General features: G+C 72.7%; 54 protein-coding genes and 1 tRNA gene (2 of these 55 cut by a window edge). 24 read left to right on the forward strand and 31 right to left on the reverse strand.

The window, feature by feature from the left end; translation table 11 throughout:
- Positions 1-160, forward strand: the 3' end of a protein-coding gene (locus DZA62_RS30160; protein ID WP_198664358.1) for a PIG-L deacetylase family protein. The gene continues 623 nt to the left of window position 1, outside the view; the window shows 160 of its 783 coding nt (coding positions 624-783); its start codon lies off the left edge, out of view; it ends in the stop codon at positions 158-160.
- A gap of 163 nt (positions 161-323) precedes the next feature.
- Here DZA62_RS30160 and DZA62_RS30165 read toward each other — a convergent pair whose 3' ends face one another.
- Positions 324-1061 (reverse strand): dienelactone hydrolase family protein, encoded by a 738-nt coding sequence (locus DZA62_RS30165; RefSeq protein WP_116952669.1) that lies wholly within the window; start codon positions 1059-1061, stop codon positions 324-326.
- Between the two features lie 199 nt (positions 1062-1260).
- Positions 1261-2022: a class E sortase gene (locus tag DZA62_RS30170; RefSeq protein WP_157987999.1), complete on the reverse strand. Its 762-nt coding sequence runs from the start codon at positions 2020-2022 to the stop codon at positions 1261-1263.
- A 135-nt stretch (positions 2023-2157) separates the two neighbouring features.
- Between DZA62_RS30170 and DZA62_RS30175 the strand changes: the two genes are divergently transcribed.
- The 7 genes from DZA62_RS30175 to rdgB all read left to right on the forward strand — a co-directional run bounded on the left by DZA62_RS30175 (position 2158) and on the right by rdgB (position 8720).
- A complete protein-coding gene (locus DZA62_RS30175; protein WP_198664359.1) occupies positions 2158-3945 on the forward strand; it encodes a hybrid sensor histidine kinase/response regulator transcription factor in 1788 nt (595 codons plus the stop codon).
- Positions 3946-4036: 91 nt separating this feature from the next.
- On the forward strand, positions 4037-4897 hold the full coding sequence (locus tag DZA62_RS30180; RefSeq protein ID WP_116952671.1) for a class II fructose-bisphosphate aldolase: 861 nt from the start codon (positions 4037-4039) through the stop codon (positions 4895-4897).
- A 4-nt stretch (positions 4898-4901) separates the two neighbouring features.
- Positions 4902-5675 carry an HAD-IA family hydrolase gene (locus DZA62_RS30185; RefSeq protein ID WP_116952672.1) on the forward strand — a complete coding sequence of 258 codons (774 nt, stop codon included), beginning with the start codon at positions 4902-4904 and terminating at the stop codon, positions 5673-5675.
- Positions 5676-6359, forward strand: a complete 684-nt coding sequence (dhaL, locus tag DZA62_RS30190) for a dihydroxyacetone kinase subunit DhaL (RefSeq protein ID WP_116952673.1) — start codon at positions 5676-5678, stop codon at positions 6357-6359.
- On the forward strand, positions 6356-7351 hold the full coding sequence (dhaK, locus tag DZA62_RS30195) for a dihydroxyacetone kinase subunit DhaK (RefSeq protein ID WP_116952674.1): 996 nt from the start codon (positions 6356-6358) through the stop codon (positions 7349-7351). Before dhaL ends, dhaK begins: the two co-directional genes overlap by 4 nt.
- A 47-nt stretch (positions 7352-7398) precedes the next feature.
- Positions 7399-8121 (forward strand): ribonuclease PH, encoded by a 723-nt coding sequence (gene rph / locus DZA62_RS30200; RefSeq protein WP_116952675.1) that lies wholly within the window; start codon positions 7399-7401, stop codon positions 8119-8121.
- Between the two features lie 2 nt (positions 8122-8123).
- The gene (gene rdgB / locus DZA62_RS30205; protein WP_116952676.1) at positions 8124-8720 is read left to right on the forward strand and encodes an RdgB/HAM1 family non-canonical purine NTP pyrophosphatase; all 597 of its coding nucleotides are present in this window, start codon (positions 8124-8126) and stop codon (positions 8718-8720) included.
- Between the two features lie 787 nt (positions 8721-9507).
- Here rdgB and DZA62_RS36020 read toward each other — a convergent pair.
- Positions 9508-9723: a hypothetical protein gene (locus DZA62_RS36020; protein WP_157988001.1), complete on the reverse strand. Its 216-nt coding sequence runs from the start codon at positions 9721-9723 to the stop codon at positions 9508-9510.
- A gap of 472 nt (positions 9724-10195) precedes the next feature.
- Here DZA62_RS36020 and DZA62_RS30215 point away from each other — a divergent pair, with 472 nt between their 5' ends.
- Positions 10196-11815 (forward strand): molybdopterin-dependent oxidoreductase, encoded by a 1620-nt coding sequence (locus tag DZA62_RS30215; RefSeq protein ID WP_116952677.1) that lies wholly within the window; start codon positions 10196-10198, stop codon positions 11813-11815.
- A gap of 46 nt (positions 11816-11861) precedes the next feature.
- Here DZA62_RS30215 and DZA62_RS30220 read toward each other — a convergent pair whose 3' ends face one another.
- The 6 genes from DZA62_RS30220 to arfA are packed head-to-tail and all read right to left on the reverse strand — an operon-like array spanning position 11862 to position 19880.
- A complete protein-coding gene (locus DZA62_RS30220; protein WP_116952678.1) occupies positions 11862-12878 on the reverse strand; it encodes a glycoside hydrolase family 43 protein in 1017 nt (338 codons plus the stop codon).
- Positions 12875-15160, reverse strand: a complete 2286-nt coding sequence (locus tag DZA62_RS30225; RefSeq protein WP_116952679.1) for a family 43 glycosylhydrolase — start codon at positions 15158-15160, stop codon at positions 12875-12877. The genes DZA62_RS30220 and DZA62_RS30225 overlap by 4 nt, the downstream gene beginning before the upstream one ends.
- The gene (locus DZA62_RS30230; RefSeq protein ID WP_198664361.1) at positions 15157-16053 is read right to left on the reverse strand and encodes a carbohydrate ABC transporter permease; all 897 of its coding nucleotides are present in this window, start codon (positions 16051-16053) and stop codon (positions 15157-15159) included. Before DZA62_RS30230 ends, DZA62_RS30225 begins: the two co-directional genes overlap by 4 nt.
- A complete protein-coding gene (locus DZA62_RS30235; protein WP_198664362.1) occupies positions 16050-17000 on the reverse strand; it encodes a carbohydrate ABC transporter permease in 951 nt (316 codons plus the stop codon). Before DZA62_RS30235 ends, DZA62_RS30230 begins: the two co-directional genes overlap by 4 nt.
- A 4-nt stretch (positions 17001-17004) precedes the next feature.
- A complete protein-coding gene (locus DZA62_RS30240) occupies positions 17005-18342 on the reverse strand; it encodes an ABC transporter substrate-binding protein (protein ID WP_198664363.1) in 1338 nt (445 codons plus the stop codon).
- A gap of 26 nt (positions 18343-18368) precedes the next feature.
- Positions 18369-19880, reverse strand: a complete 1512-nt coding sequence (gene arfA, locus DZA62_RS30245) for an arabinosylfuranosidase ArfA (RefSeq protein WP_198664364.1) — start codon at positions 19878-19880, stop codon at positions 18369-18371.
- Between the two features lie 412 nt (positions 19881-20292).
- On the opposite strand from arfA, the gene DZA62_RS30250 reads away from it, so the two are divergent.
- On the forward strand, positions 20293-21318 hold the full coding sequence (locus DZA62_RS30250; RefSeq protein ID WP_116952680.1) for a LacI family DNA-binding transcriptional regulator: 1026 nt from the start codon (positions 20293-20295) through the stop codon (positions 21316-21318).
- Positions 21319-21643: 325 nt separating this feature from the next.
- Here DZA62_RS30250 and DZA62_RS30255 read toward each other — a convergent pair whose 3' ends face one another.
- Entirely contained in the window at positions 21644-22081 is a 438-nt protein-coding gene (locus DZA62_RS30255) for a DoxX family protein (protein ID WP_116952681.1), read from the reverse strand.
- 112 nt (positions 22082-22193) lie between these two features.
- Between DZA62_RS30255 and DZA62_RS30260 the strand changes: the two genes are divergently transcribed.
- Positions 22194-23126, forward strand: coding sequence for an aldo/keto reductase (locus DZA62_RS30260; RefSeq protein WP_116952682.1), 933 nt, complete (start codon positions 22194-22196; stop codon positions 23124-23126).
- Positions 23127-23297: 171 nt separating this feature from the next.
- Here DZA62_RS30260 and metE read toward each other — a convergent pair whose 3' ends face one another.
- Complete coding sequence (gene metE, locus DZA62_RS30265) at positions 23298-25574, reverse strand: 5-methyltetrahydropteroyltriglutamate--homocysteine S-methyltransferase (protein ID WP_116952683.1); 2277 nt, start codon at positions 25572-25574, stop codon at positions 23298-23300.
- Between the two features lie 358 nt (positions 25575-25932).
- Between metE and DZA62_RS30270 the strand changes: the two genes are divergently transcribed.
- Genes DZA62_RS30270 through DZA62_RS30280 form a run of 3 tightly spaced genes read left to right on the forward strand, consistent with a single transcriptional unit; the run spans position 25933 to position 28492 of the window.
- A complete protein-coding gene (locus tag DZA62_RS30270) occupies positions 25933-26967 on the forward strand; it encodes an energy-coupling factor ABC transporter permease (protein ID WP_116952684.1) in 1035 nt (344 codons plus the stop codon).
- Positions 26964-27725 (forward strand): cobalt ECF transporter T component CbiQ, encoded by a 762-nt coding sequence (cbiQ, locus tag DZA62_RS30275; RefSeq protein WP_116952685.1) that lies wholly within the window; start codon positions 26964-26966, stop codon positions 27723-27725. Before DZA62_RS30270 ends, cbiQ begins: the two co-directional genes overlap by 4 nt.
- Positions 27722-28492, forward strand: coding sequence for an energy-coupling factor ABC transporter ATP-binding protein (locus DZA62_RS30280; protein WP_116952686.1), 771 nt, complete (start codon positions 27722-27724; stop codon positions 28490-28492). Before cbiQ ends, DZA62_RS30280 begins: the two co-directional genes overlap by 4 nt.
- 107 nt (positions 28493-28599) lie before the next feature.
- Here the strand turns inward: DZA62_RS30280 and hrpA are convergent, their stop codons facing one another.
- The 5 genes from hrpA to DZA62_RS30305 form a co-directional block, all read right to left on the reverse strand.
- Entirely contained in the window at positions 28600-32538 is a 3939-nt protein-coding gene (gene hrpA, locus DZA62_RS30285; RefSeq protein WP_116952687.1) for an ATP-dependent RNA helicase HrpA, read from the reverse strand.
- Positions 32539-32922: 384 nt separating this feature from the next.
- Positions 32923-35313, reverse strand: a complete 2391-nt coding sequence (locus tag DZA62_RS30290) for a glycoside hydrolase family 65 protein (RefSeq protein WP_116952688.1) — start codon at positions 35311-35313, stop codon at positions 32923-32925.
- Positions 35310-36059, reverse strand: a complete 750-nt coding sequence (locus DZA62_RS30295; protein ID WP_116952689.1) for a beta-phosphoglucomutase family hydrolase — start codon at positions 36057-36059, stop codon at positions 35310-35312. Before DZA62_RS30295 ends, DZA62_RS30290 begins: the two co-directional genes overlap by 4 nt.
- A 74-nt stretch (positions 36060-36133) precedes the next feature.
- A complete protein-coding gene (locus DZA62_RS30300; RefSeq protein WP_116952690.1) occupies positions 36134-36556 on the reverse strand; it encodes a hypothetical protein in 423 nt (140 codons plus the stop codon).
- 25 nt (positions 36557-36581) lie between these two features.
- Positions 36582-37385, reverse strand: coding sequence for an NAD(P)H-binding protein (locus DZA62_RS30305; protein ID WP_116952734.1), 804 nt, complete (start codon positions 37383-37385; stop codon positions 36582-36584).
- Between the two features lie 71 nt (positions 37386-37456).
- Between DZA62_RS30305 and DZA62_RS30310 the strand changes: the two genes are divergently transcribed.
- Positions 37457-38212, forward strand: a complete 756-nt coding sequence (locus tag DZA62_RS30310) for an IclR family transcriptional regulator (protein WP_116952691.1) — start codon at positions 37457-37459, stop codon at positions 38210-38212.
- Here the strand turns inward: DZA62_RS30310 and DZA62_RS30315 are convergent.
- Entirely contained in the window at positions 38201-39268 is a 1068-nt protein-coding gene (locus DZA62_RS30315) for a GTP pyrophosphokinase (protein ID WP_116952692.1), read from the reverse strand. The genes DZA62_RS30310 and DZA62_RS30315 overlap by 12 nt on opposite strands.
- Before the next feature lie 146 nt (positions 39269-39414).
- Here DZA62_RS30315 and DZA62_RS30320 point away from each other — a divergent pair, with 146 nt between their 5' ends.
- Entirely contained in the window at positions 39415-40317 is a 903-nt protein-coding gene (locus DZA62_RS30320) for a 5-dehydro-4-deoxyglucarate dehydratase (protein ID WP_116952693.1), read from the forward strand.
- Here the strand turns inward: DZA62_RS30320 and DZA62_RS30325 are convergent.
- The 3 genes from DZA62_RS30325 to DZA62_RS30335 are packed head-to-tail and all read right to left on the reverse strand — an operon-like array spanning position 40310 to position 41638.
- Positions 40310-40867: a GNAT family N-acetyltransferase gene (locus DZA62_RS30325; RefSeq protein WP_116952694.1), complete on the reverse strand. Its 558-nt coding sequence runs from the start codon at positions 40865-40867 to the stop codon at positions 40310-40312. The genes DZA62_RS30320 and DZA62_RS30325 overlap by 8 nt on opposite strands.
- A 32-nt stretch (positions 40868-40899) precedes the next feature.
- The gene (locus DZA62_RS30330) at positions 40900-41346 is read right to left on the reverse strand and encodes an Lrp/AsnC family transcriptional regulator (RefSeq protein WP_116952695.1); all 447 of its coding nucleotides are present in this window, start codon (positions 41344-41346) and stop codon (positions 40900-40902) included.
- Between the two features lie 7 nt (positions 41347-41353).
- Entirely contained in the window at positions 41354-41638 is a 285-nt protein-coding gene (locus DZA62_RS30335) for an SAV_915 family protein (protein ID WP_116952696.1), read from the reverse strand.
- Between the two features lie 137 nt (positions 41639-41775).
- On the opposite strand from DZA62_RS30335, the gene DZA62_RS30340 reads away from it, so the two are divergent.
- On the forward strand, positions 41776-42438 hold the full coding sequence (locus DZA62_RS30340) for a DUF6308 family protein (protein ID WP_157988003.1): 663 nt from the start codon (positions 41776-41778) through the stop codon (positions 42436-42438).
- A 28-nt stretch (positions 42439-42466) separates the two neighbouring features.
- On the opposite strand, the gene DZA62_RS30345 is transcribed toward DZA62_RS30340, so the two are convergent.
- From DZA62_RS30345 to bcp, 3 genes are all read right to left on the reverse strand, one after another.
- Positions 42467-42548 (reverse strand) — tRNA-Leu (locus tag DZA62_RS30345).
- A 51-nt stretch (positions 42549-42599) separates the two neighbouring features.
- The gene (locus DZA62_RS30350; protein ID WP_116952698.1) at positions 42600-44402 is read right to left on the reverse strand and encodes a hypothetical protein; all 1803 of its coding nucleotides are present in this window, start codon (positions 44400-44402) and stop codon (positions 42600-42602) included.
- Positions 44399-44878 carry a thioredoxin-dependent thiol peroxidase gene (gene bcp / locus DZA62_RS30355; protein WP_116952735.1) on the reverse strand — a complete coding sequence of 160 codons (480 nt, stop codon included), beginning with the start codon at positions 44876-44878 and terminating at the stop codon, positions 44399-44401. The genes DZA62_RS30350 and bcp overlap by 4 nt, the downstream gene beginning before the upstream one ends.
- Before the next feature lie 50 nt (positions 44879-44928).
- On the opposite strand from bcp, the gene DZA62_RS30360 reads away from it, so the two are divergent.
- The 3 genes from DZA62_RS30360 to DZA62_RS30370 all read left to right on the forward strand — a co-directional run bounded on the left by DZA62_RS30360 (position 44929) and on the right by DZA62_RS30370 (position 46832).
- Positions 44929-45264, forward strand: coding sequence for a DUF3618 domain-containing protein (locus DZA62_RS30360; RefSeq protein ID WP_116952699.1), 336 nt, complete (start codon positions 44929-44931; stop codon positions 45262-45264).
- A 67-nt stretch (positions 45265-45331) separates the two neighbouring features.
- Complete coding sequence (locus tag DZA62_RS30365) at positions 45332-45628, forward strand: GroES family chaperonin (protein WP_116952736.1); 297 nt, start codon at positions 45332-45334, stop codon at positions 45626-45628.
- Between the two features lie 37 nt (positions 45629-45665).
- The gene (locus DZA62_RS30370) at positions 45666-46832 is read left to right on the forward strand and encodes an FUSC family protein (RefSeq protein WP_198664365.1); all 1167 of its coding nucleotides are present in this window, start codon (positions 45666-45668) and stop codon (positions 46830-46832) included.
- A gap of 126 nt (positions 46833-46958) precedes the next feature.
- Here the strand turns inward: DZA62_RS30370 and DZA62_RS30375 are convergent, their stop codons facing one another.
- Both DZA62_RS30375 and ligD read right to left on the reverse strand, forming a co-directional pair.
- Complete coding sequence (locus DZA62_RS30375) at positions 46959-47855, reverse strand: endonuclease domain-containing protein (RefSeq protein WP_116952700.1); 897 nt, start codon at positions 47853-47855, stop codon at positions 46959-46961.
- Between the two features lie 164 nt (positions 47856-48019).
- The gene (gene ligD / locus DZA62_RS30380; protein WP_116952701.1) at positions 48020-48952 is read right to left on the reverse strand and encodes a non-homologous end-joining DNA ligase; all 933 of its coding nucleotides are present in this window, start codon (positions 48950-48952) and stop codon (positions 48020-48022) included.
- 38 nt (positions 48953-48990) lie between these two features.
- Here ligD and DZA62_RS30385 point away from each other — a divergent pair, with 38 nt between their 5' ends.
- A complete protein-coding gene (locus tag DZA62_RS30385; protein WP_116952702.1) occupies positions 48991-49842 on the forward strand; it encodes a phosphotransferase family protein in 852 nt (283 codons plus the stop codon).
- Between the two features lie 105 nt (positions 49843-49947).
- Here the strand turns inward: DZA62_RS30385 and DZA62_RS30390 are convergent, their stop codons facing one another.
- Positions 49948-50763, reverse strand: a complete 816-nt coding sequence (locus tag DZA62_RS30390) for a hypothetical protein (RefSeq protein WP_116952703.1) — start codon at positions 50761-50763, stop codon at positions 49948-49950.
- Between the two features lie 383 nt (positions 50764-51146).
- Complete coding sequence (locus tag DZA62_RS30395; protein ID WP_116952704.1) at positions 51147-51512, reverse strand: metallopeptidase family protein; 366 nt, start codon at positions 51510-51512, stop codon at positions 51147-51149.
- Positions 51513-51602: 90 nt separating this feature from the next.
- Between DZA62_RS30395 and DZA62_RS30400 the strand changes: the two genes are divergently transcribed.
- Together DZA62_RS30400 and DZA62_RS30405 are read left to right on the forward strand one after the other, a co-directional pair.
- Entirely contained in the window at positions 51603-52787 is a 1185-nt protein-coding gene (locus DZA62_RS30400) for a thiolase family protein (RefSeq protein ID WP_116952705.1), read from the forward strand.
- Positions 52784-53248, forward strand: coding sequence for a winged helix-turn-helix transcriptional regulator (locus tag DZA62_RS30405; protein WP_116952706.1), 465 nt, complete (start codon positions 52784-52786; stop codon positions 53246-53248). Before DZA62_RS30400 ends, DZA62_RS30405 begins: the two co-directional genes overlap by 4 nt.
- A 299-nt stretch (positions 53249-53547) precedes the next feature.
- Here DZA62_RS30405 and DZA62_RS36025 read toward each other — a convergent pair whose 3' ends face one another.
- On the reverse strand, positions 53548-53916 hold the full coding sequence (locus DZA62_RS36025; protein WP_157988004.1) for a DUF2255 family protein: 369 nt from the start codon (positions 53914-53916) through the stop codon (positions 53548-53550).
- 28 nt (positions 53917-53944) lie between these two features.
- Positions 53945-54094: a hypothetical protein gene (locus tag DZA62_RS36030; protein WP_157988005.1), complete on the reverse strand. Its 150-nt coding sequence runs from the start codon at positions 54092-54094 to the stop codon at positions 53945-53947.
- A 158-nt stretch (positions 54095-54252) separates the two neighbouring features.
- On the opposite strand from DZA62_RS36030, the gene DZA62_RS30415 reads away from it, so the two are divergent.
- On the forward strand, positions 54253-54465 hold the full coding sequence (locus DZA62_RS30415) for a helix-hairpin-helix domain-containing protein (protein WP_116952708.1): 213 nt from the start codon (positions 54253-54255) through the stop codon (positions 54463-54465).
- 139 nt (positions 54466-54604) lie between these two features.
- On the opposite strand, the gene DZA62_RS30420 is transcribed toward DZA62_RS30415, so the two are convergent.
- Together DZA62_RS30420 and DZA62_RS30425 are read right to left on the reverse strand one after the other, a co-directional pair.
- Complete coding sequence (locus DZA62_RS30420) at positions 54605-55051, reverse strand: hypothetical protein (protein ID WP_116952709.1); 447 nt, start codon at positions 55049-55051, stop codon at positions 54605-54607.
- A gap of 51 nt (positions 55052-55102) precedes the next feature.
- Positions 55103-56470, reverse strand: the 3' portion of a protein-coding gene (locus DZA62_RS30425; protein WP_116952710.1) for a DEAD/DEAH box helicase family protein. It continues 1479 nt past the right edge of the window; the window shows 1368 of its 2847 coding nt (coding positions 1480-2847); the start codon falls outside the window, past its right edge; its stop codon occupies positions 55103-55105.

Raw genomic sequence — 56470 nt, forward strand, 5'->3', positions numbered from 1 at the left:
CGGCGTCCGGTCGCTGGAGGCGCACGCCGGCTACCTCGGCGCGCTGCCCGGGCACCCGGAACCGCGCGAGTTCCTGGAGGGCTTCGCCCGTGCCGCCGGCGCCCGCCTGGGCTGCACCCACGGCTCGATCTTCGAGGTCTACCCGCTGACGCTCTACTAGTGCGCGCACAACACCAGGCGTTCTCCCGCTCCACCAGGCATGCATGCCTCGTGATGCACCACAACGCCTCGTGATGGCCCGTCTCGCTGACGGCTGCTCTCCTCGATGAGCGGCGTTCCCGCCGGCAGTTCCTGGCGTCCGCCGCTGGTCCGACGGGCCGGCCTCACGTCAGGTGCCGGGCGAAGAACCGGTTCCCGTCGTCGCCCTCGAACCGCGGGACGCCGGTGTGCCCGCCCAGGTTGGCGTGCAGCGTCTTCTCCTCGGAGCCGAAGGCGTCGAACAGGTCGAGGGCCTGCTGCCGGTCGTTTCCCTCGTCGTCCCACTGCAGGAGGACCAGCAGCGGAATGGTGACCTGCCGAGCCTCCTCGACCATGGTGCGGGGGACGAAGCTCCCGGCGAACAGCAGGGCGGCCGAGATGCGCGGCTCGACCACCGCCAGCCGGATGCCGATGGAGATCACCCCTCCCGCGTACCCGACGGGGCCGCCGATCTCGGGCAGCGGAAGGAGCGCGTCCAGGGCGGCCCGCCATTCCGGGACGGCCTGTTCGACCAGCGGGAGGACGAGCCGGTCGACGATCTCGTCGTCGACGGGCCGACCGGCCCGCACCGCCCGGCGCAGGTCGGCGCGGGCCTCCTCGGCGGCGGCGGACCGGGGCCGATCACCGCTCCCGGGAAGCTCGATGGTGGCCGCGGCGAAGCCCTCGGCCGCGGTGTGCCGGGCCCGGGCCACCAGCCGGGGGTACATCAGGGGCAGTCCGCCGGGGTGGCCGGCCAGGATCAGCGGCGCCGGTGCGGATGCGGATGCGGATCGGGGCGTCCACAGGACGCCGGGGATCTCGCCGAGGACGAACTCGCGTTCGAGGACGCCGTCGTCGAGGCGCCGTTCGGAAGTGAACTGCATGGTCGTGCCTTTCGGGAGTGCTGCTGAACGGCGCTCCCGGACGACCTATCGCCCGACCGTGACCCCGGAGGGGAGCACCCACGTCGACACTGCGTTCACGGGTACCACCTCCTCGTTCTCCTGCACGTCCTCCGGGAAGGTAGCAGCGGCTGCCGCGGGTGGCCAACAGGTTTTCGCGACACCCCCCGGGGGACGACCGTCACTCCTGATCGCGTGGTCGTTCGTCGACGAGCACGCCGGTCGCGTACATCCGCTTCTCCGACCCCCACCGCGGCCAGCACGTCGTCAGCGTCAGCCGCGCCTCGTCCGGCTCGGTCTCGGCCGGCTCGCCGGGCACCGGGTCGACCACCCACAGCTCGGTCGCCTCGATGACGTTGCCGTCGGCGTCGCCGTCGGGCGCGTCGTCCAGCTCGTACCGGAACACGCCGTCGATCGTCTCGATCTCGACGACGTCGCCCTCGCGCAGCTCGGCGAACCGGGCGAACGGCTCGCCGTGCCCGGACCGGTGCGCGGCGACGGCGAAGTTGCCCAGCTGCCCGGGATCGACGCTGTCGACGTAGTGGCCGGGCCCGTCCTTGAGGTCCTCCGGGTCGGTGCCCTCGATGACGATGCGCTCCCAGTCGTCGCCGAAGCGCGGGATGCGCAGGATCCCGTAGGCGTCTCCGAGCTCGAGCGGTTCCGGTTCCGGCTCGGGCTCGGCCTCCTCGTCGTCGGTCTCGGTGTCCGCCGGCGCGCCGGAACGGGTGAGCAGGTGCTGCTGGAACTGGTCGCGCAGGTCGTCCTGGGCGGCCGCGGTCTGCAGGCCGGTGCCCCAGAACGTGTAGACGACGAACAGCAGCACCAGCGCGCCGGCGGTGAACAACAGCTCGCCGGCCAGCCCGGCGGCCGCGAACAGCGTGCGGCGGCCGGGGACCCCGGTCCGGGGTGCCCGGCGATGCCTCGGTGCCGCCCTGCGCTGCACGGTCCCGAACGTATCCGGGACACCGGCGGGCACGCAGGCGATTCGGTCGATCGGCGGCCCCTGGAACCCCGTCGAGCCAGGTCGTGGCGGGTACGATGCCAGAGCGAGAGCTTCCCACACCGCCGTGGAGGTGCCGTGGGCCGACGCCGTCAGGACACCGACCGCACGGCTGAGGCACGCGCCGACGCGCTGGCGTCGGTGGTCGAGGATCTGGCCGGGAAGTTCTCCCTCCGCCCGCTGCTCGACCGCATCCTGCGCCGCTCCGTCGAGCTGCTCGGCTGCGACGCCGGGTCCATCTGCAGCGTCGACGAGACCGCGGGCGTCTACCGGAAAGAGGCCGACTTCGGCATCGCCTGCCAGTCCGGCCGGAGCTTCCCGCTCTCCGAGGGCATGACCGGCGCCGTCGTCGCCGCCAGGACGCCGGTGATCTTCGCCGAGTACTCGCAGGTCCCCGGCGGACACGTCGGAGCGGCCGACCGCGCCACCCTGCACGGGGTGATCGGGGTGCCGATCGCCTGGCGGGGCAGCGTCATCGGCACCTGCATCGTGTTCAGCCGCGACCCGGCGCGCATCTTCACCGACGACGACGCGCGGCTGCTGGAGCTGTTCGCGAAGCACGCCGCCATCGCGATCGTCAACGCGCGCATGCACGAGCAGCTGGAGGAGCGCACCCGCGCCGAGGCCACCGCCGCTGAACGGGAGCGGCTGGTCAGAGAGGTGCACGACAGCGTCGCGCAGGGGCTGGCCGCCGTGCTCGTCCACCTGGAGGGCGTGGCGGCGACCGGTCCGGACGGCGCTGAGCTGGCGGCCGCGCGCGAGGCGGCCCGCGGCGCGCTGGCGGAGTCGCGGCGCACGGCGCTGGGGCTGCCGCCGTCGCTGCTGGAGGGCCACTCGCTGGAGGAGGCCATCGGTGTCGAGATCGCGTGGGCCCGCGCCACCGGCAACCTCGACGCGAAGCTGGTCGTCGCGGGACAGCCGGCGCCGCTGACGCCGGAGGTGGCGCACCAGGCGTTCCGCATCGTCCAGGAGGCGCTGACGAACATCGTCCAGCACGCGGCGGCGTCGTCGGCGCGGGTGGGGGTCGTGTACGGACCGGACGAGCTGGTCCTGATGGTCCAGGACGACGGCCGCGGCTTCGACCGCAACAGCGAGTCCGGCAACGGGTTCGGGCTGCGCGGCATCGTCGCCCGGGCGCGAACTCACGGCGGCAGTGTCGACGTCGAGTCGACGCCGGGCTGGGGGACGCAGATCCGCGCGAGCCTGCCGTACCAGCCGCCGGAGTCAGGCGACCCGGCCGGGAGCGCCGCCCACCGGTTGCGCGTCCTCGTCGTCGACGACCAGGCGGTCACCCGGGCCGGGCTGGCCCGGTTGCTCGCCGCCGCCGAGCCGGGCGTGCAGGTCGTCGCCGAGATCGACACCGCGCCCGCGCTGCTCGACGCGTACCGGCTGCTGCGCCCGGACGTCGTGCTGGTCGACGCCTACCTGGGCGGTCACGACGGCGTCGAGTGCACGCGGCAGTTGGTCGCCGAGGACCCGGGCGCGGCGGTCGTACTGCTGGGCGCCCGCTCCGGCGACCCGCTGGTCGGGCAGGCGCTGCGGGCCGGCGCCCGCGGCTGCGTCGGACCGGACGCCGACGGTCCGGAGCTGGCCCGTGCCGTGCTCGCGGCGGCGCATGGCGGCATCACGCTGTCGGCGAGCGTCAGCGACGCCCTGCCCCGGCCGCCCGCTCCGGCGGCCGACGGCGCCGCGCTCACCGTCCGCGAGCGTGAGGTCCGCGACCTGCTCGAACGTGGGCTGCGCGACAAGCAGATCGCCGGGCGGCTGAGCATCTCGGTCAAGACCGTCGAGAAGCACGTCGGCGCCGTCCTGCGCAAGACCGGCGCCAGCAGCCGCACCGAGGTCGCAGCCCGAGCGGCAAGGTAGGGAAACCCCGCACACAGACGGGGAGGTTCCCCGAGGCGCCCGCTCCCGGCCCGGGCCTAGCGTCGACGGCAGGACGGAAGGGGGTGGGCCGGTGCCGGTGGTGCCGACGCGGGAGATCCTGGACCGAGCCTTCGCCGAACGCTACGGCGTCGCGGCCATCAACATCGTCAACGACCTCAGCCTGGAGGCGGTGCTCGCGGCGGCCGTCGAGGTGCGGGCGCCGGTGATCGTCCAGACCTCGGTGAAGACGGTGAAGTCGATCGGGCTGGACCTGCTCTACGCGATGTGGCGGGAGACGACCGCCGGCATCGAGGTCCCCGTCGCCCTGCACCTCGACCACTGCCCGGAGCGCGAGGTCATCAGCGACTGCCTGCGCAAGGGCTGGAACAGCGTGCTCTTCGACGCCTCCGCGCTGCCGGTGGAGGAGAACCAGCGGCAGACGGTCGAGGTCGTCGCCGAGGCGCACGCCGTCGGCGCGCACGTCGAGGGCGAGATCGAGTCGATCACCGGCGTCGAGGACGGCATCGGGTCGGACGAAGAGGCGGAACGGCAGTCGCTGGAGACGGCGCTGACGTTCATCCGCACGACCGGCGTCGACGTCTTCGCACCCGCCATCGGCAACGCGCACGGCCGCTACAAGGCCGAGCCGAAGCTGGACGCCCAGCGGGTCAGCGACATCGTCGCGGCCGAGCCGATCCCGATCGCCCTGCACGGCGGCACCGGCATGACCGACGTCCAGTTCGCCGACCTCATCGCCCGCGGCTGCGCGAAGGTCAACATCTCGACCGCGCTCAAGGTGACGTACATGCGCTCGAACCTGGAGTTCCTCAACGCCGCCGAGGCGCGCGACAGCTGGGACCCGCCGTCGCTGTTCAAGGCCGTCCGCGCCGACGTGCTGGACCTGGCGGCCGGTTTCATGCGCACGTTCGGCAGCGCCGGGAAGGCGTGGTGACGGCGTGCCGGCGCTGGTCTTCGACTGCGACGGCGTGCTCGCCGACACCGAGCGTTACGGCCACCTGCCCGCGTTCAACCAGACGTTCGCCGAGTTCGGCCTGCCGGTGCGGTGGAGCGAGGACGAGTACGCGCGGAAGCTGCTGATCGGCGGGGGCAAGGAGCGCATGGCCAGCCTGCTGACGCCGGAGTTCGTCGCGGCGAACGGGCTGCCGGCCGACCCGGACGGGCAGCGCGAGGTGCTCGCGCGCTGGCATCGGCGCAAGACGGAGATCTACACGGCGATGGTCGCGGACGGCCGGCTGCCCGGCCGCCCCGGTGTCAGACGGCTGGTGGACGACGCCCACCACGCGGGCTGGGCGCTCGCCGTCGCGTCGACGTCCGCCGAGCCGTCCGTGCGCGCCGTCCTGGAACACGTCGTCGGCACCGGGCGGGCCGCGGACTTCACCGTCCTGGCCGGCGACGTCGTGCCGCGCAAGAAGCCCGCGCCGGACATCTACCAGCTCGCGCTGGACCGGCTGGGCGCCGAGCCGGACGCCGTCGTCGTCGTCGAGGACAGCCGCAACGGGCTGCTCGCGGCCGCGGGCGCCGGGCTGCCCTGCCTGGTCACGGTCAACGGCTACACCGAGCACGAGGAGTTCTCCGAGGCCGCGCTGGTGGTCAGCAGCCTGGGCGACCCGGACGGCGAGCACACGACCGTGCTGGCCAATCGTTCCGCGGCCCGGCCCGGCGGCTGGATCACGATCGACGACGTGGCCGCGCTGCTGAAGGAGGCATAGATGGACCCGAGCTTCACGGCCGTCGAGTACGTCGTCCACACGATCGCCCAGACCGCCGTCGACAACGAGACGTACTTCGGCGATCTCGACGCCGTCGTCGGCGACGGCGACTTCGGCTACTCGATGGCCCGCGGCTTCGAGATCGTGCTGGCCGACTGGGACACCATCGACCGCACCGACGTCGGCACCTTCCTCAAGAAGGTGGCGATCACCATCACCGGCCGCATCGGCGGCACCTCCGGCCCGATCTGGGGGACGGCGTTCCTCCGCGCCGGGTCGACGGCCGGAGACAGGACCGCCGTCACCGCGGCCGACGCGCTCGCGATGCTGCGCGCGGCGATCGAGGGGATCAAGACCCGCGGTCAGTCCGACATCGGTGACAAGACGCTGCTGGACGCGCTGGTCCCGGCCGTCGACCGGCTGGACGCCGAACTGGCGGCCGGCGCGGACGCGCAGACCGCTCTCGACGCGGCGGCGGCGACGGCGCGCGAGCGGGCCGAGGCGACCCGCGAGCTGATCGCGAAACGAGGCCGAGCTGCGTACACGGGGGAACGCAGCATCGGCACGCTCGACGCGGGCGCCGTCGCCGTCGCCGTGATGGCCGAACGAGTCGCCGGGGGATGGGCGGACCACGCCACGTCTCCCGCCACAACCCCGCCCACCACGCCGGAGGAGGCGCCGTGAAGAAGTTCGTCAACGACCCGAAGCGGTTCGTGCCGGAGATGCTCCAGGGCATCGCGCTGGCCAACCCGGACACGCTGCGCTACGTGCCCGACTACAACCTGATCATGCGCGCCGACGCGCCCAGCGACGACAAGGTCTCGATCATCCAGGGCTCCGGGTCCGGGCACGAGCCGGCGCACGTCATGGTGGTCGGGAAGGGCATGCTCGACGCCGCCTGTCCCGGCGACGTGTTCTCCGCGCCGCCGATGGACTACGTCCTCGAGACCAGCAAGCTGCTGAACACGCCGAAGGGCGTGCTGCACCTGATCAACAACTACACCGGCGACCGCATGGCGTTCGACATGGGCCGCGAGCTGGCCGAGGCTGAGGGCGTCACGATCAAGACCGTCGTGGTCGACGACGACGTCGCGGTGAAGGACTCGACGTACACCGTCGGGCGGCGCGGCGTGGCCGGCAACTTCTTCGTCATCAAGGCGGTCGGTGCGGCGTCGGAGCAGGGCGCGGAGCTGGACGAGCTGGTACGCATCGGCGACAAGGTCAACTCCGTCACCCGGACCATGGGTATGGCGCTGACGTCGTGCACGCCGCCGGCCAAGGGCTCGCCGCTGTTCGACCTCGGCGACGACGAGATGGAGATGGGCGTCGGCATCCACGGTGAGCCGGGCCGCCGCCGGGAGAAGCTGGCCGACGCGAACGCGATCGTCGACGAGCTGCTCGAGGCGGTCGTCACCGACCTGCCGTACGAGCGCGGCGACAACGTGGCGCTGATGATCAACGGGCTGGGCGGCACGCCGGTCAGCGAGCTGTACCTGCTCTACGGGCGGGCGCACCAGCAGCTGGCGGACCGCGGCATCAACGTCGGGCGCAACTACGTCGGCGAGTACTGCACGTCGCTGGACATGGCCGGCGTCTCGATCACGCTGGTGAAGCTGGACGACGAGCTGGTGTCGCTGTTCTCGGCGCCGGCGGAGATCGCGATCCGGACGTTCTGAGCGGGGGTCGGCGCTGCGGCCGCCGCCGAGGCGATAGCTTGGGCGGCATGACCCGTATCGACGGCCGCAGCGCCGATCAGCTCCGCACCGTCCGGCTCACCCGGGGCTGGCTCGACCACGCCGAGGGCTCGGTGCTCGTCGAGTTCGGCAAGACCCGCGTGCTCTGCGCCGCGTCGGTCACCGAGGGCGTGCCGCGCTGGCGCAAGGGCTCGGGCCTGGGCTGGGTGACGGCCGAGTACGCCATGCTGCCGCGGTCGACGAACACCCGCTCCGACCGCGAGTCGGTGAAGGGCCGCATCGGCGGGCGCACGCACGAGATCTCCCGGCTCATCGGCCGGTCGCTGCGCGGCATCATCGACACCAAGGCCCTCGGCGAGAACACTCTGGTCATCGACTGCGACGTGCTCCAGGCCGACGGCGGCACCCGCACCGCGGCCATCACCGGCGCCTACCTCGCGCTGCACGACGCCGTCGAGTGGATGCGCAAGGAGAAGCTGCTGGCCACCGAGAAGGTGCTGACCGACTCCGTGTCGGCCATCTCCGTGGGCGTCGTCGACGGCGAGCCGCTGCTCGACCTCTGCTACGAAGAGGACGTCCGCGCCGAGACCGACATGAACGTCGTCATGACCGGCGACGGCCGGTTCATCGAGGTGCAGGGCACGGCCGAGGGCGCGCCGTTCGACCGCCAGGAGCTCGACTCCCTGCTCGCGCTGGCCGGCGCCGGCTGCAAGGAGCTGACCGACCTGCAGCACGCGGCCCTGGTCGGGTGAGCATGCCCAAGGTCGTCCTCGCCACTCGCAACACGCACAAGGTCCCGGAGATCTCCCGCATCCTGGCGTCGGCCGGGGTGCCGGTCTCGCTGGTGGCGGTCTCGGAGTTCCCCGGCGTCGACGACGTCGAGGAGACCGGCCTGACGTTCGCCGAGAACGCGCTGCTCAAGGCCCACGCCGTCGCCGGCGCGACCGGGCTGCCCGCGCTGGCGGACGACTCCGGGCTCTCGGTGGTGGCGCTGGGCGGCATGCCCGGTGTGTTCTCCGCGCGCTGGGCCGGCGTCCACGGCGACGACGGCGCGAACCTGCGGCTGGTGCTGGCGCAGCTCTCGACCGTGCCCGACTCGCATCGGCACGCGGCCTTCATCTGCGTCGCGGCGCTGGCGCTGCCCGACGGCAGCGCATGGACCTCGGAAGGGCGCGTCGACGGCGTCGTCGTGCGGGAGCCGCGAGGGAGCAACGGGTTCGGGTACGACCCGATCTTCGTGGCCGACGGGTCCACGCGGACGACGGCGGAGCTGGAGCCGGCGGAGAAGGACGCCATCTCGCACCGGGGCAAGGCCTTCCGCGGCATCGCAACGCGCCTCGCCACGCTGTGACCCGGCGGCTGCGGCCGGCCGTGGCGTTTCGCTGATGCGGGACGGTGAGCGGGTCGATCTGCGGCGGGCGGCTTGGTATCCGGAGTGAGCCTGCCGGGGTTCGCCGGTTGGCCGGGGTTGGCCGGGGTTCGCCGGTTGGCCGGGGTTCGCGGGTTCGCCGGTTGGCCGGGGTTCGCGGGTTCGCCGGGTTCGGTTCCGTTGGCGGGGTGACCCCGTCCCCCTGCTGTTCCTTGTTTGGGCCGCGTCATCGTTTGAGCCGTGGGTGCGCGCCTCAAGTCCGCGGCCTCTGCTGGGTGCTGTGTGTGGTGGTCGGGGGCCTTGGACGTGACCCGCGTACCCGCGGCCCAAGTGCTGGCAGCTATCCGGGGGGACGGGGGGAGTCTGGCGACGGGTGGGGCGTCGGGGTGGACGCTTTGGGTGCGTTGGTCGGGGCGTCGGGCGTGCCGGTGGGGCGTCGGCGGTGCGTTCGTGAGTCGTTGATGGGGCGTCTGCCGGGTTGGTGGGATCGGTGGGGTTGCCGGCCGGGCGGGGTTGGTGGTGCCTGTGAGGCTGGTGGGGTCTGTAAGGTTAGTGGGTTCGGTGGGGTGGTGTGGGTGTCCAGGGGGTGAGATTTTCCGGCGATCTGGGGGCCATGCCCAGGCGTGTGTTCGCTCTGCGAGGCGTGCATGCCTCGCAGAGCGGGATGACGCCTGGTGAGGTCGCGGATCGTTGATGATCATCGCCGCACGCGATCCGGCGAGGCGGGGCGTCTGGGGGCCCCGTCTCGCCGGATCGGTGGCTGGTCGGCTCAGTAGTTCGTGATCTCCAGCGCGATGCGGTTGATCTGGGTGTGGCCGTAGGCGACGGACGTGCGGAAGTAGAGGTAGCCGCGGCCGCCGTCGGTGAACAGGTCGAAGTTCGACCCGGGGCCGGTGCCGCCGTCCCAGTCGAAGACGGACGGGTAGCCGCTGATCCGGTCGGGCGGGGGTCTGTGAGGGCTGGTGGGGTGGTGTGGGGTGTCCACGGGGTGAGATATCCCGGCGATCCGGGAGCCATGCCCAGGCGTGTGTTCGCTCTGCGAGGCGTGCATGCCTGGTGGTGCGGGATGACGCCTGGTGAGGTAGCGGATCGTTGATGATCATCGCCGCCCACACTCCGATATACGGGGCGAAGCGGGAGCGAGGTGGGTGTGTGGCGGGTGAGGCGGGGAGTGAGGCGTGCCCAGATCCTCCCCGTCCCCCTGATAGCTGCCCGTTCTTGGCCGCGGGCGTGCGGGTCAAGCGGTCGTCGTCGGCGCGAAGCGCCCGTCAGTCCGCTTGAGGCGCACGGTCGCGGCAAGAGAATGGGCGGCAGGGGGACGGGGAGCCCCAGCCACCTGACGATCCAGCCCACTGACGACCCCGGCCCACTGAAGCCCCCGGCCCACTGACGCCCCGGCCAACCGGCGAAACGGGCCGACGTGGGCGAAGAGCACCGTCCGGGAGGATGATCGGAGGGTGACCGACCCCGCGTCCGACCCCGCGCCCGACCGAGCGCCCGACCGAGCGCCCGACCGAGCGCCCGACCCGGCGACCGATGCCGAGACGGCGCGGCCGTGGTGGCCGCCGGCGCTGGCCGGTGTGGTGGCGCTGGGTCTCGGGCTGGCGGTCGCGGAGGTCGTGGCCGGTGCTCTGGGGAGGGCCGAGACGCCGGTGGTGGCGGTCGGCGAGGTGTTCATCGACCACACGCCCGGCTGGCTGAAGGATTTCGCCATCCAGACGTTCGGCACCCACGACAAGACCGCCCTGCTCGTGGGCATGGGCGTGGTGCTGGTGGTGCTGGGCGCGCTGATCGGCCTGCTCACCGCTCGGAGTAAAGGCCTCGGGCTGCTGGCGGCGACCGTGGTGCTGGTGGTCGCCGGGCTGGCGGTCAACGCGCGGCCGGACACCACGATGGCCGACCTCATCCCGACCCTCGCCGGGGGCCTGGTGGCGCTGCCGACGCTGAGCTGGCTGGTCGGGAAGGCGGCACCGCCCGCACCCGCGGGGCCGGTGCTGCCGGCGAGGCCCGCGCCGACCCGGCGCTCGTTCCTGACCGTCGCCGGCATCACGGCCGGCCTCGCGGTCGTCGGCGCGGGGCTCGGCCAGGTGCTCGGCGCGCGCCGGGCCGGCGTCGAGACGTCCCGCGACGATCTCGCGGCCAGCCTCGACCTGCCCCAGGCGACCCCGCCGCGCGGCGTCGACCTCTCCGTCTCCGGGGAGGATCCGTGGCGCACCCCCAACCAGCACTTCTACCGCATCGACACCGCGCTGTCCGAGCCACTGGTCCGGGCCGAGGACTGGACGCTGCGGGTGCACGGCATGGTCGAGACCGAGGTCGAGCTCGACTACGGCGAGCTCGTCGCGATGGGCCTGGAGAACCGGTGGCTGACGTTGAACTGCGTCTCGAACGAGGTCGGCGGCCACCTCATCGGCAACGCGCTGTGGACCGGCGTGCCGATCGCCGACGTCCTCGCGCTCGCGAAGCCCAGGGCCGACGCCGACGCCGTCCGGTCCCGCTCACAGGACGGCTGGACCGCCGGCACCCCGCTCGACGTCCTCACCGACGGGCGCGACGCACTGCTGGCGGTCGGCATGAACGGCGACCCGCTGCCGCTGGCGCACGGCTTCCCGGTGCGGATGATCGTGCCCGGCCTGTACGGCTACGTCAGCGCGACCAAATGGGTCGTCGAGCTGGAGGTGACCCGGTTCGACGACTTCGAGGCCTACTGGACGACGCGCGGCTGGGCCGAGAAGGGCCCGGTCAAGGTGGCCTCGCGCATCGACGTGCCGAAGGGCCACGCGCACGTCGACGCCGGCACCGTCGCCGTGGCCGGGGTCGCCTGGGCGCAGCACCGCGGCATCCAGGGTGTCGAGGTGCGGGTCGACGACGGCGACTGGAACGCCGCGCGGCTGGCCGCCGTCCCCAGCGCCGACACCTGGCGGCAGTGGGTGTGGGAGTGGGACGCGCAGCCGGGCGACCACCGGCTGCAGGTCCGCGCCACCACCGCTGACGGCGAGGTGCAGACGTCCGAGCAGGCGCCGCCGGTCCCCGACGGCGCCTCCGGCTGGCACACCATCGACGTCACCGTCGGCTGATCATGGCGCTCTTTCTGCTGCTCTGGCCGCACGAAGAGCGCCATGATCATGGGACTTCGCCGCGCGGACCATCGAGCACGGGCACCCCGTCGCGCCACAGGACCTCGGTGAGCCACATCGTCCGGCCGGGCAGCGCGGAGCCGACGGAGTCCGGCGGCCAGGCGTGGTGCACCATCCACGTGCGGCCGTCCTTCTCGATCAGCACGCAGTGCCCCGGCCCGGCAGCGTCGTCCGACGACACCAGGATCGGCTCCGACGACGGCTTCGCGCACGGCCCGAGGGGGCCCTCGCAGATCGCGTAGCCGACGGCGTACTCGGCGCGGTCGAACGCGTTGGCCGAGTAGAACAGGTAGTACGTGCCGTCGCGCAGCCAGAGGAACGGCGCCTCGACCAGGTGGCCCTCCCACGGCTGGTCCTGCTTCATCAGCTGGACGGGCGCACCCACCAGCGAGAGCCCGTCCTCGGACAACGGCTGGGCGTAGATCCAGGTGTCGGCACCGACGGCGTTGCCGTCGTTCTTCCACAGCAGGTACCGGGTGCCGTCGGCGTCGGTGAACGGGCTGGCGTCGATCGAGCCGCCCTCGTCGGCCTGGCAGATCAGCGGCTCCGCGGAGTCGTCGACGAACGGTCCGGCCGGCGACGACGCGACCGCCCGCCCGACGCACTGCCGGCCGGACTCCGTGCCCAGCGCGGTGTAGTAGAGGACGTAGCGGTCCGGGGCGTGGACGGCGATCTCCGGCGCCCAGGTGCGACCTCCGGTGACCCACGGCGCCAGCACCGGCATCGCGTCGCCGGCCGGCTCCCACGACACCAGGTCCGGCGACGTCAGCGCGGGCACGTTGCCCAGCCGCGAGTTCGTCGCGTAGGCGTAGTAGCCGTCGTCGGCCTCGATGACAGCCGGGTCGGGGAAGTCGCGGTCGTACACCGGGTTCGTGAAGCCCACGGGCTGCTCCTCCTGAGCTGGCTCGGTGACGGGGTCGGGGCCGGGGCCGGAGTCGGGTTCGGCGGTGCCGCAGGCGGCCAGGACGACGAGTGCCGTCCCGGCCGCCACGAGCAGTCTCATCGAACCTCGGACAGGCGGAACCAGTCGAACGTCGCGACGGTCGCGGGCGTGGCGCCGCCGCCGGCGTAGAGGCCGATCTGCGGCGACGTGTCCGCCGGCAACGTCCACGTCGCGCCCCACCGCCAGGTCTCGCCGTCGCGCGACGAGGCGGAGCGGTACCGGTGCTCGCCGGTCTCCGGGTCGGTGGTGTGGGCGATCCGCAGCCACATCGTCTCGGCCACCGGCCCGCCGAGGTGGGCGCCCCACCGCAGCGTGCCGTTCTCGTTCAGCTCCTTGCCGAACTCGACCTGCCGGGTGCCCCAGATCGCGACGTCGCCGAGCCGCAGCAGGTTGTCGTCGTCGACCCGGACGATCAGGCCGGCCTGCTGGTAGTTGCGGATCGTGCCGGAGCCGAGATCGAGGTGCAGCTTGGTCTCGGCGATCCAGTCGCCCTCCGGCGGCGTGCGCAGCAGCAGCGGACCGGTGTTGCCCGTGCCGACGACGTCGACGGAGGCCAGCGGCCAGGTCAGCGCGCCGTCGCCCGCGGTCACGGTCGACGACGGCCGCACCCAGCTCCAGCCGTCGCCGAGAGCCGGGTCGTCGAAGTCCTCGGTGAAGACGGCGTCCCCGGCCCGCGGCTCGTCGACCCGCTCGGTGACCGGCCGGTGCGCCGCGACGACGGTGAGGTTGTCGACCTGCGCGGGCCCGCCGGACGCGGCCAGCGTGACGGGACGCGGCTTGGCCACGCCGCGGGGCAGATCGACGGCGACCTCGGCGTCGGCGTCGCCGAGCCGGCTCTCCGCCAGCCGCGCGACGACGCGCCCGTCGCGCAGCTCGACCGACAGCGCCGTCCACTCGTCGCCGTCGTAGCGCGACGGCAGCGGCGCGGTGCCGGTCTCCGCCCGGCGGCCCAGCGTCGACGTGACGGTGAGCGTCCGCTCCTCGGCGTCGACGGTCACCGTGACGCCGTTGCGCCCCGACTGCGCGACCCCGACCGAGACCTGGCCGGAGACCCGTACGTCGGCCTCGACCCGCAGGTCCCGGGGCGCGTTCCGCGCGGTTCGCGCCTCGGCGCCGTCGGACAGGTCCGCGAGGTCGCCGCCGTCGCCGGACGGGTCCGTGCCGGCCGTCCAGCTGCCGCGCACCGCCGTCAGCGCGTTGTTCGCGGCCGGCGCCGACGCGTCGATGCCCAGCTCGCTCGCCGTCACCGGCGCCGGCTGCGGCGTGTCCGACGGTCCCGCCCCCGCCCGCGCGACCGGCCAGCCGTCGATCCAGTCCAGCCGGTCGACCAGCGTCGGCCGCTCGTTGATCCCGCCGGGCGCGTCCAGCCAGGCGTCGTCGCGATCGATCGCGTGGTAGACGATGTGGTCCTGCCCGGACACGTCGGTGACGATCGTGTGGTGGCCGACGCCGATCCAGCGGTTGCCGTTCTGCGCCAGCACCTGGGTGCCGCCGACCCGCGAGTCCAGCATCGAGACGCCCTCGTGGTCGACGAACGGGCCGAGCGGGCTTTGCGACCGGCCCGCGTAGACGCTGTAGCCGGTGACCGGCCCGGCGCAGCAGTTCGCCGACGACGCCGTCAGGTAGTACCAGCCGTCCCGCTCGACCACGAACGAGCCCTCGTACCGGTCGCCGACCGTGACCTGTGTCGGCGACCCGACGGCGCGCAGCCCGGACTCGTCCAGCTCGGTCACCCACAGGCCGCCGTGGTAGCCGCCGAAGTACAGGTAGCGCTTGCCGTCCGACGCCGACAGCAGCGCCGGGTCGATGGTGTTGAAGTAGTTGCCGCCGCCGGCCGGACGCGGCGCGACCACCGCCCCGCCGGAGTCGGTCCACGGACCGGCCGGGGTCGGCGCCGTCGCGGCGCCGATCGCGTAGTTCCACTGGCCGGGCTCGGCGATCGTGTCGGTGACGGTGTAGTACATGACGTACTGCCCGTCGACGTAGCGGATGTCCGGCGCCCAGTAGAACGAGGTGCTCGTCGTCCAGGCCGGCCGGTCGGCGTCGTCGAACACCGTCCCGAGGTACTCCCAGTCGACGAAGTCGCGGGACCGGGCGATGTGCATGAGCCCGAACTCGCTCGGCGCCTCGGTCAGCGGATCGCTGGTCGCGTACAGGTACCACCAGCCGTCCTTGCCGCGCAGCACGGCCGGGTCGGCGTAGGTGTCGGAGAACTCACTCGAGATCGGGTTCTGCGTGACGGGCTCGGCGGCCGGTTCGGCGGTGGCGAGCGGGGCCGCGGCGGGCAACGCCAGCACGACGGCGGCGATGCCGGCGAGGAACCTACGACGCACGGGGATCATCCCTTCAGTCCGCTGCGCGACACGCCTTCGATGACGTATCGCTGCGTGAACAGGAACAGGATCAGGACGGGAACGCTGGCGACGAACGCGCCGGCCATGATGACCGGGTAGTCCGTGGTGTACGCGCCCTGCAGCAGCCGCAGCCCGGCCGGCAGCGTGAGCCGCTCCGGGCTGAACAGGACGTAGATCGGCCAGACGAAGTCGTTCCAGTTCGACAGGAACGACAGCACCGCCAGCGTGGCCAGCGCCGGCTTGGAGTTCGGCAGGACGATGCGGGTGAAGATCTGCCACTGGTTGGCGCCGTCGATCAGCGCCGCCTCCTCCAGCTCACCGGGCAGCATCGCGAAGAACTGCCGGAGGAAGAACACCCCGAACGCGCCGGCGGCACCGGGCACGGCCAGCGCCCAGACGGTGTCCAGCCAGCCCAGCTGGTCGATGATCAGGTAGTTCGGGATCAGGAACACGAACCCCGGTACGAACAGTGTCGACACGATCACCACGAACAGCACGCCCCGGCCGCGGAAGTGCAGCCGGGCCAGCGCGTACGCCGCCGTCGACGCGACCGCGAGCACCAGCACCATGTGCAGGGTCGCCGCCAGCAGGCTGTTGAGGAACCAGCGCAGCACCGGGTAGGCGCCGTCCAGCCGCAGCAGCCCTTCGTAGGCGGAGAACGTCGGCGACGACGGCAGCAGCGTCGGCGGGACGGACGTCGCCTCCGGGTTGGTCTTGATCGACGTCAGGAACATCCAGACGATCGGCCCGACGAAGATGACCGTCAGCACCAGCAGGAACAGCCAGAACATGCCCTGCCTGAGGAGCGCGCCGGGCGCTCCGGCGCCGTGGCGTGGACCGGCCGAACGCGAGCCGGCCTCGGGACGTGTCAGGACCGTCATCGCGGCCTCCTCTCCCGCATGGCCAGCACCTGGACGATCGAGACGATGCCCAGGATCACCGCGAGCAGGTACGACATCGCCGCGGCGCTGCCCATCCGGAACCGCTCCAGGCCCTCGGCGAGCATGACGATGAGCGCGGTCCGGGTACTGTCGCCCGGCCCGCCGTTGGTCACCAGCAGCGCCTGGCCGAACATGTTCGCCGACGCCAGGATCGTGATCGTCACGACGAACAGGTGCACTGTGCGCAGGCCGGGCAGCGTCACGTTCCGGAACTGCTGCCAGACCGACGCGCCGTCGACCCGCGCCGCGTCGTACAGCTCGCCGGGGATGTCCTGCATGCCGGCCAGATAGATGATCGTGTTGAAGCCCAGCGTCCACCACACGGTCATCGCGACCAGGCTGATCCAGGCCCACGGCTGGGCGGTGATCCACGGCGTCGAGGTGCCGAACAGCCCGTTCACGATGCCGATGTTCGGGTCCAGCATGAAGCGGAACAGCAGGCCGATGACGGCGACGCCCAGCACGTACGGCATGAAGAAGATCGCCCGGAACACCGTGCGGCCGGGGAACTTCCGGTTCAGCAGGACCGCCAGCCCGAGCGGGATGGCCACGAGGAACGGCACGCTGGCGACGGTGAAGATCGCCGTGGCGCGCATGCCGTTCCAGAACATCTCGAACACGGCCGACGTCGAGTCGAACAGCGCGGCGTAGTTGTCCAGCCCGATGAACGGCCGGTTCGGGAGCATGAAGTCCCAGTCGTGCAGGCTCATCCAGATCCCCAGCGCCGCCGGGGCGAGGATGAACGTCGCGAAGATGACCAGGAACGGCGCCATGAACGCGTACGGCGTCCACGGCGCGTGCCGGCGGATGCGCGTGGGGGAGGACCGGGCACCGGGCCCGCGCGCGGCGTCGCCGCGCGCGGGTGCCGTGGTCGTGGGGGAGGCCACGGGACTACCCCTCGTACCGGTCGCGGTTCTCTTCCAGCTTCTTGGTGGCCCGCTCGGCCGCCTCCGAGAGCGCCACGGCCGGTTCCTTGGTCAGCAGCACGGCCTCGTTCAGCGCCTGGTCGAAGTCCTTGAACGCGTCGCTGATGCCCGGCACCGCGGGCGGGAAGTGCAGGTAGTCGACCTGCTGCGCGAGGGCGGCCTGCTCCGGCAGCGCCTCGAACTCGGCCGACTCGCGGACGGAGTTGCGGGCCGGCACCTGGCCGCCTTCAGCCCACGCGATGGACTGCTGGCTGACCCAGTTGATGAACACCCGCGACGCCGCCAGCTTGTCCTCGTTGGGCGTGCGCTGGCGCATGACGACGAAGTTGTGCGAGCCGGCCCAGGCCGCCTCGGTGCCGCCGATGTTCGGCAGCGGCGCGACGCCCCACTGCAGGTCCGGCACCTCCTTGAGGGAGTTGATGTGCCAGATGCCGTTCCAGTTGAACGCGGCCTGGCCGTTCTGCAGCGCGATCGCGTCGGCGTCCTGGCCGACGTCCGAAGGGCTCCAGCCGTTGTTGATGGCGTCGACCATCCAGGTCAGCGCCTGCACGCCGGGGTCCTCCGCCCAGGTGACCTCGGTGCCGTCGGCGTTGAACAGGTCGCCGCCGAACTGCCAGATCAGCGACTGCAGCGTCATGCTGCCGGTGAACGGGTGCGGCGACATCCAGTGGCCCTGGATCCCGGCCGCGGCCAGCGTCTCCAGCGCCGCCTCGTACGACGTCCGGTCGGTCGGCGGGTTCTCCGGGTCCAGCCCGGCCGACTCCAGGACCGTCTTGTTGTAGAAGTAGCCGAGCGGGTGCACGTCCAGCGGGATGCCGAAGCGCTGCCCGTCGTACTCGCCGGCGGTCCAGACGGCGTCGGCGAAGTCGCCGGCCTTCAGGTCCAGCGCCGAAGCGACGTCGTCGAGCGGAACGATGACGTTGCGGGCGGCGTTCGTCGGCAGCGAGTCGATGTGCATGATGCCGACGTCGGGGCCGTTGCCGGACTGCACCGCCGTCGGGACCTTCTGGTAGTAGTCGGCCCACTCCATCACCGTCATCTTCACGGCGATGTTCGGGTGCTCGGAGTTGAACGTGTCGACGAGCTCCTGCATGAACGGGCCGTCGCCGCCGGTGAAGCCGTTCCAGAACGCCAGCTCGACGTCCGGGCCCTCGTAGCCGCTGGCGCCGCCGTCCCCTTCGGCCGGTTCGGCGCCGGGGGACTGCGAGCCGCCGCCGCAGCCGCTGAGGATGACGCCGGCGCCGATCATGCCGGTCGCGGTGAGGAAACGCCGTCGGGTGAACGGGTTGGTTCGTGTGGTCACAGCTGCTCCTTCGCAGACGTGCCGGGTCAGTTCCCGAGCCGGATGAGGTGCCAGGACGACGGCGGCAGGGTCGCGGTGAGCGTCTGGTCGCCGTCGAGGACGGTGCCGTTGGCCGGACGCGGGACGACCCGGTCCGGGTGCTCGGCGGTGTTCGTGGCGGACGGGTCGGTCTCGGCGATGGCGAGGTGCTCCACCAGCCGCAGCCGCTCGCCGAAGGCGCGAAGCGGGACGGTGAGCCGGGCCGGCTCCGTGCGGTTCCGGTTCGCGGCCAGCAGCGTGAGCGCGCCGGTCTCCGGGTCCTGGACGGCGCTCACCCGGGTGGCGGGGACGTCGCCGTAGCGCTGCGTCGGCAGCTGCGCCGTCCGCACGGCCGTGCGCAGCACCGTCCCGCGGGCGTGCCGGGCGGTCAGCGCGAACGGATGGAAGATGGTCTGCCGCCAGGCCGGACCGCCCGCCTGCGTCATGATCGGCGCGATCACGTTGACCAGCTGGGCCTGGCAGGCGATCGAGACCCGGTCGCAGTGGTCCAGCAGCGCCATCAGCAGGTCGCCGACCACGACAGCGTCGGTGACGTCGTACACGTCCTCGATCAGCGGCGCGTTCTCGTTCCGCTCGAGCGTGTCCTGCCCGGAGAAACGGTGCTGGTACCAGACGTTCCACTCGTCGAAGGAGATCGTCAGCCGCTTGCCGCTGCGCCGGACGGCGCCGACGTGGTCCGCGGTGGCGGCGATCGCGGTGATCATCCGCCGCATCTCCTCCGACGAGGCGAGGAAGCTGTCGACGTCGCCGCCGACCGGTTCGAAGTACGCGTGCAGCGAGATGTGGTCGACCAGGTCGTAGGTGTGCTCCAGGACGGTCCGCTCCCAGCTGCCGAACGTCGGCATGCCGCTGTTGGAGCTGCCGCAGGCGACCAGCTCGAGGTCCGGGTCGGCGCGGCGCATCGCGCGAGCCGTCTCAGCGGCCAGCCGCCCGTACTCGTCGGCGGTCTTGTGCCCGATCTGCCACAGGCCGTCCATCTCGTTGCCCAGGCACCAGGTGGTGACGCCGTGCGCGTCCTTGTGCCCGTTGGCGACCCGCCGGTCGGCGGTGCTGGTGCTGCCGGGCGCGAAGTTGGTGTATTCGAGCAGGTCGACGGCGGCGTCCACACCCCGGGTGCCCAGGTTCACCGCCATGATCGGGTCGACTCCGACACCGCGGGCCCACCGGCAGAACTCGTCGGTGCCGACGGTGTTGGGCTCCAGCGAGCGCCAGGCGAGGTCGAGTCGACGCGGCCGGTCGGCGACCGGGCCGACCCCGTCCTCCCAGCGGTAGCCGGAGACGAAGTTACCGCCCGGGTAGCGGATCACGGTGACGCCCAGCTCGCGGACGAGGTCGGCGACGTCGCCGCGGAACCCGTGCTCGTCGGCGGTCGGGTGGTCGGGCTCGAAGATGCCGCCGTAGACGCACCGGCCCATGTGCTCGACGAACGACCCGTACAAGCGCGGGTCGACGGTGCCCACGGTGAATGCCGGATCCAGTCCGACCTCGACGTCGTACAAGAGTGCCTCCGTGACCTTCCTCGGTGACGCGGCGGTGCGAGAAATCCTGGCATCGGTCCTGCCTGCGTGACGTCCGGTGTCCCCGTTGCGACGTCCGGTCGCCTCGGTGACGCCCGCCGTCACGACGGTGGCCGCCGGTGACGCCCGCCGTCACGACGGTGGCCGCCGGTGACGCCCGCCGTCACGACCGGTCAGTCGCTCCGGCCCAGCCCTTCCGCACTGCCTCGCCGGCCTCCGCCGTCTTTTACAACGGATAACCGTGCGGACATTTTTACAACGGATAACCTGGAATGTGAAGAGTGTGGGGCGAGTTGGTCCGGTCCGCTCCGTCGGGCCGGAAAACCGTTCGGCCGGACGCCGGGCGGTGCCTACACTCGGTCAGGTCGTCCTGGGCAGCGAGAGGGGCAGGCAGGTGGGTACGCGGCTGAAGGACGTGGCGGACCTCGCCGGGGTGTCGTTCAAGACCGTCTCCAACGTGATCAACAATCACCCGAACGTCACCGAGAAGACCCGCGAGAAGGTGCTCAAGGCCATCGCGGAGCTGCGCTATCGGCCCAACGTGTCCGCGCGCAGCCTGCGGCACGGGCGGTCCGGGTTCCTCGCCATCGCGCTGCCGGAGCTGACCTCGCCGTATTTCGCCGCCCTGGCCTCCGAGCTGGGCGCGGTCGCCAAGCGGCAGAGCCTCACGGTGCTGATCGAGGAGACGTTCGGCGAGGCCGAGCGCGAGCGCATCGCGCTGGACTCCCTCGACACCCAGCTCATCGACGGCGTGGTGTTCAGCCCGATGGCCATGACCTCCGCCGACGTCGCCGCCCACCCGGGCTCGACGCCCATGGTGCTGCTCGGCGAACGCGGCCACCCGGCCGGCTTCGACCACATCGCCATCGACAACGTCCGTGCCGCGCACGAGGTCACCTCGCACCTCGTCGGCCTGGGGCGGCGGCACATCGCGGCCATCGGCGCGCAGCGGGCCGGCACCGGCGGTCTGCGCGCCCGTGGCTACCGCGCCGCCCTGCGCGACGCCGGGCTGCCGGTCGACCGGCAGCTGATCGTGTCCGACCTCGACTTCGGCCGCGCCAGCGGCGCCCAGGCCATGGCCGACCTGCTCGACAGCGGCCGCCCCGTCGACGCCGTCTTCTGCTTCAACGACCTCATGGCGCTGGGCGCGCTGCGGGTGCTGCACGAGCGCGGCCTGCGCGTCCCCGACGACGTCGCCGTGGCCGGCTTCGACGACGTCGAGGACGGCCGCTACTCCACGCCGTCGCTCACCACGGTCTCGCCCGACGTGCCGTTCCTCGCCGCCGAGGCGATCCGCCTGATCGTCCGCCGGCTGGCCGACCCCGAGGCCAAGGCCGAGCGCATCGACGTCCCGTTCACGCTGGAGATCCGCGAGAGCACGGCCGGCCCGGCCGCGTCAGGAGGGAGTTCTCCTCGCTAGAGCGGGCGAAAACTCCCTCCCGGCAGCCCGGTCAGCGGCCTCGATCTGCTCGTGGTGTCGCCGGCGACACCGGGAGGACCACCCAGCCGAGCGCGGCCGGCCGGGCCCGGCGGCGCTCGGTCTGTTCCGGCGCGTCGCCGAACCCGTGGAACGAGCGCGAATCGACCTCGAGGATCAACCGCCGCTCCGGCCGGCAGCCGTCCGGGACGATCCAGGCCGTCAGGAGGGAGTGTCACCTGCGTGAGCAAGGGAAACTCCCTCCTGACGCGAGCCGTTGGCTGACGGCCGTTCCGGGACGGTTGCCGGCGATTGGCGATTCGATCTTCTATCCACGCACCGCCGCGGTGGGGCGGAGCGAGCGGCGCAGCACGTGGTCGACGCTGAAGCGACCGGGCCCGGCGGCGGCCAGCAGCAGGCTGGCGGCGCCCAGCGTGAGCACCAGCTCCGCGCCGCCCTCGGCGACGAACATGCCGTTGCCGGCGTGCGCGAAGAGGTACGCGCCGAGCATGTCGACGGCCAGCAGCAGGCCGACGACGGGGGTGGCGGCGCCGAGGATCAGCGCCGCGCCGCCGACCAGCTCGACCAGTGCCGCGAACCACGCCGACGCCGTGGCCAGCGGGACGTCCATCTGCTCGAAGCCGGCCGCGACGCCGTCGATGCCGGTGTCGGCCAGCTTCTGCCAGCCGTGCGCGACGAAGACGACGCCGATGCCGACGCGGGCGAGGAGGACGACGAGGTCACGGACGGGCGGCGGCACGGTCATAGGACTCCTTGGTTGAGCGTTCACGTTTCAGTCGGCGTTGACCAAATCTTTCTGACGCGTCAACTATTAGCAAGGTGGACGGGGTTCCCTGCGGCCTCGATAGGGTCGGGTCATGCGCTACCGCCAGCTGGGCGAGTCCGGGCTCACCGTCTCCGTCGTCGGCATCGGGTGCAACGCGTTCGGCCGGCGCATCGACGACACCGTCGCCACCGCCGTCGTGCACGCGGGGCTCGACCACGGCGTCACGCTGTTCGACACGTCCGACACCTACGGGCTGGGCGAGAGCGAGCGGATGCTCGGCGCCGCGCTGACCGGCCGTCGCGACGACGTCGTCATCGCGACGAAGTTCGGCGGCGACATGCAGGGCGCCAACGGCGCCGACTGGGGCGTGCGCGGGTCGCGGCGCTACGTCCGGCGTGCGGTCGAGGCCAGCCTGCGCCGCCTCGGCACCGACTGGATCGACCTCTACCAGTTGCACTTCCCCGACCCCGTGACGCCGCTCGAGGAGACGCTGGCCGCCCTCGACGAGCTGGTCGCCGAGGGCAAGGTCCGCTACGTCGGCTCGTCCAACCTCGACGGCTGGCAGGTCACCGAGGCGTCCTGGATCGCCCGCACCGAGGGCCTGACGCCGTTCGTCAGCGCGCAGAACGAGTACTCGCTCTACGACCGGTCCGCCGAGGCCGAGCTGATCCCGGCCGCCGAGAACGCCGGCGTCGGCATCCTGCCGTACGGACCGCTCGCGTACGGCCTGCTCACCGGCAAGTACCGGCGCGGCGAGCCGGCGCCCGAGGGGTCGCGCCTGGACACCCCGGCCGGTGCCGAGCGGCTCGCGACGGCCGACTTCGGCCGCATCGAGGCGCTGCGGCGCTTCGCCGCCGAGCGCGGCCGGGGCCTCCTCGACGTCGCCATCGGCGGGCTGGCCGCCCAGCCCGCCGTCGGCTCCGTCATCGCCGGCGCGGTGTCCGCGGAGCAGGTCGCGGCCAACGTCGCCGCCGGTGCCTGGGAACCCGCCCTCGACGACCTCGCCGCCCTCGACACCCTCTGAATGATCACGTTAAGCAGGGGTCTTCCCGCTTGCCCAGGCATGCATTCCTGGGGAAGCGGGAAGACGCCTGCCGACGGACGGGCGAGCGCTTTCCGCACGTCGACCCAGGCGATCTCACGCTTCAGTAGGAATGCATGCCTGGTGGAGCGTGAACACACCCACTTAACGTGATCATTCAGAGGCGGGGCGGACTCGCGCGGCCGCCGCGACCAAGGCGGTCAGTGCGGGCTCGACCTGCTCGTACGTCCGCGTCTTCAGCCCGCAGTCGGGGTTGACCCAGAGCCGATCGCCGGGGATGGCGTCCAGCGCCCGCCGCAGCAGCGCCTCGGCCTCGTCGGCGTCCGGCACCCGCGGTGAGTGGATGTCGTAGACGCCGGGACCGATGCCGCGGCCGAACCCGGACGCGGCGACGTCGGGCACGATCGACATCCGCGACCGCGCCGCCTCGATGCTGGTGACGTCGGCATCGAGCCCGTCGATCGCGGCCACGACGTCGCCGAACTCGGAGTAGCACAGGTGCGTGTGCACCTGCGTCGCGTCGGCCACGCCGGACGTCGCCAGCCGGAAGGCCGTCACCGACCAGTCCAGATACGCCGGCCTGTCGGCGCCGCGCAACGGCAGCAGCTCGCGCAGCGCCGGCTCGTCCACCTGCACGATGCCGATGCCGGCCGACTCCAGGTCGGCGGTCTCGTCGCGGATGGCCAGCGCCACCTGCCGGGCAGTGTCGCCGAGCGGCTGGTCGTCGCGGACGAACGACCAGGCGAGGATCGTGACGGGCCCGGTCAGCATGCCCTTCACCGGCCGGTCGGTGAGCGACTGCGCGTATGTGACCCACTCGACGGTGATCGGCGCGGGCCGCGACACGTCGCCGTAGAGGATCGGCGGACGGACGCAGCGCGAGCCGTACGACTGCACCCAGCCCAGTTCGGTCGTGACGAACCCGGCGAGGTGCTCGGCGAAGTACTGCACCATGTCGTTGCGCTCCGGCTCGCCGTGCACGAGGACGTCGAGGCCGAGCCGCTCCTGCAGCCCGATCACCCGCTCGATCTCGGCGCGCATGCGGGCGGTGTACGCCGCGCGATCCAGACGGCCGGCCCGGAACGCCGCGCGCGCCCGCCGGAGGTCGCCGGTCTGCGGGAACGAGCCGATCGTCGTGGTCGGCAGCGGCGGCAGGCCGAGCCGGTCGCGTTGTGCCGCGGACCGTTCGCTGTACGGCCCGCGCCGGGCGTCGTCCGGGGTGAGCCGGGCGAGCCGTGAGCGGACGCCGTCGTCGACGACGCGCGGGGCGGCGGCGCGGTTGGCCAGGGCGGCCCGGGCCTGCTCGAACGCCGCGGACCGGTCCTCGCCGCGCAGGGCGGCGGCCAGCGTCACCACCTCGGCGACCTTCTGGTCGGCGAAGGCCAGCCAGGACCGCAGCTGCGGGTCCAGCGCGGTCTCGGCGTCGAGGTCGTACGGGACGTGCAGCAGCGAGCAGGAGGTCCCGACGGTGACGGCGCCGGCCCGCGCCCGGACGGCGCGCAGCGTCGCCAGCGCCGCGTCGAGGTCGGTGCGCCAGACGTTGCGGCCGTCGACGACCCCGGCGACGACGGTCTTGCCCGCCAGTCCGGGCACGTCGCCGTCGGGCAGCGAGCCGGCCACCAGGTCCAGCCCGATCGCCTCCACCGGCGACGCGGCCAGCACCGGCAGCGCGTCGCCGAGCGAGCCGAAGTACGACTGCACCAGGATCGCCGGCCGCTCCGGCAGCGCGCCGAGCCGCTCGTACACCCGGCGCAGCGCGTCCATTTCGCCGGCGGTCCGGTCGGCGGCGTAGGCCGGCTCGTCCAGCTGCACCCACGCGACCCCCTCGGCGGCGAGCGTCGTCAGCAGCAGCGCGTAGACGGCGACGAGGTCGTCCAGCCGGTCGAGCGGCGCGAACCCGGACGGCGCGCCGTCCGCCGCCTTCGACAGCAGCAGCAGGCTGGCCGGCCCGAGCAGCACCGGCCGGGTCTCGATGCCCAATGCCAGCGCCTCGCGGAACTCGCTCACCGGTTTGGCCGGGTCGAGGTGGAGGCGCGTCGCCGGCCCGATCTCCGGGACCAGGTAGTGGTAGTTGGTGTCGAACCACTTGGTCAGCTCGAGCGGCGCCACACGGCCGGTGCCGCGGGCCATCGCGAAGTACGCGTCGAGGCCGTCCAGGCCGAGCGACGCGAACCGCGGCGGCACGGCGCCGGCCAGCACGACGGCGTCGAGCACCTGGTCGTACAGCGAGAACGTGTTCGACGGGACGGCGTCCAGGCCGAGCTCGGCGAGCCGGCGCCAGGTCCGCTCGCGCTCGGTGCGCGCGGCGGCGTCCAGTTCGCCGCGGCCGGACTCTCCGGCCCAGTACGTCTCCAGGGCGCGCTTGAGTTCCCGGTCCCGGCCGATGCGCGGGTAGCCGGGCACGGTGGCGAGAGGCGTGGTGCGGGGCATGATCAGGTGTCTCCTCGGGAGCGCGGACAGCGTTCGCCGGGGGCCGGCCGCCGGTCGACGTCAACCGCGCCGGGGGCCTCTTGCGTCGGCCGGATCGCACCCATCAGGTGCGCGCCGGTCGAACCACCAGTGCTGGCGATCCTAGGAGCTCGCTGCGCGACCGCAAGATGACGTCCCGTCATACGGACCATTGCGTCTCATTATTCGGGAAGTGAACGGCGTTGCCGTGCCCTTGCGATACGTGCGACTTTGTCGCATCATTCAGAGGGCAAGGGAATCCGCGCTTGTCGTGGCTGTTCAGATACAGAATCTCGATCTGTCATCGGACATTTCGCTCCCGTTCACGAGGAGGACATCCATGCACGTCCCCGACGGGTTCCTGAACGCCCCCACCTCGGTCGCGACGGGCGCCGTCGCGGCCGCCGGGGTCGCCGTGGCGCTGCGCAAGGCGCAGAACGAGCTGGACGAGCGGACCGCTCCGCTGGCCGGCCTCACGGCGGCGTTCGTGTTCGCGGTGCAGATGCTGAACTTCCCGGTCGGCATCGGCACCAGCGGCCACCTGATGGGCGGGGCGCTCGCGGCCGTGCTGGTCGGCCCGTGGACGGCGGTGCTGTGTCTCTCGGTGGTGCTGCTCGTGCAGGGGCTGTTGTTCGCCGACGGCGGGCTGACCGCGCTCGGCACCAACATCTCGCTCATCGGCATCACGACGGTGGTCGCCGGCTGGGTCGTGACGCGCACGGTGCTCGCGGTGCTGCCGAAGCGGCCGGCGTCGGTGGTGCCGGCGTCGGCCATCGGCGCGCTGGTGTCGGTCCCGGTCGCGGCGCTGGTCTTCGTGCTGCTGTTCTCCGTCGGCGGCGAGGCGTCGCTGTCGATCGGCGCGCTGACGGCGAGCATGCTCGGCTGGCACACGCTGATCGGCATCGGCGAGGCGGTCATCACCGGGCTGACGGTGAGCGCCGTCGTCGCCGTCCGGCCCGACCTCGTCTACGCCGCTCGCGGGCTGCGGGCACCGCTGCAGCTGCGCCGGCCCGACGGCACGCTGGTGCCGGCTGACGCCCCGGCGCCCGCACTCGCGGCGCGGGGGAGCGCGAAGCCACTGCTCATCGGCGGCGGTCTGGTCGCGCTGGCACTGGCCGGCATCGTGAGCTTCTTCGCCAGCAGCGACCCCGACGGCCTCGAGTACGTCGCCGAGGGCGAGGGCTTCCTCGCGACCGCCCGCGACCACGCCTTCGGCGGCTTCGCGCTGGCCGACTACGGCGAGGTCGGCGGCATCCCGGTCGGTGTGGCCGGCGTCCTCGGCGTCGCGGTGGTCGTAGCCGTCGGAGTGGTGCTGTTCCGGGTGCTCGGCGGGCGGTCCGCGGCGCCTGCGCGGCAGGAGGAGGCCGTCCGGTGAGCGGCGGCCACGGGCACTCGCTGTACCGGCCGGGCGACTCGCCTGCACATCGGCTGCCGGCACACGTCAAGCTGCTCGCTCTGCTGACGTTCGTGCTGGTCGTGGTGGCGACGCCGCGCGAGCAGTACTGGGCGTTCGGGGCCTACGCCGTGCTGCTGGGCGTCGTCGCCGCGGTGGCGCGGGTGCCGGCCGGGGTGATCGTCCGGCGCATGGTGGTCGAGCTGCCGTTCGTGGTGTTCGCGCTGCTGCTGCCGATCGTGTCGCAGGGCCCTCGGGTCGACGTACTGGGGCTGTCGCTGAGCGAGCACGGGCTGCTGACCGGCTGGAACATCCTGGCCAAGGGCTCGCTGGGCGTCGTCGCCTCGATCCTGCTGGCGGCGACGACGGACGTCCGCGCGCTGCTGGCAGGCCTGCAGCGGCTGCGGGTGCCGGACCGGCTCGTCGAGATCGCGTCGTTCATGATCCGCTACGCCGACGTCGTCACCGGCGACATGCGGCGCATGCGCATCGCCCGCGAGTCGCGCGGCTTCGAGGCCCGGCACCTCGGGCACGCCCGGGTGGTCGCGCAGGGCGCCGGCGCGCTCTTCGTCCGGTCCTATGAGCGGGGTGAGCGAGTGCATCTGGCCATGCTGTCGCGCGGGTACGCCGGCGCGATGCCGCTGACCTCCACCGCTGACGTCAGTCGCGCCGACTGGCTGCGCGGGGCCGCGCTGCCGCTGGCCGCGGCCGTCGTCGCGTTGACGGCGGTGCTGACATGACCGCGGCGGGCGACGCGTCGCTCGAGGTCGGCGGGCTGGCCTTCGCCTACGCCGACGGCCACCAGGCGCTGTTCGGCGTCGACCTCACCGTGGCCCGGGGCGAGCGGGTCGCGCTGCTCGGGCCCAACGGCGCCGGCAAGACCACCCTGGTGCTGCACCTCAACGGCATCCTGTCCGGCGGCGTCGGGACGGTCCGCGTCGGCGGGCTGGAGGTGCGGCCGGGCGACCGCGAGACGCTGCGCGAGATCCGCCGCCGGGTCGGCATCGTCTTCCAGGACCCCGACGACCAGCTGTTCATGCCGACGGTGCGCGACGACGTCGCCTTCGGCCCGGCGAACCTCGGCCTGCGCGGCGCCGAACTCGACCAGCGGGTCGACGAGGCGCTCGCGCTGGTCGGTATGGGCGACGTCGCCGATCGGCCACCGCACCACCTGTCCTTCGGCCAGCGCCGCCGGGTCGCCGTCGCGACGGTGCTGGCGATGCGGCCGGAGATCCTGGTGCTGGACGAGCCCACGAGCAACCTCGACCCCGCCAGCCGGCGCGAGCTGTACGAGATCCTCGACGCGCTCGACGTCACCCAGCTCGTCGTCACGCACGACCTGCCGTTCGCGCTGCAGCTGTGCCCGCGCTCGGTCGTGCTGTCCGGCGGCACGGTGGTGGCCGACGGCCCGACTGCGGACGTGCTGGCCGACGAGGCCCTGCTGGCCGCGCACCGGCTGGAGTTGCCGTACGGCTTCGACCCACGGTCGGTCGCCCCGCGCCGCTGACCGCCTGCCCCGGCCGTCCGCCGCCCCCGCTCCAGCCTGAGTTGATCTTGGAGTTGTTCGGCGACCGTGGGGTGATATGTCCGATAGATGGCCGAAGAACTCCAAGATCAACGTGGCGGGGCGAGGGCGTCGATGGCTTTGAGCAGCCGCTTCTCCGACACTGGCTGCGCCGTGCCGAGCTCTTGGGCGAACAGGCTGACGCGCAGCTCCTCGATCAGCCAGCGGACGGCCTCGTGCTCGGCGGTCGGCCCGTGGCCGGGCGGGAGGACGGCCAGGGCGGCGTCGTACTCGTCGGTGATCCGGCGGACGGTGTCCATGTGCTGGTGGTCGCGCTGCGGGCTGGTCGGCAGCTTCTCGAGCCGCCGTTCGATCGCCCGCAGGTAGCGCAGCAGGTCCGGCAGCCGCTTGCGGCCGGTCGACGTGACGAAGCCGCGCGGCATCAGGCGGGCGAGGTGGTCGCGAGCGTCGACCAGCGACGCCGTCAGGGCCAGGCTGGTGGTGCTCTTCAGCGCGGCCGCGACCCGGTGCGCCACCTCGAGCACCTTCTCGACCTCGGCGACGACCTCGAACACGGTCTCGATGAGGTCGGTGCGGACCCGCTCGCGTAGCGCCGCGAACGCCGCCTCGTCCCACGCCGGGCCGCCGGCCTCGCCGATCAGCCAGTCGACGGACGCAGCGGCGACGTCGTCCAGCAGGCCGGCGACCGAGCCGTCGGGGTTCTGGCTGAGCACCAGCTTCGACCGGTTGCCGAGGTGGCGCTGCACGAACGCCGTCGGGGACGGGACGCTGAGCAGCAGCAGCCGCCGGTTGCCGGTCCACATGGCGCGGGCCTGGTCGGCCTGGGTCGGCAGCACACGCAGGGCCACGTCGGCGCCGTCGTCGACCAAGGCCGGATAGCCGGTGACGACGTGGCCGGAACGGCGCTGCTCGAACGTGCGCGGCACCTCGCCACCCGGCCACTGCGTCAGACCGGTGCGCTCGATGCTGCTGGCCGCCGCCGCCATGGTCGTGCGCAGCTCCTGCTTCAGCCGCACCTTCAGGGCGTCGAGGTCCTTGCCCTCGGCGGCGAGCTTCCCCTTCTCGTCCAGGACACGGAAGGTCATGCGCAGGTGGTCGGGCACCTTGCTCAGGTCGAAGTCCGACGGCGCCACCGGCACCGCCCGCAGCCGGTGCAGCACCCGGGCGAGCGCGTCGGCGAACGGCTGGTCCGACGGCACCGGCGGCAACTGCGCGAGCGCCTCGCGCGCGGTGTCCGGCGCCGGCACGAAGGAGCGGCGCAGCGCCTTCGGCAGCGCTTTGATCAGCGCCGTCACGAGCTCCGGCCGCAGACCGGGGACCTGCCAGTCGAAGCCGCCGGGCTCGACCTGGTTGAGCACCTCGATAGGGATGTGCACCGTGACGCCGTCGGCGCTGGACCCGGGCTCGAACTGGTAGGTCAGCCGCAGGTCGAGACCGTCGGCCGGCCAGCTGTCGGGGTAGTCGGCCTGCGTGACGGCGCCGGCGGCGTCGGTGGTCAGCAGGTCGGTGTCGAAGGTCAGCAGGCCGGGGCGCTCGTGCTGCGCCTTCTTCCACCAGCTGTCGAAGTGCCGGCCGGAGACGATGTCGGCCGGCAGCCGCTGGTCGTAGAACTCGAACAGCGTCTCGTCGTCGACGACGATGTCGCGGCGGCGGGCGCGGTGCTCCAGCTCCTCGACGTCCTCGAGCAGCTCGCGGTTCTCGTGGAAGAACCGGTGGTGCGTCGTCCAGTCGCCCTCGACCAGCGCGTGCCGGATGAACAGCTCGCGGCTGAGCTCGGGGTCGACGCGGGAGTACTGCACCTTGCGCCGCGGCACGATGACGACGCCGTAGAGCATGACCTTCTCGTAGCCGACGACGGCGCCGGCCTTGCGCTCCCAGTGCGGTTCGCTGTACGTCCGCTTCACCAGGTGCTCGGCCAGCGGCTCGGCCCACGCGGGGTCGATGCGGGCGTTGACCCTGGCCCACAGCCGCGACGTCTCGACCAGCTCGGCCGACATCACCCAGCGGGGCGGCTTCTTGAACAGCGCCGACCCGGGGAACACGGCGAACTTCGCGCCGCGGGCGCCCTGGTACTCGTTGCCCGCCTCGTCCTTGACGCCGATGTGCGAGAGCAGGCCGGACAGCAGCGACTGGTGGATGTGATCGGCAGTGCCGTCGGCAGTGTTGAGCGTGACGCCGAGCGGCTTCACCAGCTGGCGCAGCTGCGACTCGAGGTCCTGCCACTCGCGGATGCGCAGGAAGTTGAGGTGCTCGGTGCGGCAGAGGCGCCGGAATGCGCTGGAGGAGAGCTCCTGCTGCTTCTCCTTCACGTAGCGCCACAGGTTGAGGAACGCCAGGAAGTCCGACGTCGGATCGGCGAAGCGTGCGTGGAATGCGTCGGCGACCTCGCGCTGCTCGGTCGGGCGTTCGCGCGGGTCCTGGATGGTCAGCCCGGCGGCGATGACCAGCACCTCGCGGACGCAGCCGTTGCGGTCGGCCTCGAGGATCATCCGGCCCAGCCGGGGGTCGATCGGCAGCTGCGACAGTGATCGGCCGACGGCGGTGAGCCGGCTCTTGTCGTCGCGCGCGGCGGGGTCGAGCGCGCCCAGCTCGACCAGCAGGGTGACGCCGTCGGCGATGCTGCGGCGGTCGGGCGGGTCGATGAACGGGAACGCCGCGACGTCGCCCAGGCCGAGCGCCGTCATCTGCAGGATCACCGACGCGAGGTTCGTGCGCAGGATCTCCGGCTCGGTGAACGCCGGCCGCGCCTCGAAGTCGTCCTCCGAGTACAGCCGGATGCAGATGCCGTCGGACAATCGGCCGCAGCGACCGGCCCGCTGCCGCGCGGACGCCTGCGACACCGGCTCGATCGGCAGCCGCTGCACCTTGGTGCGGTTGCTATAGCGGGAGATGCGCGCGGTGCCGGGGTCGACGACGTAGCGGATGCCCGGCACCGTCAGCGATGTCTCGGCGACGTTCGTGGCCAGCACGATGCGACGGCCGGTGTGCGGCTGGAACACCCGGTGCTGCTCGGCGGCGGACAGCCGGGCGTACAGCGGCAGCACCTCGAGCGTGCCCTGCGGCGCCGACGCGTACCGCTTGCGCAGGGCGTCGGCGGTGTCGCGGATCTCGCGCTCGCCGGACAGGAACACCAGCACGTCGCCGGCCGCCTCGACCGCGAGCTCGTCGCACGCGTCGACGATGGCCTGGATCTGGTCGCGCGGCTCGGCGCCGTCGTCCTCGTCGGTCTCCGGCTCGAGCGGGCGGTAGCGGACCTCGACCGGATAGGTGCGGCCGGACACCTCGACGATGGGGGCGTCGGCGAAGTGCCGCGCGAACCGCTCCGGGTCGATGGTCGCCGAGGTGATGATGACCTTGAGGTCGGGCCGCCGCGGCAGCAACTGCTTGAGGTAGCCGAGGATGAAGTCGATGTTCAGGCTGCGCTCGTGCGCCTCGTCGATGATCAGGGTGTCGTAGCGGCGCAGCATGCGGTCCTGCCCGATCTCGGCCAGCAGGATGCCGTCGGTCATCAGCTTGACCAGGGTGTCGTCGCCGGCCTTCGCGGTGAACCGGACCTGGTAGCCGACCGCGCGGCCGAGCTCGGTGTTCAGTTCCTCGGCGACGCGTTCGGCGACGGTGCGTGCGGCCAGCCGGCGCGGCTGTGTGTGCCCGATGGTGCCGCGGACGCCGCGGCCCAGCTCCAGGCAGATCTTCGGCAGCTGGGTCGTCTTCCCGGACCCGGTCTCGCCGGCGACGATGACGACCTGGTGGTCGCGGATGGCCGCGGCGATGTCGTCGCGCCGCTGGCTGACCGGCAGCTCCTGCGGGTAGCGGACGGCCGGCACGGTGGCCTGGCGCCGCTGCAGCCGGCGTTCGGCCGCGTCGAACTCCTGCGCGATCTCGGCCAGCGCGGACGTCTTCGCCTCGGCGTCGCGGAGCTTGCGCACGCCGTCGAGCCGGCGGGCGAGCCGCCGTTCGTCCCGCAGCATGAGCTCGGGCAGCCGGGCACGCAGGTCGGCCAAGGTGTCGGTGCGGGGGGAGGTGGGCATACGGCATCAAGCCTACGGTGCGCGGCAAGCCGGCTCATCTGGTTATTCCGGGGTGGGCTGGGGCGCCGAGGTTCGGGCGCGGGGACGGGCGCGGGGACGGGCGCGGGGACGCCGGCCCCGCACGCCTCGCTCGTTGCCGGCTCGGCCGCCCGTGCCTACCCCTGCCGGCGTCCCCGAAGCACTGCTCGGGTCCGCTGCGGGTGTTGCCGGCTCGGCCGCTCGCGCCCACCCCTACCGGCGTCCCCCGAACGCGGCGACCCTGTCGGTGCCCGCCCGTAGGGTGGGTCACCCACCCAACCGGGCGGGTCATGCCTACCACGACGCGCGACCTGCCGACGTCGTCGCGGCAGCGGTGCGGGGGAAGCCGTCCCCCCGCACCCTCGCTCAGCCCGCCGCAGCCGCCGCCGGGTGGGTGCCACGGCGGACCGGAGCGCGTCCGGCCGGCTGCTGTGGCTCGGGCTCGTGCGGCGGAGCCGGCGGGATCGAGACGGTGACCGGCGCGCTGATGCGCACGGTGACCGGCTCGCCGTGGTGCAGCAGCTCGAGCCGGGAGCCGTCCTCGTGGTCGCCCTCGCGCAGGTAGTACGTGACCTCGTTCGGCCGCACGCTCACTCGCAGCCGCAGCCCGCGCCACAGCAGCGAGAAGTCCAGCCGGTCGATGCGGCTCGGCAGGCGTGGCGCGAACGACAGCACGCCACCGTGGTCACGCATCCCGCCGAAGCCCGCGACCAGGCCCAGCCACGCCCCGGCCAGCGACGCCAGGTGCACGCCGTCGCTGGTGTTGGAGTGGCTGTCGTGCAGGTCGGTCAGCGCCGCCTCGCCGAGGTAGTCGTGCGCGAGCTCCAGATGCCCGGTCTCGGCGGCCATGACGGCCTGGGTGCACGACGACAGCGAGGAGTCGCGGACGGTGCGGGCCTCGTAGTAGCTGAAGTTGCGGACCTTCTCCGCCGGCGTGAACGCGTCGCCGCGCCAGTGCATGGCCAGCACGAGGTCGGCCTGCTTGATGACCTGACGGCGGTACAGGTCGAAGTACGGGTGGGTCAGCAGCAGCGGGTAGTCGTCGGGGGCGGTCGCCTCGAAGTCCCACTCCTGGAACCGGGTGAAGCCCTCGGACTGCTGGTGCACGCCGAGCTCGTCGTCGTACGGGACGGTCATGGCGGCCGCGGCGTCGCGCCAGGACGCCGTCTCCTCGTCGTCGACCTCCAGCGCGGCGGCGACCTCGGGGTGACGGAGGACGGCGTCGGCGGCGCCGATCAGGTTCCGCTGCGCCATGAGGTTCGTGTAGACGTTGTCGTTGGCCACCGCGGAGTACTCGTCGGGGCCGGTCACGCCGTCGATGTGGAACGCGCCGTGGCGGTCGTGGTGGCCGAGCGAACGCCACAGGCGTGCGGTCTCGACCAGCAGCTCGACCCCGACCTCGCGCTCGAACGCTTCGTCGCCGGTGGCCTCGATGTAGCGCATCGTGGCGTCGGCGATGCCCGCGCCGATGTGGAAGCCCGCGGTGCCGGCCGGCCAGTAGCCCGACGTCTCGTGGCCCCGGATGGTGCGCCATGGGAACGCGGCGCCCTTCAGTCCGAGGGTCCGCGCCCGCTCCCGGGCGAGCTCGAGAGTCGCGTGCCGCCAGCGCAGGACCTGCGCCGCCGCGTCGGGCTGGGTGTAGATCAGCACCGGGAGCACGAACATCTCGGTGTCCCAGAACACGTGGCCGTCGTAGCCCGGCCCGGTCAGCCCCTTCGCCGGAATCGGCCGCATCTCGTTGCGTGCACCGGCCTGCAGGACGTGGAACAGCCCGAACCGGACCGCCTGCTGGACCTCGGGGTCGCCGTCGACGCGGACGTCGGCGGCGTCCCAGAACGCGTCGAGGTACTCGCGCTGCCCCTTGCACAGCCCGTCCCAGCCGCTGAGCCGCGCCGACGCCAGCGCGGCGCCGACCTGGTCGCGCAGCGCCGGCAGCGACCGCTGGCTGGAGAAGCCGTATGCGAGCAGCTTGATGACGCGCAGCTTCTCGCCGGGCTTGAGCACGCAGGCGATGGTGGTGCGCGCCCAGTCGGGGAACGCCTCGGTGCTGACCACCGTGCGGTCCGGGCCCTCGACGACGTGGGTCATCGCCGCCGCCATGCGCAGCCCGCTGGCCTTCGTCCGGTGGATCAGCAGGCCGCCCGCGCCGTTGGCGAGGTGCTGCTCGGACTCCAGCGGCTCCTCCAGCAACGCCGCGACGCGCGGGTCCTTCTTCGTGACCGGGAGCTCCTCGTTGGCGACCAGCCCGGACTGGATGACGACCCGGGCCTCGTTCTCGACCGGCTCGACCTCGTAGCAGATCGCGGCGACGGCGCGCTGGGTGAACGACACCAGCCGGGTCGACCGCACGCGCACCGCCTGGCCGGCGGGCGACACCCACTCGACCGTGCGGTCGAGCGTGCCGGCCCGCAGGTCCAGCACGCGCTCGTGCTCGCGCACGTCGCCGTAGCGGACGTCGAACGGCTCGTCGTCGACCAGCAGCCGGATCAGCTTGCCGTTGGTGACGTTGACGATGGTCTGGCCCTGCTCCGGATAGCCGTAACCGGCCTCGGCGTACGGCAGCGGGCGCAGCTCGTAGAAGGAGTTGAGGTAGCTGCCCGGCAGCCCGTGCGGTTCGCCCTCGTCGAGGTTGGCGCGCAGGCCGATGTGGCCGTTGGACAGCGCGAACACCGACTCGGACTGCGCCAGGAGGTCGAGGTCCAGCGTGGCCTCGCGGATGCGCCAGGGCTCACACGGGTAGGCACTCTCGCGGATCACCGGGCGGCCTCCACCAGCAGGTCGCCGAGGTCGGCGACGACGATGTCGGCGCCGTGCTCGCGCAGCGCGCCGGCCTGGCCGACGCGGTCCACTCCGACGACGAACCCGAAGTCGCCGGCGCGGCCCGCCTCGACACCGGCGAGCGCGTCCTCGAACACCGCGGCCTCGCCGGGCGCGACGCCCAGCCGCTCGGCCGCGGCGAGGAAGGCGTCGGGCTGCGGCTTGCTCCGCAACCCCTCCTCGCGCGCGGTGAGGCCGTCGACGCGGACCTCCAGCAGGTCGGCGATGCCGGCGGCCGCGACGACCTCGCGGCAGTTCGCGCTGGCGGACACCACCGCCCGGCGCAACCCGGCGTCGGCGGTGGCCCGCAGGTACGTGAGCGAGCCCGGGTACGGGCTCACGCCGACCTCGCGCAGCCGCTCCAGCAGCACGACGTTCTTGCGGTTGCCGAGGCCGTTCACGGTGTCGGCGGTGCCGGGATCGTCGTGTGTGCCCTCGGGCAGCGTGATGCCGCGGGAGGCGAGGAACGACCGCACGCCGTCGGCTCGCTGCTTGCCGTCGACGTAGACGTTGTAGTCGCCCTCGATGTCGAAGGGTGCGAAGGGTTCGTCCGAGCGTTCGGCGCGGTCGCGGAGAAACGCGTCGAACGTCGCTTTCCAGGCGGCTTTGTGCACTTCCGCGGTGGGTGTGAGCACTCCGTCCAGATCGAACAGACACGCCTTGATGTGGTCCGGCAGGCCAAGCATTGGACGACCTTAAGTCATCACCCGCGGCCGCGGGTGGCGTCGGTGCGAACCCGCGTGCCGCGCGCCATGGGCGGTCAGGCGTCCTGGCCTTCGGAGGCCGCTTCGATGTCCAGCCGCAGCGGCGTGACCTGCACGTCGTCGTCGTCCGGCCGGGTGCGCCAGCGGACCACGAGATCCGTCACCCGTCCGTGCATCGGCTGGATCAGCAGGTAGTGCTCGGCGTGTCGCGGGCCGAACTCGCGCAGGTGCGTCTCGCCCTCGGTGACGGTGAGGTCGCGGGTGTCGAGCCGGACGTCGTAGGCGGGCGTGCCGCCGTCGTTGCGCAGGACGTAGCGGTGCTGGCTGCGCCGTTCCAGCCGGAACCGCGGCGCCGCGCGGACACGGCGCCGGTACCGGCGGACACGCCCGGTACCGGACGCCGGCTGCCGCGCAAAGACGAGCGTCGCCGTGAGGATGAACACCACGACGAGCGCGATGAGCAGGACGACGACCGTCACATTTCGACTGTAATGCGGCGCTGGCCTAACGGAACAGGGTCGCGTTACGCACAGCCCAATCGGAGAACGTCGTGGCCGGCCGGCCGAGCACGTCGGCGACCGTGGTGGTGGACTGCTGCGGGTTGTCGACCTGCTCGCCCTCGCCGTCGACGTACCACTCGGCATACTCGCCCATGGACGCGCTGAGCTCGGCGATCGCGTCGTCGCGGTTCAGCTCGACGTAGGGGACGTCGCGGCCGAGCGCGCGGCCGATGAGCGCGACCTTCTCCGCGCGGGTCAGCGTCTCGGGGCCGGTGAGGGTGTACGCCCGGCCGACGTGGCCGGCCTGGACCAGCGCGACGGCGGCGACCGCGGCGACGTCGTCCATCGCGATGGCGGCGTTCGCGGACCGCGCGTAGCCGTCGCGGACCTGGCCGGTCGTGCGGATCTGGTCGGCCCAGATCGTGCTGTTCTCCATGAACTCGCCCGGCCACAGGTGCGTCCACGGCACCCCGGACGCCTCGACGTCGTCGACGATCGAGCCCCACCAGCTCTCCCGCTCGCCGGACAGGCTGACGACGTGGTGGACGCCGGCCTTCTCCGCGCGGGCCAGCACCTCCGCGGCGGTGTCGGAGTAGGAGGTGAGGTACATGCGCTCGACGCCGTCGAAGACGCCGTCCAGCGAGTCGGGCTCGGCGACGTAGCCGGTCACGACCTCGACGCCGTCGGGGAGGGTGGCCTTGGCGGGGTTGCGGACGAGGGCGCGCACGTCGGTGGCGCCGAGGGCGAGCAGCTGGTCGACGACGAGGCGGCCGACGCTTCCGGTCGCACCGGTGACGAGGATGGTCATGAGGACAGCGTACACCGTACGCGTACGACGTACGCACATGCTCGTTCGTAGGATGGACGGCCGTGGCGGGAATGTCGGAGCGGCCGGGGCCGTCGGTGAAGTCGGCCGAGCGGGCGCTGCGGCTGGTCGAGCTGCTGGCCGAGCGCGAGCCGCGGTCGTTCACCGAGCTGTATCGCGCCCTCGACATGCCGAAGAGCAGCCTGCACGCGCTGCTGGCGTCGCTGGCCCATCAGGGCTGGGTCGCCGACGACGGCCGCGACGGCGTGTCGCTGGGCTACCGCGCCCGGGCGATGGGGCTGTCCGGCCTGGACGAGTCCGATGTGCTCGACCTCGTCGGCGACGTCATGACGCAGCTGCGGGTGCACCTCGACGAGACCGTCCACCTCGCCCGCCTCGACGACGGCGACGTCCTCTACCTGGCCTCGAGGTACTCGCGGCAGGCGCTGGGGGTGCGCTTCCGCCCGGGGCGGCGGATGCCGGCCTACGCGACGGCGCTCGGCAAGGCACTGCTCGCGGCGCTGCCGGCGCCCGAGCTTGCGGCGGCCCTGCCGGGCGAGTACGCCGCGCTGACCCCGTCGACGCTCACGTCGGCGGCGGCGCTGACGGCCGAGCTGGACCGGGTGCGGGCGGCCGGCTACGCCGAGGATCACGAGGAGGGCACGGTCGGCCTGCAGTGCGCCGCGGTCGCGCTCCAGCACGCCGACCTGCCGCTGGTCGCGCTGAGCTGCTCGGTTCCGGTGCCCCGGATGACCGACGCGAAGCGCGCGGCGATCGTCGAGGCGTTGCTGGCGGCGCGGGCGACCGTGCTCGGCCGGCTACGTCCCTGACTCGTCGCGCATGCGACGCAGCGCCGCCGACCACTCCTTGGTGTAAGGCGGGACGCCCGGTCGCTTGCCGTGGTCCAGCGCCGCGATGAGGAGCATCGTCAACACGTCGTCCAGGGAGGCCTCCGGCGGCTCGTCGACGACCTTCAACGTGGCCAGCATCAGCCGCAGCGTCGGCCGCAGCCGCGCGGTGTCGGAGACGAACTCGTCGAGGTCGGCCAGTGTGGTGAGCCCGAGCCGGGTGAGTGCCGCCGCGAGGTCCGAGCGGTCGCGCTTGAGCCGGTCGTCGGAGACCGGCGCGTCGGTGTCGAACCCGTTGTCCTGGAAGAACGTCGCCAGTTGCTGCCCGCGGCCGGTGATGCTCAGGTAGGCGCCGATGGACGACGCGTCGACCGGGACGTCCAGGCTGCCGCGGCTCACCTGGGCGCGGTACTCGGTGTCGGTCGCGTTGCTCTCGTCGCGCAGCGTGGAGAACTGCTCGTCCGCCATCTCGAACAGGGCGCTGAGGCGGTAGAGCCGGCGCCGGACCGGCTCGGGGAGCGCGGCCGACTTGTACTCGACCTTGTGGCTCACCGCCGCCCAGGCGTGCTGCAGCGCGGTGCGCACCTGGATCTCCGCCTTCAGCGACTTGAACGGGGCCCACTCCAGCAGGTCGCGCCGCGACGGGCCGAGCCGCACCACGTAGTGGGTCGAGCGGTAGCCGAACTGGTCCGACGCGAGACCGTCGACCTTGTCGGCGGAGTTCTGGTGGTCGACCTGGAACTCGCGCGCGATGAGGTCGCCGACCCGCTGGACGTCCTCGGCGTAGTAGGTGATGACGCGCAGGCCCGTGAGGTCGGTCATGGCGGCGATCGGGTCGGTGTCGTCGCGGCGTTTCCGGGTGAGCTTCTCGACGAAGCTCTCGACCGTCTTGGCGCGCGACTCGACCTGGACCACCTCGATGTCGCAGGACTTGAGTGCGTCGACGAGCAGGGCCTTCAGGCGGGTCGCGCATTCCTCGTAGGTGGGGCGTACGGCGGCGTACCTGGCGCCCCACTCGTCCGCGGTCAGCTCGCTCATCACGCCCTCACGTCGGTTCGATCATGGGCGAGGGTACGGCACCGCGGGTGCATTGTCCCGGTCTGCGTTGACGCTGCCAGGCGCTGCCGCCTACGGTTAGTTCACATTCATCAACTTGTTCAGATACGTGAACTTCGGAGGGTGACGTGCTGCAGGAACTCGGCGACAGCGGGGTGCTGTTCTTCCCGGTCACACCGTTCGGCGACGACGGCGAGCTGGATCTCGCCGCGTTCCGGACCCACCTGGAAGAGCGGCTGCCGTACGAGCCCGGGGCGGTGTTCGCCGGCTGCGGCACCGGGGAGTTCTTCGCGCTCGGGCCGGAGGAGTACGAGCGGCTGGTCGCGACCGCCGTCGAGGTCGTCGGCGGCCGGGTCCCGGTGATCGCCGGGGCCGGCTACGGCGCGGCGCTCGCGGCGGAGTACTTGCGCCGGGCCGAGGCCGCCGGCGCCGACGCGGCGCTGCTGTTCCCTCCGCCGTCGGTCATCGGCGGGCCGGCCGGGTTCGTGGCACACGTCGAGGCCGTCGCCGCGAGCACGTCGCTGCCGATCGTCCTCTACCAGCGCGACCAGCTCGCGCTGTCGCCGTCGACGGTCACGGAGCTGCTGCGCGTCGGCACCGTCGCCGGGCTGAAGGACGGCCGCGGCGACCTCGAGGCGATGCAGAAGATCGTGCTGGCCGCCGAGGGCCGGTGGGCGTTCTTCAACGGGCTGCCGACGGCGGAGCTGTCGGCGCGGGCGTTCGGCGGCATCGGCGTCACCGGGTACTCGTCGGCGGTCTTCGCGTTCCTGCCCGAGGTCGCCGTGGCGTTCCGGCGGGCGTTCGCGGCCGGCGACGACGCGACGTGCGACCTGCTGCTGCGCGAGCTCTACCTGCCGTTCGCCGAGCTGCGCGACCGCGGGCCGGGCTACGCGGTCTCGCTGATCAAGGCCGGGTTGCGGCTGCGAGGCAGCGCCGTCGGCTCCGTCCGGCCGCCGCTGTCGGACCCCACGCCCGAGCACGAGCGGGCGCTGGCCGGGCTGATCGAGCGCGGGCTCGCGGCGCTCAGCTGAGGTCGAGGCGCATCGTCACGCGGGTGGGGGAGCGGCGCACCACCTCGGTGAAGCCGGCCCGCTCGAACAGCGACCGGGAGCCGACGAACAGGGAGTCGGGGTGGCTGCGCTCGGGTTTGTCGACGGGGTACGCCTCGAGCATGCCGGCGCCGTGCTGGCGGGCGTGCTCGACGGCGGCCGCGACCAGCCGGTGCTGCACGCCCCGGCGGCGGAACGTCCTGGCGACGAACGTGCAGATGACCGACCACACCGGTGTGTCGTCGACCTGCTTCATGACGCGCGACCGCTCGAGGCGCCGGTAGTCGGGCCGCGGGCCGAGGCTGATCCAGCCGGCCGGCTCGTCGTCGACGTACCCGATCAGGCCGGGCGTGACGCCGTCGCCGTCGACCAGGGCGCGCAGGCCGGCCTTGGCGCCGGGCTCCGGACTCGCCGCGCGGAAGTGCATGCAGTAGCAGCCGCGCACGACCGCGTTGCCGCGGACCTCGAACAGCTCCTCGAGCTGCGGCCAGGTCTCTGCGGTGAGCGGCCGGGTCCGGAACGCGTACGACATGGCCCACAGGCTAGGGGGTGTCGCCGACAGCGTCAGTCGGTCAGGTGGCCGCCGAGGTCCGGAACCGTGTGCAGCACCATGCTCGTCGACGTGCGTTCGGCGCCGCCGTGCGCGGTCAGCTCGCGCACCTCGTCGTCCAGGTCGCCAAGGTCGCGGCAGGCCAGGTGGACCGCGTAGTCGGCGTCGCCGGCCAGCCGCCAGGCCGCGGTCACCGCCGGCCGGCCGCCGAGCCATTTCTCGAAGATCGGCCGCTCCGTCGCCGGCGCCAGCCCGACCCGCACCACCGCCTGCACCGGCCGGCCGACGGCGTCGAGGTCGACCTGGGCCCGGAAGCCGGCGATGACGCCGGCCTCCTCCAGCCGCCGGACCCGTACCGACATCGCCGACACGCTCAGCCCGGACCGCCGCGCGAGCACCTGCAGCGGGGAGCGGCCGATCCGCAGCAGCTGGCCCAGGATCACCCGGTCGACGGCGTCCATCTCACGCTCAGGCCGCACGACGGGCGCCCACCGGCACCGGAGGTGCGACGAGGACCGGGTCGACCTGGATGCGCCCGACACCGAGCGGGGCGAGCAGCGCGCGCTCGGCGGCGAGGCCGAGCCGGATCCACTGCTGGCTCGGGCCCATGGCGGCGGCGAGGGCTTCGGCGCTGGTGAAGGCCAGACCGACGCGGCCACCCTCCGGGAGCCGCGCGGTGACGACGGCCCGACATGACGTCGGCGGCTGACCGGCCGGGCGGACGGGGACGAACAACGGCTGTGAGTGCTCCATGCCGACGACGCTAGGGTCGCGCCGGCCGGCGGGGACAGGATCTTCACGCGTTCTACACGGCGGCGACCGGAATCTTTGCGTCCACTTGACGATCAGAGGGGTTGGATGTGTCCGGGGACCCTGTCACGATGATCGTCGTGACCCCGACACGCGCCCGTCGGCCGTCCTCCGCTCAGCTCGACCGCGCCCGGTCGGCCGCGCTGGGAGCCCTCGAGGATTCCGCCGCCGTCGAGAACCTCCGGCTCTTCTACGACCGCGACTCCAACTACGCCGGCCGCAGCTTCCTCGCCGTCGGCCCCGTCGAGTACGACTCCATCACCGCTGCCGACCTCTACGCCACGTCGCTGCTCGGCATCAGCGTCGGGCCGCGGGCGGGGCGGCAGCTGCTGCAGGGCGGCACGCACCGCAACGACGCCCTCAAGGCGTTACGCATGGTGCCGGCCGAGACCGACCTCGCCGACGCCGACGACACCGTCCTCGACGCCGCCGAGAACCTGCACCTGCACCTGAAGAACGCCCTCGGCGGCAACAAGTGGGTGGCGGCGTCCAAGCTGTGCGCCCGCAAACGACCCCGTCTGTTCCCCGTCCGCGACTCCCTCGTCACCCGCGCCCTCCTCGGCGTCGGCCAGGACCGCCGCGTCGACTGGCTCGTCTACCAGCACCTCATCACCGACGCCGACGTGCGGCGGCAGCTCGAGAAGGTGACGCAGGAATCGGCGATCCGCGAGTCCGACCTGCACGACCCGCCCCTGCGCATCCTCGACGTCGTGCTCTGGATGCACGTCAAGACGACGGGCTGACACCCCGGTCCTGGTACGGAGTGCCCGGTGCGGGAGAGGGGACTTGAACCCCTACGTCCGAAGACACCAGAACCTAAATCTGGCGCGTCTGCCGATTCCGCCACTCCCGCGCACCGGCCATCGTAGGGCAGCTTGCCCGGCGCCGCCGTGCGGCCGGACGCTCAGGGGAGCGACCAGGTCATGCCGATGGGCTGCATGCGCTGCCCGACCACCGTGGCCGAGCCGTCGGTGTCGACGGAGAGGATGAAGGTGGCGTTCTGGGAGATCTCCGCCTGCGAGATCTGCGACCCGCCGGGGATGGTGCCGAGCCCGGCCGCCTCGATCACCACCGAGAAGCCGGGGTTCACCGTCACCGACTGCGTGCAGCTGATCGACGCCAGCGCGACGGCGCCGTACTCGGTCTGCAACCAGTGGACGTCGTCGGCATCCTCGACGGCGCAGCTGCGGGTCGCGGTGCCGAACTCCGGCGGGGCGGTGTCCAGCTGCAGGCCGTGGCCCGGCAGGTTGGAGAGGCCGTCGGCGAGGGTGAGGTCGATGCCCTCGGGCTCCTCACCGGTCTCGCCGTAGGCGCGCAGCGCCTCGAGCACCTCGTCACCCCGGCGGGCGGCGGCGTCGTCGGCGACGACGGCGGCACCGCCGGCGGTCAGCGGGGCGGTGACGGACGTGCCCTCGGCGGGGTGGACGGCGAGGCTGGCCAGCCACGGCGACGCGGCGTTCTCGCGGGTGAGCAGGAACCACGACGGCGCGCCGCCGGCGGAGGACTCACCGGTGACGATGGCCCACATCGGGTACTCGCCGACCTGCGGCGACAGCACCACCGAGGGGGTGACGGACGTCGGCAGGCCCTCCGGCACGACGCCGGTGACCTGCTGCTCCTCGGCCGCGAACTGCGACGTCGCCAGCAGGGCGCCGCCCTCGACCTCGGCCAGCGGTGCGGCGTCGGAGCCGCCGGCGGCCGCGCCGACGACCTCGTTGTACTGCTCGAAGAAGCCCTCGGCCCGGTCGGACGTGATCGCCGGGATCAGCGCGTCACGAGCGCCCTGGTCGACCTCGCCGGGCACCTGGGCGCACGCGGTGACCAGACCCGACAGCCCGAGCACGACGGCGATCCGCGCGGACGGCTTCGGCGGCGGCGCGGGCGCCGGAGGCGGCGGCGTGCGCTCGGGCAGCGGCCGCTTCGGCAGCGGGGTGACGGTCGCGATCGTCTCCTTCGCCGGCTCCGCGGCCGGTTCCTCGGCCGGCTTCGGCGCCGGCTCGCCCGGCTCCTCGGGCGGCTTCGGCGGCTCGTCCTTCTTCTCCTCGGGGGCCTTCTCGTCGTCGGGGACGGCGCGCAGCGCACGCCTGCGCCGTCGCCGCCGCAGCCAGATCAGCAGAACGCCGCCGGCGATCAGCAGCAGCCCGCCCGCACCCACCAGCACACCGGTCAGGAAGATGCCGTCGACCTCGGCGCCGAAGCTCAGCTCGACGTCCAGCGCCTCACCCGACGCCGACGGTGACATGACGACGACCCGGACCGGCTCGTCGGTCAGCTCGTACGAGACGCCACGCCAGCCGGGCCCGGACGAGCTCGACTCCCACCAGTCCAGGTCGCCGGGCGGCGCGGCCGGCGCGGGACTGCCCGGCTCCGACGACGACGTCACCTCGCCGCGCAGGTCCGCCGCCGTCACCGTCTGCTGGCCCACGCCGTCGAGGTAGGAGTCGACGTGGATGCGGTGCGCGACGCCCACGAACACGTCGCTGTCGTCGGCCGTCCGCGCGCTGACGTGCAGGACGGGGCCGGTCACCGTCGCGATGCCCACCGCGGTGGCCGCGACCGAGCCCTCACCGGAGACGTCGGCGCGTGCGTACTCGACGGTGTCGTCGGGACCGACGTAGATCGCGGTCGCCGCGCCGGCCAGGAGCAGCGGCGTGCCGAGGACGATCAGCGCGACGGCGAGGACGGTGCGCAGGCGGGCACGTGTCACGCCGCGTCGAGCCCCAGATCGCGTCGGAGCTTGGCGACGTGCCCGGTCGCCTTGACGTTGTACATGGCCTTCTCGACCTTGCCGTCGGCGTCGATGACGAACGTCGACCGGATGACGCCCTGCACGACCTTGCCGTACAGCTTCTTCTCACCGAACGCGCCGTAGGCCTCGAGCGTCGTGCGGTCGACGTCGGACAGCAGCGGGAACGTGAGGTGATCGTGCTCGCGGAACTGCGCCAGCTTGGCCGGCGCGTCGGGGGAGATGCCGAGGACGGCGTAGCCGGCGCCCTGCAGCGACGCGAGGTTGTCGCGGAAGTCGCAGGCCTGTGTGGTGCAGCCCGGAGTCATCGCGGCGGGGTAGAAGTAGACGACGACCCGCTGCCCCCGGTAGTCGGTGAGCGAGACGGGCTTGCCGTCGGCGTCGGGAAGCGTGAAATCGGGCGCGGCGTCGCCCGTGGAGAGTCGCGAGTCAGTCACGTTCACACCGTATCCATACGGGTGGGCGGTCGCATCGGTACGGTAGATCCGTGTCCGCCGCGGATCAGAAACCGACCGAGCCGGTGCTGCCGGCGTCGCGACAGCCGGTGCCGATGGCGCCGGAGGTGCAGGCCGAGCTGGCCAAGCGTGGCCGCAGCGTGCGCCAGATCGAGACCGACATCGCCGCCCGCACCGAGCGGCTGGCCGCCAACATCGACGACCTGACCTCGCGCCTGGCGCCGTCCCGGCTGGTCAAGGACTCGACGGCGAGCCTGCGGGCGCGGCTGACCACGCCCGAGGGCAACCCCCGGCTCGAGGTGCTCGGCGCCGCCGCCGGTGCGGCGCTGGTGGTCGGGCTGCTGCTGTGGCGGGCACGGCGGCGCTGACCACCCTCATCCGGACGTACTCTCTACTGTTGTGACCTCCCAGGACCCCGACAAGCTGCCCATCCGCATGCTGCACGACCGCGTGCTGGTCTCGCAGGACGGCGAGGACGGCGAGCGCCGCTCGTCCGCCGGCATCGTCATCCCGGCCACGGCCGCCATGGGACGGCGGCTGGCCTGGGCGCGGGTCGTCGCGGTCGGCGCCAACGTGCGCACCGTCGAGGTCGGTGACCGCGTGCTGTTCGACCCCGAGGACAAGGCCGAGGTCGAGGTGCGCAGCGAGACGTACGTGCTGCTGCGCGAGCGCGACCTGCATGCCGTCGCGTCCGAGCGGCTCAGCGACGGGCAGACCGGCCTCTACCTGTAGTCACCCGGCGGTGCCCCGGCGCTCTACGATCGGGGATGTGCCCGGACCGCCCGACAACCCGTCGTCGCAGCGACGTGATGAGGCGCTCGAGGCGCTCGCGCAGCGGTCCAAGGAGAGTGCCGGTACGCGGCTGCGACGGGTCCGGCTCACGGCGCTGCCGATCGTGCAGTCGGCGCTCGGCGCGGCGCTGGCCTGGTGGCTGGCGACGATCCCGCCGATCGACCACGCCCAGCCGTTCTTCGCGCCGATCTCCGCGCTGATCATCCTGGGCGGCGGGCTCGGCCAGCGGCTGCCGCGGGTGCTCGAGCTGGTCGGCGGCGTGGCGGTCGGCGTGCTGGTGGGCGACCTGCTGGTGTCGTGGATCGGTGGCGGCGTCGTGCAGCTGGCGGTCGTGGTCGCGCTGGCGATGATCGCGGCGGTGCTGGTCAACGGCGGCCCGCTGATCGTCACCCAGGCCGCGGCGTCCGCCGTCCTCGTCGTCGCGCTGGCGCCGGCCGTGCCCGACGGCCTCAACCTCGACCGGTTCGTCGACGCGCTGATCGGCTGCTGCGTCGGGCTGGTCATCAGCATCGTGCTGCTGCCGTTGAACCCGGTCGTGGCGGCGCGGCGGCAGATCGACCCGCTGCTCACCACCGTCGCTGAGGTCATGGAGTCCTCGGCGCATGCCCTGGCCGAGCGCGACCGGAGCGCGGCCACCGAGGCGCTGGAGCGCGCCCGCGACACTCAGACCGACGTCGACGCCATGCACTCCGCGCTGGAGGGGGCCAACGAGGTGGCCCGCATCGCGCCGGTCCGCTGGCAGAAGCGCGGCCACCTCGCCGCCTACCTCGACGTCGCCACGCCGCTGGACTACATGACCCGCAACACCCGCGTGCTGTGCCGGCACGTCATCAGCCTGCTGCAGCGCGACGAGCCGGTGCCGCGGGTGCTGCCGCAGTCGCTGCGGGCGCTGGCCGGTGCCGTCCGCCTGCTCCGCATCGACCTCGAACGCGGCGACGAGCCGAGCGAGGCCCGCGTGTCCGCCGTCGAGTCCGCCCGCATGGCGACCGAGGCGCTGGACCACACCGGCGGTTTCGCCGGGCAGGTCGTGATCGCCCAGGTCCGGTCCCTCGCGGTCGACGTCCTGCTGGCGACCGGCCTGAGCCGCGACGAGGTCCAGGAGCTGCTGCCCGGCCTGCCCGAGGGTCCGGTCAGCTACGGCTGACCCGCGGCCCGCGCCTCGTCGCTGTCTCGCCCGCCGCCGTGGCCCTGCCGCCCACAGCCCGCGTCGACCCGTTGATCATGGAGAAGTCGGGGTTCTCCGCCGCTCGGAACCCCGACTTCTCCATGATCAGCCGATGGCTGCGGAGCGGAGTTGGACGTGGCGGCGGATGCGGTCGATGGTCCGCTGACGGTGACGGAGGACGTCGTCGGCGGTGAGCACGATGACGATCCAGCCGGCGTCGCGCAGTTGTTCGTCGCGGAACCGGTCGCGACGCCATTGGCGTTGGTCGGTGCGGTGGTGATCGCCGTCGTACTCGATGGCGATGCGCAGCCGCGGGTACGACAGGTCGGGGCGGGCGAGCCAGGCGCCGGTGTCGTCGATGACGTTCACTCCCACCTCGGGGCAAGGAAGGCCGGCCGCGACGATGAGCAGGCGGACGCGCGTCTCCATGGGCGAGTCGACGCCGGGACGGATCATTCGGAGCGCCTCGCGGGCACGGACGATGCCCCGCCGTCGGGTCAGCCCGCAGACCTCGTCGTGCAGACCTTCGGGCGTGGTCCAGCGGCGCAGCATGGCGTCGCCGAGTGCGACGAGGTCATCCAGCCGCCAGGTGGCGGCCAGGTGGACGAACGTGCGTTCCGGCGCGACGACCGGCAGGCCGTGGACGTCGATGACGGTGCCCGGGTCCAGTCCGGTGCGGGCGTCGGTTCGATCCAGACGCGGCACTACGGCGCCGGGCGGCACGATGACGTCGACGCGTCCGTCGAACTCCGCGACAGGCAGGTCGCACAGCAACGCGGCGGTTTCGTGGCTGAACGCGACCTCGCGGGGGAGTGCGAGGCGGGCGGCCCGGCACGTCGTGACGAGTGTGTCCGGCAGCGATGCGGGGACGCGCACACCGCGGAACGGCCGCCGGAACCGCGGCCCGTCGAGGACGTCGACGGGTACGCCCGCCGACCTCGCGTGGCGGACGCGGAAGGGTCGCGAGCAGAACGGTTCGGGGATGACGACGCGGCGTGGCATCGCCCGATCATGACCGGTCCCGGATGATCTTGATCAGCGTTATCCACAGGCAAGTTGATCATGGAGAAGTCGGGGTTCCGAGTGACGGGGAGTCACGACTTCTCCATGATCGACAGTGGGCCGGGGGTGGACGTTGGACGGGGGTGGAGGTCGGGCCGGGACGGTCAGCCGGTGGGGAGGGCGTGCGCCTCGGTGAGCATCGGCTCGAGGAGGTCGCCGTCGTCGGCGAGGCGGCCGAGGACGTCGTCGATGTCGAACTGCAGCGGCAGCCGCTTGCGCGCCGTCGACCGGGCGCCCTGCTCGACCTCGTCCCAGGTGACCGGTGTCGACACCGTCGGGTGGGCCCGGGCGCGGACGGAGTACGGGGCGATCGTCGTCTTCGCGCCGTTGTTCTGCGACCAGTCGATGAACACCTTGCCGCCGCGCGCGGCCCGCTCCATGCGCGAGATCACCAGTTTCGGGTGCTCGCGCTCCAGCCGCTGCGCCAGCCCGCGCGCGTACCCACTGACCTCGTCGTCGGTCGCCGAGCCGTCCAGCGCGACGTACATCTGCATCCCCTTCGACCCGCTGGTCTTGGGGTAGGACGCCAGGCCGGCGTCGTCGAACAGCTCGCCGAGCAGCAGTGCGACCTGGCAGCACTCGATGATGTTCGCCGGTTCGCCCGGGTCGAGGTCGACGACCAGGCGGTCCGGGTGGGTGCCCTTGCCGTCGGCGCCGACGGTCCACTGCGGCACGTGCAGCTCGAGGACGGCGAGGTTCGCCAGCCACACCAGCGTCGCGAGGTCGTCGGCCATGACGTAGACGACGGTCTCGCGGTCCATCGTCGAGCCGGGCGACGGCAGCTCGGCCGTCCGCACCCACGACGGCGTGCCGCGCGGCGCGTTCTTCTCGAAGAAGCTGGCCTCCTCGACGCCGTTGGGCCAGCGTTTGCGGGTGACCGGGCGGTCGCGCAGGTGCGGCAGCAGCACCGGCGCGACGTGCGTGTAGTACTGGATGATCTCGCCCTTGGTCGTGCCGGTCTCCGGGTAGAGCACCTTCTCGAGGTTGCTCAGACCCAGGGTGCGGCCCTCGACGTCGACGTTGACCTTGCTCGGCATGTCTTGCAGTCTCTCCGACGCCGGGTACGTTCGCCAGCATGCTCGACGACATTCGCGCGGCGCTCGGGCGCCAGCTGCCCCGTCTCGCCGGCGCGCCGGTCGTGCCGCTCGGCGCCGGCCTGGACAACGTCGCCTACGAGGCCGGCGGTGAGCTGGTCCTGCGCCGCTCCCGCGACGACGACCCCGGTGTGCGGCTGGCGGCGGCACGGCACGAGGCGGCGCTGCTGACGGCGGTCGCGGCGGTGTCCAGCCTGCCGGTGCCGGAGCCGGTGTTCGTGGACGAGCCGACCGGGATCCTCGCGTACCGGCGGCTGACCGGCGCGCCGCTGCTGTTCCGTCCGGTCGCCGACCCGGCGGCCCTGGCCGAGCCGCTCGCGCGGTTCCTCACCGGCCTCCACGCCGACGCCGACGGCACGCTGTCCGCGCTGGTCGAGACCGACGGCGCGCCGGGCGAGCAGTGGCTGGCCGACGCGGCGGAGTCGTACGAGACGGCGGCCGAGGTGATCGCGCCGGCGGACCGCACCAGGGTCGAGACGTTCCTCGCCGCGCCGCCGCCCGGCCCGGCCCGCCGGTTGACGTTCTGCCACAACGATCTCGGCGCGGAGCACGTGCTGGCCGACGGCGCGGCGATCACCGGCGTCATCGACTGGACCGACGCGGCGATCGCCGATCCCGCCGTCGACCTCGGCCGGCTCTACCGTGACCTCGGCCCGGACGTCGTCGAGCGCATCGCCGGGTCGTACGACGGCGACGCGGACGCCGTCGCACCCGAGCGGGTCGTGTTCTACGCGCGGTGCGCACTGCTGGAGGACATCGCCTACGGCGTCGAGAGCGGCGCCGCGGAGTACGCCCGGCTGGGGCTGGCCCACCTGGACCACACCTTCGGCTGACTCTGGACGAGTGGGTCCGAGCCGTCGGGGAGCCGAGCCGGGACGAGGCGTTCTGGCGCATGACCAGGCATGCCTGCCAGGTGGAGCCGGAGGACGCCCGGTGTCCTACCCCTCAGGGGTGGGCGTCTCTTCGGGTGTCGGCGTCGGCGTCGGGGTGGGCGTGGCCGAGGGCATCGGCAGGTGCGGGAGCGGCGACGGGCTGGCCTGGCCGCCGCCGAGCAGGCAGAGCGCCAGTTCGAGCGGCGACAGGTCGATCTCGAGGCAGATGCCGCCGTCCTCGTCGTCCTCGTCGTCCGACGCCTCGTCGTCGTCCGCCGTCGGCTTCTCGGTCGGCTTGCTGATGGTCGGCCTGTCGGTGGGCGTGGGGTCGTCGTCATCGGGCAGCGAGCTGGTCGGCCGGTTGGTCGGCAGCTCGATGCCGGGCACCTCGGTGGCGTCGCCGCTGGGCTCGTCGGACGGGTCGCCCTCGTCGGACGGAGTGTCGTCGGGACGGCCGGTCTCGGTCTCGCCGGGGTTCTCGGACGGGTCGCCGGTGTCGCCGTCGCCGGACCCGGTGCCGTCGCCGCCTCCCGGCTCCGCGTCGGGCTCGTCGGAGGAGTCACCGCCGCCGCCGGACTGGCCGCCGCCGTTGCCGTCGTCGCCCTGATCGTCGGGGTCGGCGGAGGCGGAGCCGTCGTCGTCGCCCTCGGCCGGGGTGCCGCCGGGACCCTCGCCACCGGAGGACTCGTCGGGCTCGTCGCCGGGCGAGGCGATGATCTGGTCGGCCGACGGCAGCCGGTTGATGCCGAGCGCGTGGTCGATGCTGGGCACCAGCATGTTGCCCAGCGTGATGCCGAGCGTGGCCGCGAACGCGCAGACGATGACCACCGGGTAGCGGCGGACCTTGTCGAAGAGCCAGGCGGCCGGGGACGGCCGGGACACGCCGAACCGGGGGCCGCTGGACTTGGCCCCATGGCCACGTCGGCGTCCCGTCGACTTCTCTTGCCGAGCCCTGCTGATCGACCGAGATCCCTTCTGGTGTCCGGAGGGAGATCTGGCGAAATTCGCACGAAGCCGCTACAGATCGCCCCCCAGTTGCGTAACCCTACTCAGGCGCGTGGAGGCGGCAAAAGCCGTTCCGCAGATTTCGTCAGTTCAGTCCACAGGGGTGGTCCGTTCGTACGGTAGACAGCGCCGAGATGTTGCGGCAAGAGGCCTCTGGCCTGGGCAAACATAGTCTTCGTGACCTTGCCGTGGGTGATGGTCGACGCCGTCGACGGAGGGCGGAAAGTCCTGGTTCGGGGTGAATTGCGGAAATGCCCCGGTCAGTACCATCCGAGCTCCCGCAGCCGGGTCTCGGCGATGCCGAACGCGTGCCCGATCTCGTGTCCCAGCACCTTCCGCACTCGCGTCGCGACGTCGTCGGGTGTCTGGCTGACCTTCAGGATCGGGACGCGGTACAGCTCGATGCGGTCGGGCAGGCTGCCCGGCACGCGGCCGCCGATGCGCGTGCGCGCGACCCCGTGGAACTGGCCGAGCAGCAGCCCGCGACCGTGCCAGTCGGCCGGCGGCTCGTCGTCGACCATGATCGCGATGCCGGCGACGGCCTCCTGCACCCAGTCGGGCAGTTCTTCCAGCGCCTGCGTGACGATGCCCTCGAACGCGTCGAGGTCGATGGCGTCGGCGTCCACGTCGCGAGTCTATTTCCGGCGGACGGCGGGGCGACGAGGTCAGCGAAAGTAGTGGGTTGGATTATCCAACCCAGCAGTTAGAGTGGTGTCATGCGAGAAGCTGTCATCGTCGACGCGGTTCGTACGCCACTCGGGAAGGGCAAGCCGGGCGGCGCGCTGGCCGGCGTCCACCCCGTCGACCTCCATGCCACGGCCCTCCATGCGCTCGTCGAGCGCACCGGCCTCGACCCGGCCGCGGTCGACGACGTCATCAGCGGCGCCGTCGGGCAGATCGGCGAGCAGAGCATGAACACCGCCCGCTGGGCCGCGCTGGCCGCCGGGTTCCCCGAGTCGGTGCCCGCCGTCACCGTCGACCGGCAGTGCGGCAGCAGCCAGCAGGCCGTCCACTTCGCGGCGCAGGGCGTCATCAGCGGCGCCTACGACGTCGCCATCGCGTCCGGCGTCGAGTCGATGAGCCGGGTCCCCATCGGCAGCCAGGCGGCCGGTCGCGACTTCCTCGGCGAGGGCATCGCGCAGCGCTATCCGGACGGGCTCGTGCCGCAGGGGGTCAGCGCCGAGCTGATCGCGGCCCGCTACGCCCTGCCGCGCGAGCGGCTGGACGAGTTCGCGCTGGCCAGTCACCAGCGTGCGGCCGCCGCCTGGCGCGACGGCCGGTTCGCCGCCGAGGTGGTCCCCGTCCCCGGCGCCGACCTCACGGTCGACCAGTCGGTCCGGCCGGACACGTCGGCCGAGGCACTGGCCGGGCTGAAGCCGTCCTTCTGGGCCGACGTGTGGGAGCGGCGCTTCCCGGAGATCGGCTGGCAGGTCACCGCCGGCAACTCGTCGCCGGTCAACGACGGCGCGGCGGCGGTGCTGATCGTCGAGCGCGAGACGGCGCGACGGCTCGGGCTGCGGCCGCGTGCCCGGCTGCACTCGTTCGCCGTCGCCGGGGCCGACCCGCTGCTCATGCTGCTGGGCATCATCCCGGCGACGCGCAAGGTGCTCGACCGCGCCGGGCTGACCCTGGCCGACATCGACGCGTTCGAGGTGAACGAGGCGTTCGCCAGCGTCGTCCTGGCCTGGCTGGACGAGACCGGCGCCGACCCCGCCACGGTGAACGTCAACGGCGGCGCCACCGCCATCGGGCACCCGCTGGGCGCGAGCGGCGCACGCCTGACGACCACGCTGCTGTCGGTGCTCGAGCAGACCGGCGGCCGGTACGGGCTGCAGACCATGTGCGAGGCCGGCGGCCTCGCCAACGCGACCATCGTCGAGCGGCTGGACGGCGCGGCGTGACCTCGTCGTCGGCGCGGGAGTGCTCGATCGCCAACGCGCTGGCCGTGGTCGGCGAGCGGTGGAGTCTGCTGGTGCTGCGCGAGGTGCTGCTGGGCAACCTCCGCTTCGACGCGATCGCCGCCGCCACCGGCGGCAGCCGCGACATCCTGGCCACCCGGCTGCGCACCCTGGTCGAGGCGGGCGTGCTGGAGCGACGGCTCTACTCGGAGCAGCCACAGCGGTACGAGTACCTGCCGACGCAGGCCGGGCGGGCGCTGCAACCGGTGCTGCTCGCGCTGATGGAGTGGGGCGACCGCTACGTCACGCAGGGCCCGCCGCCGACCGTGTGGGAGCACTCCTGCGGCGCGGAGCTGCATCTCGCGGCCGTGTGCGCGGCCTGCGGCGCGCCCGTCGGGTCGGGAGAGTCCCGCCTGGTCCGCCTCGGCGGGGTGGACCGATCCTCGAGGAGTGAGCCCGAATGAACTCCCGTGGTCGTGAGGGATGAAGGAGCGACTGTTCAGCGCGCTGGTCCTTGTCCTTGGCAAGGTCCATCGTCGCCCGGCCGTCTGACTCGTCCGGGTTGCGGAGCGGTGAGCCTTGCCGAGGTGACCGGTCCGCATGAGGCCTCCACTGGAGGCAGGGCTATGAGGCGTTCTGGCGCGTCACGAGGCATGCATGCCTGGTGGAGCGGGAGAACGCCTGGTGTTGTCCGCGATCGTTGATGATCATCGCGGTCGACAAGCACGCTGCGGCCCCACCACCGACAATCGGGCCCACTCGTCTAGACCGGCGTCACCCGCAGCGTGGACGTGCGGACGTCGCCGGTGATCATCATGCGCAGGGCCGAGCCGGAGCCGGCGTACTTGCGGCTGTAGGCGTCGTCGATCAGGACGTTCGTCGCCTCGTCGGTGACCGGCTCGGCGGCGACGTCGTAGCGGGTGGTCCCGTCGACGAACGCGGCCCGGCCGGTGCGCCGGATGCGGGCGTACCACCTGGAGGAGTCGCCGTAGCCGTTGCGGATGTAGGCCTCGCCGTCGACGACGACGGCCCAGATCTTCGTGACGATCTCGCGGCCGTCCTCGGTCCGCGTCGCCAGCCGGACGGTGCCGGTGCGGTTCAGGTGGTCGAGAGCTGCACTGCTGTCGGTCATGATCGTGACAACCACCTGCGGGCCGCGCCTATGCCGCGCCGGCGTGGGCGAGGACGCGGGCGAGCGCGGCGTCGGCGTCCATCGCGGCGGTGTCGAGGGACAAGTGCTCGACGACCGCCAGCCGCGCTCCGTGCTCGTCGGCGAGGCCGCGCCAGTGCCGCAGCACCGCGTCGTCCACCAGGCAGTCGGCGACCGCGGACTGGCCGAGCAGCAGTTGCCGGGCAGCCCGGTGAGCACGACGACGGTCGGTGGCGCGGGCACGGCGACCATTCTGCCGGCCGGTGGACTGTCGGAGGCGGCCCCTACGATCGACGGCAGCCGAAGGAGAGGACGCCCATGCCACCCCAGGACTCCCCCGTCCCGACGGAGTATCCGCAGGCCATCGGCCGCACCGCCCGCCGGGAACTCGCGCTGAACGGCTACACCCGCTACGACCAGCTCACCGCGGTGACGCCGAAGCAGTTGCTCGCCATCCACGGGGTCGGGCCGAGGTCGGTCCGCATTCTCACCGACGAGCTCGAGGCGCGCGGCCTGTCCTTCGGCAGCTGACACGGTGACGGCCCCGGCCCGCCACGAGGGCGCATGGGCCGTCCGCCGGCTGCGGATCCACGGCCCGCCGCGGCCTGCGGATGAGCGAGCATCCGCTGCCGCCGCCCCGGCGAGTGAGCCTGCCGCCGTGGCCGACTGATCAGAGTCGATCCGGGACCGCCGTCTCCTCGAGGCCGAGGAGACGGCGGACGGCGGCGCGCGACGCGAGCAGGACCAGGACCAGCAGCGTCACCGAGAAGAACCCGCCCAGGCTCACCGCGTCGCCGAAGACCAGGTCGACCAGCTCGAGGACGACGAACTTGCTTCCCGCCGCCACCGCCCACAACGACAGGCCGGCCGCGGCCTTCCCGCCCCGCGTCGCCGCCGCGTGGAACCGGGCGACGATCCTGCCTTTGACGGCGATGACGACCTCGAGGGCCAGCTTGAGCAGCACCGCTGTGAGCAGCGAGAGCGTGAAGCCCTCGCTGATCACGGAGGGGACGTACTCGATCGCCAGGTTGAGCACGACGACGTACACGAACAGGTCGACGACGTGGCCCGGGTGCTCACGGACCCACCGGCCCGCCGCCCGCCCTGCAGTGATCACAGCGCCATCATGACGCACATCGACGGTGGGCCTTCTCTCGCGCCCAACGCGTCAGCGCCACGCGACGCGCAGCGCGGTCGTCGCGGCGAACGGGTCGAGGCCGCGATGCGTGACGAGGATGCCCTCGCCCTCGGGCGTGGCGGTGCGCACGGGTTCGCCGCCGCTCACCCAGCGGTGCCAGGCCGCGACGAAGGCACGCACCCTGCGCACGTTGGCGCCCAGGACCGACGGCACCGCGTGGTAGACGACCGCGTTCGGCGGCGCGTGACCCGAGAGCCAGGCCCGGCCGGCCCGGCGCAGCGCGTCGGGTGTCGCCGGCAGCGGCTCGACGAGGTGGCGCGGCACCACGTAGCGGGGTGAGACCAGCGGCGCGAGCAGCTCGTCCAGCGCGGTGACGAACAGCGAGGACGTCTCCGCGCTCGCCCCGGCGAGGACGACGCGATACGTGCCGTCCCGCTCGACTGCGGCTGTCACCGCGTCGGCGCCGACGTCCGAGAGGCCTGCCTCGTGGAGGGCGTCGGCGACGGCGGAGGCGAAGGCGAGCGGGTCCGGCCCGGCGGCCAGCTCGGCCAGGTCCCGGCCGGCGGCGAGCTGGGCCGCGCGAGTGTGGCGGACGAGCAGGCCGCCGGCCACGGCGGCGAGGAGCAGCGTCAGGACGGCCGGCCACCACAGTGCAGCTGAGGCGAGGACGGCCGTCAGCACGGCGGTCAGCACCGCCCCGCCACCCGCGGCTGCGCGCCCTCGCACAGGAGAGGTGTCCGGCCCCGAGCCGGCCCGGACGGCGCCGTGCGACGCGGGCACCAGGACGGGTGGTCTCCGGGCGGGGACGGACTCGGCCGGCGCGGCCCAGCCGGGCGGCCGGCCGCGGCGCGGGGTCACCCGGATGGTGTGCACCAGCTCGTCGCGGTACAGCGTGCCGACCTCCCACAGCGCCCGCACCCGGTCCCGGTCCTGCGCCCGGGCCAGCATCATGGCGTTCTCGGCGGCGAACTCGGCCACCGGCGGCGGCGCGAACGGCGAGAGCCGGGGGTCGACGTGGCCGACCCCGGAGGCGATCTCGCCGGAGTCGGTGACGGCGAAGTAGCCGTCGTGTTTGCGGACGAACCTGTCCCAGCTGCTCGTGCCCCCGGGATGTTCCTCGGAGACGCACACGACGGTCCATGTGTGCGCGACCTTCTCGGCCCAGTCCGGGTCGATGCGCAGCGCCCGGCCGCGGGTCTGCACCACTGCCGTCGGCGTGGTGGCGGTCGTGAGGTCGACGAGCGTGTTGACGCCCCTGGCGTCCCAGCCCTCGCCGAGCAGCGCCCGTGTGCCGACGAGCGCCCGTGTCGCGCCGGTCTCGTAGAAGCGGGTGACCAGCGGCACCCAGTGCCGCGATCGCCAGCCGCCCGTGACGTCGACCGCACCCGTGGCCCGCGC

Origin of the sequence: Jiangella endophytica (genome assembly GCF_003427025.1) — a bacterium.
In the GTDB taxonomy this organism is placed as follows: Bacteria; Actinomycetota; Actinomycetes; order Jiangellales; family Jiangellaceae; genus Jiangella; species Jiangella endophytica.

Excerpts from the sequence above, each read along its gene's own strand:
- DZA62_RS30165 (WP_116952669.1), bottom strand. The coding sequence starts at position 1,061 with ATGCAGTTCACTTCCGAACGGCGCCTCGACGACGGCGTCCTCGAACGC.
- dhaL (WP_116952673.1), top strand. The coding sequence starts at position 5,676 with ATGGACCCGAGCTTCACGGCCGTCGAGTACGTCGTCCACACGATCGCC.
- rph (WP_116952675.1), top strand. The coding sequence starts at position 7,399 with ATGACCCGTATCGACGGCCGCAGCGCCGATCAGCTCCGCACCGTCCGG.
- rdgB (WP_116952676.1), top strand. The coding sequence starts at position 8,124 with ATGCCCAAGGTCGTCCTCGCCACTCGCAACACGCACAAGGTCCCGGAG.
- DZA62_RS30220 (WP_116952678.1), bottom strand. The coding sequence starts at position 12,878 with ATGAGACTGCTCGTGGCGGCCGGGACGGCACTCGTCGTCCTGGCCGCC.
- DZA62_RS30225 (WP_116952679.1), bottom strand. The coding sequence starts at position 15,160 with ATGATCCCCGTGCGTCGTAGGTTCCTCGCCGGCATCGCCGCCGTCGTG.
- DZA62_RS30230 (WP_198664361.1), bottom strand. The coding sequence starts at position 16,053 with ATGACGGTCCTGACACGTCCCGAGGCCGGCTCGCGTTCGGCCGGTCCA.
- DZA62_RS30255 (WP_116952681.1), bottom strand. The coding sequence starts at position 22,081 with ATGACCGTGCCGCCGCCCGTCCGTGACCTCGTCGTCCTCCTCGCCCGC.
- DZA62_RS30260 (WP_116952682.1), top strand. The coding sequence starts at position 22,194 with ATGCGCTACCGCCAGCTGGGCGAGTCCGGGCTCACCGTCTCCGTCGTC.
- metE (WP_116952683.1), bottom strand. The coding sequence starts at position 25,574 with ATGCCCCGCACCACGCCTCTCGCCACCGTGCCCGGCTACCCGCGCATC.
- DZA62_RS30270 (WP_116952684.1), top strand. The coding sequence starts at position 25,933 with ATGCACGTCCCCGACGGGTTCCTGAACGCCCCCACCTCGGTCGCGACG.
- DZA62_RS30280 (WP_116952686.1), top strand. The coding sequence starts at position 27,722 with ATGACCGCGGCGGGCGACGCGTCGCTCGAGGTCGGCGGGCTGGCCTTC.
- hrpA (WP_116952687.1), bottom strand. The coding sequence starts at position 32,538 with ATGCCCACCTCCCCCCGCACCGACACCTTGGCCGACCTGCGTGCCCGG.
- DZA62_RS30295 (WP_116952689.1), bottom strand. The coding sequence starts at position 36,059 with ATGCTTGGCCTGCCGGACCACATCAAGGCGTGTCTGTTCGATCTGGAC.
- DZA62_RS30305 (WP_116952734.1), bottom strand. The coding sequence starts at position 37,385 with ATGACCATCCTCGTCACCGGTGCGACCGGAAGCGTCGGCCGCCTCGTC.
- DZA62_RS30310 (WP_116952691.1), top strand. The coding sequence starts at position 37,457 with ATGTCGGAGCGGCCGGGGCCGTCGGTGAAGTCGGCCGAGCGGGCGCTG.
- DZA62_RS30315 (WP_116952692.1), bottom strand. The coding sequence starts at position 39,268 with ATGAGCGAGCTGACCGCGGACGAGTGGGGCGCCAGGTACGCCGCCGTA.
- DZA62_RS30325 (WP_116952694.1), bottom strand. The coding sequence starts at position 40,867 with ATGTCGTACGCGTTCCGGACCCGGCCGCTCACCGCAGAGACCTGGCCG.
- DZA62_RS30330 (WP_116952695.1), bottom strand. The coding sequence starts at position 41,346 with ATGGACGCCGTCGACCGGGTGATCCTGGGCCAGCTGCTGCGGATCGGC.
- DZA62_RS30335 (WP_116952696.1), bottom strand. The coding sequence starts at position 41,638 with ATGGAGCACTCACAGCCGTTGTTCGTCCCCGTCCGCCCGGCCGGTCAG.
- DZA62_RS30365 (WP_116952736.1), top strand. The coding sequence starts at position 45,332 with ATGCTGCACGACCGCGTGCTGGTCTCGCAGGACGGCGAGGACGGCGAG.
- DZA62_RS30375 (WP_116952700.1), bottom strand. The coding sequence starts at position 47,855 with ATGCCACGCCGCGTCGTCATCCCCGAACCGTTCTGCTCGCGACCCTTC.
- ligD (WP_116952701.1), bottom strand. The coding sequence starts at position 48,952 with ATGCCGAGCAAGGTCAACGTCGACGTCGAGGGCCGCACCCTGGGTCTG.
- DZA62_RS30385 (WP_116952702.1), top strand. The coding sequence starts at position 48,991 with ATGCTCGACGACATTCGCGCGGCGCTCGGGCGCCAGCTGCCCCGTCTC.
- DZA62_RS30400 (WP_116952705.1), top strand. The coding sequence starts at position 51,603 with ATGCGAGAAGCTGTCATCGTCGACGCGGTTCGTACGCCACTCGGGAAG.
- DZA62_RS36025 (WP_157988004.1), bottom strand. The coding sequence starts at position 53,916 with ATGACCGACAGCAGTGCAGCTCTCGACCACCTGAACCGCACCGGCACC.
- DZA62_RS30415 (WP_116952708.1), top strand. The coding sequence starts at position 54,253 with ATGCCACCCCAGGACTCCCCCGTCCCGACGGAGTATCCGCAGGCCATC.